The organism is Pseudomonas viridiflava (assembly GCF_001642795.1).
GTDB lineage: Bacteria > Pseudomonadota > Gammaproteobacteria > Pseudomonadales > Pseudomonadaceae > Aquipseudomonas > Aquipseudomonas viridiflava.
Map to the genome: position 1 here is coordinate 393,155 of NZ_LKEH01000047.1, position 57,671 is coordinate 450,825.

45 protein-coding genes and 3 tRNA genes (1 of these 48 cut by a window edge) are annotated in these 57,671 nt (G+C 58.8%); 31 read left to right on the plus strand and 17 right to left on the minus strand.

The annotated features are described in order from the left end of the window. Positions 1-248, plus strand: partial view of an NAD-glutamate dehydrogenase gene (locus tag AO065_RS24790; protein ID WP_004883867.1) — the 3' end only. 4,609 nt of this gene lie to the left of the window's left edge; the window shows 248 of its 4,857 coding nt (coding positions 4,610-4,857); its start codon lies beyond the left edge, outside the window; the stop codon is at positions 246-248. 151 nt (positions 249-399) lie between these two features. Next, complete coding sequence (locus AO065_RS24795; protein WP_004883868.1) at positions 400-945, plus strand: DsbA family protein; 546 nt, start codon at positions 400-402, stop codon at positions 943-945. Here AO065_RS24795 and AO065_RS24800 read toward each other — a convergent pair. After that, entirely contained in the window at positions 933-1,859 is a 927-nt protein-coding gene (locus AO065_RS24800; RefSeq protein WP_004883869.1) for a DMT family transporter, read from the minus strand. The genes AO065_RS24795 and AO065_RS24800 overlap by 13 nt on opposite strands. Before the next feature lie 93 nt (positions 1,860-1,952). Between AO065_RS24800 and AO065_RS24805 the strand changes: the two genes are divergently transcribed. Beyond that, positions 1,953-3,284 (plus strand): aminotransferase-like domain-containing protein, encoded by a 1,332-nt coding sequence (locus tag AO065_RS24805; RefSeq protein ID WP_004883870.1) that lies wholly within the window; start codon positions 1,953-1,955, stop codon positions 3,282-3,284. Between the two features lie 244 nt (positions 3,285-3,528). On the opposite strand, the gene acnB is transcribed toward AO065_RS24805, so the two are convergent. Continuing rightward, a complete protein-coding gene (acnB, locus tag AO065_RS24810; RefSeq protein ID WP_004883871.1) occupies positions 3,529-6,129 on the minus strand; it encodes a bifunctional aconitate hydratase 2/2-methylisocitrate dehydratase in 2,601 nt (866 codons plus the stop codon). Positions 6,130-6,530: 401 nt separating this feature from the next. Between acnB and AO065_RS24815 the strand changes: the two genes are divergently transcribed. The 5 genes from AO065_RS24815 to AO065_RS24835 all read left to right on the plus strand — a co-directional run bounded on the left by AO065_RS24815 (position 6,531) and on the right by AO065_RS24835 (position 11,234). Further along, positions 6,531-7,001, plus strand: coding sequence for a DUF1289 domain-containing protein (locus AO065_RS24815; protein WP_004883872.1), 471 nt, complete (start codon positions 6,531-6,533; stop codon positions 6,999-7,001). 82 nt (positions 7,002-7,083) lie between these two features. Continuing rightward, complete coding sequence (locus tag AO065_RS24820; protein ID WP_004883873.1) at positions 7,084-7,695, plus strand: MiaE family protein; 612 nt, start codon at positions 7,084-7,086, stop codon at positions 7,693-7,695. Positions 7,696-7,853: 158 nt separating this feature from the next. Next, entirely contained in the window at positions 7,854-8,339 is a 486-nt protein-coding gene (locus AO065_RS24825; RefSeq protein WP_004883874.1) for a MarR family winged helix-turn-helix transcriptional regulator, read from the plus strand. Positions 8,340-8,414: 75 nt separating this feature from the next. Continuing rightward, positions 8,415-9,632 (plus strand): HlyD/EmrA/EmrK family protein, encoded by a 1,218-nt coding sequence (locus AO065_RS24830; RefSeq protein ID WP_004883875.1) that lies wholly within the window; start codon positions 8,415-8,417, stop codon positions 9,630-9,632. Between the two features lie 63 nt (positions 9,633-9,695). Next, the gene (locus tag AO065_RS24835) at positions 9,696-11,234 is read left to right on the plus strand and encodes a DHA2 family efflux MFS transporter permease subunit (protein WP_004883876.1); all 1,539 of its coding nucleotides are present in this window, start codon (positions 9,696-9,698) and stop codon (positions 11,232-11,234) included. 173 nt (positions 11,235-11,407) lie between these two features. Here AO065_RS24835 and lpxH read toward each other — a convergent pair whose 3' ends face one another. Continuing rightward, positions 11,408-12,169: a UDP-2,3-diacylglucosamine diphosphatase gene (gene lpxH, locus AO065_RS24840; protein WP_004883877.1), complete on the minus strand. Its 762-nt coding sequence runs from the start codon at positions 12,167-12,169 to the stop codon at positions 11,408-11,410. After that, the gene (locus AO065_RS24845) at positions 12,166-12,669 is read right to left on the minus strand and encodes a peptidylprolyl isomerase (RefSeq protein ID WP_004883878.1); all 504 of its coding nucleotides are present in this window, start codon (positions 12,667-12,669) and stop codon (positions 12,166-12,168) included. Before AO065_RS24845 ends, lpxH begins: the two co-directional genes overlap by 4 nt. Positions 12,670-12,877: 208 nt before the next feature. Between AO065_RS24845 and AO065_RS24850 the strand changes: the two genes are divergently transcribed. Beyond that, positions 12,878-14,572: a glutamine--tRNA ligase/YqeY domain fusion protein gene (locus AO065_RS24850; RefSeq protein WP_004883879.1), complete on the plus strand. Its 1,695-nt coding sequence runs from the start codon at positions 12,878-12,880 to the stop codon at positions 14,570-14,572. A gap of 20 nt (positions 14,573-14,592) precedes the next feature. Next, positions 14,593-15,975 (plus strand): cysteine--tRNA ligase, encoded by a 1,383-nt coding sequence (gene cysS / locus AO065_RS24855; RefSeq protein ID WP_004883880.1) that lies wholly within the window; start codon positions 14,593-14,595, stop codon positions 15,973-15,975. A gap of 303 nt (positions 15,976-16,278) precedes the next feature. Here cysS and AO065_RS24860 read toward each other — a convergent pair whose 3' ends face one another. Then, on the minus strand, positions 16,279-18,138 hold the full coding sequence (locus AO065_RS24860) for a sigma-54-dependent Fis family transcriptional regulator (RefSeq protein ID WP_004883890.1): 1,860 nt from the start codon (positions 18,136-18,138) through the stop codon (positions 16,279-16,281). Between the two features lie 295 nt (positions 18,139-18,433). On the opposite strand from AO065_RS24860, the gene AO065_RS24865 reads away from it, so the two are divergent. The 6 genes from AO065_RS24865 to AO065_RS24890 all read left to right on the plus strand — a co-directional run bounded on the left by AO065_RS24865 (position 18,434) and on the right by AO065_RS24890 (position 24,455). Beyond that, positions 18,434-19,528, plus strand: a complete 1,095-nt coding sequence (locus AO065_RS24865; RefSeq protein WP_004883892.1) for an ABC transporter ATP-binding protein — start codon at positions 18,434-18,436, stop codon at positions 19,526-19,528. Continuing rightward, entirely contained in the window at positions 19,528-20,637 is a 1,110-nt protein-coding gene (locus AO065_RS24870) for an ABC transporter ATP-binding protein (RefSeq protein WP_004883895.1), read from the plus strand. The genes AO065_RS24865 and AO065_RS24870 overlap by 1 nt, the downstream gene beginning before the upstream one ends. Next, positions 20,634-21,503 carry a carbohydrate ABC transporter permease gene (locus tag AO065_RS24875; protein ID WP_004883896.1) on the plus strand — a complete coding sequence of 290 codons (870 nt, stop codon included), beginning with the start codon at positions 20,634-20,636 and terminating at the stop codon, positions 21,501-21,503. Before AO065_RS24870 ends, AO065_RS24875 begins: the two co-directional genes overlap by 4 nt. Before the next feature lie 10 nt (positions 21,504-21,513). Further along, positions 21,514-22,314, plus strand: a complete 801-nt coding sequence (locus AO065_RS24880) for a carbohydrate ABC transporter permease (RefSeq protein WP_004883897.1) — start codon at positions 21,514-21,516, stop codon at positions 22,312-22,314. A gap of 11 nt (positions 22,315-22,325) precedes the next feature. Further along, entirely contained in the window at positions 22,326-22,598 is a 273-nt protein-coding gene (locus AO065_RS24885) for a DUF2160 domain-containing protein (protein ID WP_004883898.1), read from the plus strand. A gap of 84 nt (positions 22,599-22,682) precedes the next feature. Then, complete coding sequence (locus tag AO065_RS24890) at positions 22,683-24,455, plus strand: ABC transporter substrate-binding protein (protein WP_004883899.1); 1,773 nt, start codon at positions 22,683-22,685, stop codon at positions 24,453-24,455. Positions 24,456-24,520: 65 nt separating this feature from the next. Here AO065_RS24890 and folD read toward each other — a convergent pair whose 3' ends face one another. Next, the gene (folD, locus tag AO065_RS24895) at positions 24,521-25,375 is read right to left on the minus strand and encodes a bifunctional methylenetetrahydrofolate dehydrogenase/methenyltetrahydrofolate cyclohydrolase FolD (RefSeq protein WP_004883900.1); all 855 of its coding nucleotides are present in this window, start codon (positions 25,373-25,375) and stop codon (positions 24,521-24,523) included. Between the two features lie 295 nt (positions 25,376-25,670). Between folD and AO065_RS24900 the strand changes: the two genes are divergently transcribed. The 9 genes from AO065_RS24900 (at position 25,671) to AO065_RS24940 (ending at position 34,934) form a co-directional block, all read left to right on the plus strand. Further along, positions 25,671-25,747: transfer RNA gene (locus tag AO065_RS24900), tRNA-Arg, on the plus strand. A 52-nt stretch (positions 25,748-25,799) separates the two neighbouring features. Continuing rightward, positions 25,800-25,875, plus strand: a tRNA-His gene (locus AO065_RS24905). 56 nt (positions 25,876-25,931) lie between these two features. After that, a tRNA-Leu gene (locus tag AO065_RS24910) sits at positions 25,932-26,016 on the plus strand. A 373-nt stretch (positions 26,017-26,389) separates the two neighbouring features. Then, the gene (gene tig, locus AO065_RS24915) at positions 26,390-27,700 is read left to right on the plus strand and encodes a trigger factor (protein WP_004883903.1); all 1,311 of its coding nucleotides are present in this window, start codon (positions 26,390-26,392) and stop codon (positions 27,698-27,700) included. A gap of 91 nt (positions 27,701-27,791) precedes the next feature. Beyond that, positions 27,792-28,433: an ATP-dependent Clp endopeptidase proteolytic subunit ClpP gene (gene clpP, locus AO065_RS24920; RefSeq protein ID WP_002552734.1), complete on the plus strand. Its 642-nt coding sequence runs from the start codon at positions 27,792-27,794 to the stop codon at positions 28,431-28,433. Between the two features lie 107 nt (positions 28,434-28,540). After that, positions 28,541-29,824: an ATP-dependent Clp protease ATP-binding subunit ClpX gene (gene clpX / locus AO065_RS24925; protein ID WP_004883904.1), complete on the plus strand. Its 1,284-nt coding sequence runs from the start codon at positions 28,541-28,543 to the stop codon at positions 29,822-29,824. Positions 29,825-30,031: 207 nt separating this feature from the next. Continuing rightward, complete coding sequence (gene lon / locus AO065_RS24930; RefSeq protein ID WP_004883905.1) at positions 30,032-32,428, plus strand: endopeptidase La; 2,397 nt, start codon at positions 30,032-30,034, stop codon at positions 32,426-32,428. A 144-nt stretch (positions 32,429-32,572) separates the two neighbouring features. Continuing rightward, positions 32,573-32,845 carry an HU family DNA-binding protein gene (locus tag AO065_RS24935; RefSeq protein WP_004883906.1) on the plus strand — a complete coding sequence of 91 codons (273 nt, stop codon included), beginning with the start codon at positions 32,573-32,575 and terminating at the stop codon, positions 32,843-32,845. 205 nt (positions 32,846-33,050) lie between these two features. Continuing rightward, positions 33,051-34,934: a SurA N-terminal domain-containing protein gene (locus AO065_RS24940; RefSeq protein WP_004883909.1), complete on the plus strand. Its 1,884-nt coding sequence runs from the start codon at positions 33,051-33,053 to the stop codon at positions 34,932-34,934. 131 nt (positions 34,935-35,065) lie between these two features. On the opposite strand, the gene fabI is transcribed toward AO065_RS24940, so the two are convergent. The 8 genes from fabI to gloB form a co-directional block, all read right to left on the minus strand. Beyond that, positions 35,066-35,860 carry an enoyl-ACP reductase FabI gene (gene fabI / locus AO065_RS24945; protein ID WP_004883910.1) on the minus strand — a complete coding sequence of 265 codons (795 nt, stop codon included), beginning with the start codon at positions 35,858-35,860 and terminating at the stop codon, positions 35,066-35,068. An 18-nt stretch (positions 35,861-35,878) separates the two neighbouring features. Further along, positions 35,879-37,489, minus strand: a complete 1,611-nt coding sequence (locus tag AO065_RS24950; RefSeq protein WP_004883912.1) for an ABC transporter ATP-binding protein — start codon at positions 37,487-37,489, stop codon at positions 35,879-35,881. A gap of 1 nt (position 37,490) precedes the next feature. Next, the gene (locus tag AO065_RS24955) at positions 37,491-38,510 is read right to left on the minus strand and encodes an ABC transporter permease (protein WP_004883914.1); all 1,020 of its coding nucleotides are present in this window, start codon (positions 38,508-38,510) and stop codon (positions 37,491-37,493) included. Between the two features lies 1 nt (position 38,511). Then, on the minus strand, positions 38,512-39,585 hold the full coding sequence (locus AO065_RS24960; protein ID WP_004883916.1) for a microcin C ABC transporter permease YejB: 1,074 nt from the start codon (positions 39,583-39,585) through the stop codon (positions 38,512-38,514). Position 39,586: 1 nt separating this feature from the next. Beyond that, positions 39,587-41,443, minus strand: coding sequence for an extracellular solute-binding protein (locus AO065_RS24965; RefSeq protein WP_004883917.1), 1,857 nt, complete (start codon positions 41,441-41,443; stop codon positions 39,587-39,589). Beyond that, positions 41,440-43,269, minus strand: a complete 1,830-nt coding sequence (locus tag AO065_RS24970) for an extracellular solute-binding protein (protein WP_004883920.1) — start codon at positions 43,267-43,269, stop codon at positions 41,440-41,442. The genes AO065_RS24965 and AO065_RS24970 overlap by 4 nt, the downstream gene beginning before the upstream one ends. Positions 43,270-43,455: 186 nt before the next feature. After that, entirely contained in the window at positions 43,456-45,057 is a 1,602-nt protein-coding gene (locus AO065_RS24975) for a LysM peptidoglycan-binding domain-containing protein (protein ID WP_004883921.1), read from the minus strand. Between the two features lie 99 nt (positions 45,058-45,156). Next, positions 45,157-45,936, minus strand: coding sequence for a hydroxyacylglutathione hydrolase (gloB, locus tag AO065_RS24980; protein WP_004883924.1), 780 nt, complete (start codon positions 45,934-45,936; stop codon positions 45,157-45,159). Positions 45,937-46,017: 81 nt separating this feature from the next. Here gloB and AO065_RS24985 point away from each other — a divergent pair, with 81 nt between their 5' ends. The 4 genes from AO065_RS24985 (at position 46,018) to AO065_RS25000 (ending at position 48,739) form a co-directional block, all read left to right on the plus strand. Further along, positions 46,018-46,776: a methyltransferase domain-containing protein gene (locus AO065_RS24985; protein ID WP_004883925.1), complete on the plus strand. Its 759-nt coding sequence runs from the start codon at positions 46,018-46,020 to the stop codon at positions 46,774-46,776. A gap of 52 nt (positions 46,777-46,828) precedes the next feature. Next, positions 46,829-47,281 carry a ribonuclease HI gene (gene rnhA, locus AO065_RS24990; protein ID WP_004883928.1) on the plus strand — a complete coding sequence of 151 codons (453 nt, stop codon included), beginning with the start codon at positions 46,829-46,831 and terminating at the stop codon, positions 47,279-47,281. A gap of 98 nt (positions 47,282-47,379) precedes the next feature. Further along, positions 47,380-48,159, plus strand: a complete 780-nt coding sequence (dnaQ, locus tag AO065_RS24995) for a DNA polymerase III subunit epsilon (protein ID WP_004883929.1) — start codon at positions 47,380-47,382, stop codon at positions 48,157-48,159. A 22-nt stretch (positions 48,160-48,181) separates the two neighbouring features. After that, positions 48,182-48,739, plus strand: coding sequence for a GNAT family N-acetyltransferase (locus AO065_RS25000; RefSeq protein ID WP_004883930.1), 558 nt, complete (start codon positions 48,182-48,184; stop codon positions 48,737-48,739). A 32-nt stretch (positions 48,740-48,771) separates the two neighbouring features. Here AO065_RS25000 and AO065_RS25005 read toward each other — a convergent pair whose 3' ends face one another. Further along, the gene (locus tag AO065_RS25005; protein ID WP_004883932.1) at positions 48,772-48,984 is read right to left on the minus strand and encodes a hypothetical protein; all 213 of its coding nucleotides are present in this window, start codon (positions 48,982-48,984) and stop codon (positions 48,772-48,774) included. 212 nt (positions 48,985-49,196) lie between these two features. Between AO065_RS25005 and AO065_RS25010 the strand changes: the two genes are divergently transcribed. Both AO065_RS25010 and AO065_RS25015 read left to right on the plus strand, forming a co-directional pair. Continuing rightward, positions 49,197-49,757, plus strand: coding sequence for an NADPH-dependent FMN reductase (locus AO065_RS25010; RefSeq protein WP_004883933.1), 561 nt, complete (start codon positions 49,197-49,199; stop codon positions 49,755-49,757). A gap of 151 nt (positions 49,758-49,908) precedes the next feature. After that, a complete protein-coding gene (locus tag AO065_RS25015; protein ID WP_004883934.1) occupies positions 49,909-55,119 on the plus strand; it encodes a dermonecrotic toxin domain-containing protein in 5,211 nt (1,736 codons plus the stop codon). 73 nt (positions 55,120-55,192) lie between these two features. Here AO065_RS25015 and AO065_RS25020 read toward each other — a convergent pair whose 3' ends face one another. Together AO065_RS25020 and AO065_RS25025 are read right to left on the minus strand one after the other, a co-directional pair. After that, the gene (locus AO065_RS25020) at positions 55,193-56,344 is read right to left on the minus strand and encodes an acyl-CoA dehydrogenase family protein (RefSeq protein ID WP_004883935.1); all 1,152 of its coding nucleotides are present in this window, start codon (positions 56,342-56,344) and stop codon (positions 55,193-55,195) included. A gap of 3 nt (positions 56,345-56,347) precedes the next feature. Continuing rightward, positions 56,348-57,445 (minus strand): enoyl-CoA hydratase/isomerase family protein, encoded by a 1,098-nt coding sequence (locus tag AO065_RS25025; RefSeq protein ID WP_004883938.1) that lies wholly within the window; start codon positions 57,443-57,445, stop codon positions 56,348-56,350. Positions 57,446-57,671: the final 226 nt, after the last annotated feature.

Consider the following 57,671-nt stretch of genomic DNA (forward strand, 5'->3'; position numbering starts at 1 on the left):
CGTTCCGCGACGACATCGACTGGCAACAGCGGGCGATCACCGTATCGGTCCTGCAGATGCCGGACGGTCCATCGGACGTGGAAGAGCGTCTGGCGCTGTGGCTCGAACAGCACGCCCTCATGGTCGAGCGCTGGCGCGCCATGCTGGTCGAACTGCGTGCCGCCAGCGGCACCGACTACGCCATGTACGCCGTCGCCAACCGCGAGTTGCTGGACCTGGCCATGAGCGGACAAGCCATCACGGTGTGATGGCTTGATCGGCCTGTAAGCAGACTAAAAACCCCGCATCGAGAGATGTGGGGTTTTTTTTGCTTTGGAGGTACGTTGCTCATTACGGGTCTGAGCATTTACACGAACAGCGGGGTCAATACCCCATCATCCATTTCACGGGAGAGTAAACATGCAGGCAGACGCACTCACATGGGGCCACGGCCCTCGCATTCTGGAAGTGTTCCTTGAGCCCACGTGCCCGTTCTCGGTCAAGGCTTTTCGCAAGCTCGACAAGCTGCTCGAACAGGCTGGCGAAGATCGCCTCACGATCAAAATTCGTCTCCAGTCCCAGCCGTGGCACATGTTTTCCGGCGTCATCGTGCGCTGCATCCTGGCCGCTTCGACCTTTGAAGGCGGCAGGAATACGGCCAAGGCCGTGATGGCAGCCGTTGCTGCGCATCGCGCCGAATTCGAATTCGAGCACCACGCCAGCGGGCCTAATCTGGACGCCACGCCGAACGACATCATTGCCCGCCTGGAAGGCTACAGCGGCGTCCAGCTGGCCGAAGTGTTCGCACAGCCCGAGCTTGAGCACATCATCAAATGGCACTGCAAATACGCCCGGCAGAATGGCATTCATGTGTCTCCGACCTTTATGGTCGACGGTCTGGTGCAGCCTGCCATGAGCAGTGGCGATGCGATGGAACAGTGGCTTTCGCAGCTTCAGCTCGATTGAGGGGCGCTTCGTCGGGGTTTATTGGAAAATCTCCTGGCCCCGGCGACGCAACCGATCACTGCAACCGTGACACCCAGCATGCCCAGGCTGACAGGTTCATCGAGCAATAGGGCGGCCAACGCCAGGCCGAAGAACGGTTGCAGCAGTTGAAGTTGGCCGATCGCGGCAATGCCGCCCTGTGCCAGCCCTCGATACCAGAACACGAAGCCGATCAGCATGCTGAAAACCGAGACGTAGAACAGGCTGCTCCAGGCCCCGACAGCTATTCCTGACAGTGAAGAGGGCGCGCTGATCAACGCCAGTGGCAACATCACGGGAAGGGCGATGACCAGTGCCCAACAAATGACCTGCCAGCCGCCCAAGTCTCTCGACAGTCTGGCGCCTTCTGCATAACCCAGCCCGCAGACGATAATAGCCAGCAGCATCAGGCCGTCTCCTGTTGCTGATGTGCTGATGTCTTGAGACAGCGCAAATCCCACCACCATGGCACTGCCCAGAATCGAGAACAGCCAGAACGCACGACCGGGGCGTTCACCGCCGCGCAGCACGCCGAAGACGGCTGTCGCCAATGGCAACAGACCAATGAAGACGATGGAGTGCGCCGAGGTGACGTGCTTCAGCGCCAACGCGGTCAGCAACGGAAAGCCCAGCACCACGCCTGTGGCGACGATGCACAGCGAAAACAGCTGATGCTTTGCCGGGCGTTTTTCCCTGAGTGCCACGAGCATGCCGATTGCCAGCGTTGCGGCAATGGTGGCGCGGGCAAAGGTCAGGAACAGCGGGTCGAATTCCATGACGGCAACCCGTGTGGCAGGTAACGAGCCGCTGAAGATCAACACACCGATCAGGCCGTTCAGCCATCCGCTGCCTTTTGTATGAGCGTTCTTATGGAGTGGGTTCAAAGCCTGTTCCATGGGTTTTTCTCACGGCTGTTCAATCGGTGGGGATTGAGTCATCGTAGGGCTGCAATTCAATACAATCAAAAAATCGTCATGGATACATTTACGATGGCTGTCGCGCGTTACAAATCGGTAGTGGATCAGCTGGCAGCGGATATTCGTGGCGGAAAACTGCTGCCGGGCACGCGTCTGCCTACCCATCGCCAGTTGGCGGCAGACCATGGGTTGGCGTTGGCGACAGCCACGCGGGTTTATGCCGAGCTCGAAGCAATGGGGTTGGTCAGCGGTGAGGTCGGGCGTGGCACCTTCGTACGCGAAACTACGCTTTCACCGGGGCTTGGCATTGATCAGAAGGCCTTGGCCATCGGCATGATCGACTTCAATTTCAATTATCCGTCACTGCCCGGTCAGGCCGAGCTGTTGCGCATGGCATTACGGCAACTGGCTTTGTCAGGTGATCTGGATTCGTTGTTGCGTTATCAGCCCCATGCCGGACGTACGCATGAACGTGCCGCGGTTGCGCGACATCTGAGCGTACGGGGGCTGACGGTAGAACCTGAGCAGATACTGATCGTCAACGGCGCGCAACAGGGGCTCGCAGTTGCGTTGATGGCTATGCTCAAACCGGGTGATGTAATCGCTGCCGATGCGCTCACTTACTCCGGATTCAAGGTGCTGGCGCAGGCGCTGCATCTGGAGGTGGTGCCGACTCCTGCGGGGGCTGAAGGGCCTGATCTGGAGGCATTGGAGTATTTGTGTCGGAGTCGGCGGATAAAAGCACTGTACATGATGCCGACGCTGCACAATCCGCTCGGCTGGGTGATGAGTCTCGAGGTACGTGAACAGTTGGTGGTCTTGGCGAGAAAACACGACCTGCTGATCGTTGAAGACGCGGCGTATGCGTTCCTGGCTGACAACCCTCCAGTACCGCTGGCACAGCTTGCTCCAGAGCGGACGGTCTATGTGTCGGGGCTTTCCAAGAGCGTCGCTACCGGGTTGCGCGTAGGGTTCGTCGCCGCGCCTCTCGACAAGGTGTCCGCGATGGAGCGAACCATTCGTGCGACCACCTGGAACACGCCAGGCGTGCTGACAGCCATTGCGACCGGCTGGCTTGAAGATGGCACCGTCCTGAAGCTCGAGGCAGAGAAACGACTCGATGCCGAGGCCCGACAAGCAGTGGCTCGCGAGGTGCTTGAAGGCATTGAGTTCGTCGGTCACCCCTCGTCCTATTTTTTATGGCTGCCGTTACCTGAGGATGCCCGCGCCGACCAGATCGCCTTGGCCTTGTTGCAGGAAAAGGTCGCTGTATCGACCGCCGAGCCTTTCTCGATATCCACCAGCGCGCCGCATGCACTGCGACTGGCGTTAGGGTCGGTGAGCATGGATGAACTGCGGGACGGGCTGGGTAGGGTGAAGCGGATTATCGAGGTTTATCTGTAGCCTTATTATTTTGAGGATTCAGCAAATTCGTGTTTCGCGTCTGAGTTCCATGTGACGCGGAGAGTCACGGCTGCATGCCCACGCGGAGCGTTGGCACGATCAGTCTTCGACCCCTCACCGATCGTTCCTCACGCTCCAGCGTGGGAATGCCTCTCTGGACGCTCTGCGTCCGCTTTTTCTGCTTTATCGAAGGTATAAAAAAACCCCGCACAAGGCGGGGTTCTTTCAACGCTGTGTTTCGCTATTACGCTTGAACAACCGGGATGTTGGCGTTCGCTGCGGCTTCACGGAACTCGGCGATCTGATCGAAGCTCAGGTAGCGGTACACGTCCGCTGCCATGGTGTCGATCTGTTGCGCGTAGCCCATGTACTCCTCGACGGTCGGCAGGCGACCCAGGATCGATGCGACGGACGCCAGCTCGGCCGAGGCCAGGTAGACGTTCGCGCCGTCACCCAGACGGTTCGGGAAGTTACGGGTCGACGTCGATACCACTGTCGAGTTCGGCTCTACACGTGCCTGGTTACCCATGCACAGCGAGCAGCCCGGCATTTCCATGCGCGCGCCAGCCTTGCCGTAGATGCCGTAGTAGCCTTCTTCGGTCAACTGGTGAGCGTCCATCTTGGTCGGCGGCGACAGCCACAGGCGTGTCGGCAGTTGCCCTTTGACCTGATCCAGCAACTTGCCCGCAGCGCGGAAGTGGCCGATGTTGGTCATGCAGGAGCCGATGAACACTTCGTCGATCTTCTCGCCCTGTACCGAAGACAGCAGGCGGGCATCGTCCGGGTCGTTCGGCGCGCAGAGCACAGGCTCTTTGACGTCGGCCAGGTCGATCTCGATGATTTCAGCGTACTCGGCGTCCTTGTCGGCTTCCAGCAGCTCTGGGTTGGCAACCCAAGCTTCCATCGCCTGAGCACGGCGCTCCAGGGTGCGTGGATCACCGTAACCCTGTTCGATCATCCAGCGCAGCAGCGTGATGTTCGAGTTCAGGTATTCGATGATCGGCTCTTTGGCCAGCTTGATGGTGCAACCGGCAGCCGAACGTTCGGCCGACGCGTCGGACAGCTCGAAAGCCTGCTCGATGCTCAGGTTGTCCAGGCCTTCGATTTCCAGAATGCGGCCAGAGAACGCGTTCTTCTTGCCTTTCTTCTCTACGGTCAGCAGGCCAGCCTGAATTGCGTAGTAAGGAATGGCGTGAACCAGGTCGCGCAGGGTGATGCCAGGCTGCATCTTGCCCTTGAAGCGAACCAGGATCGACTCAGGCATGTCCAGCGGCATGACGCCAGTGGCGGCAGCAAACGCAACCAGACCGGAACCGGCCGGGAAGGAGATACCGATCGGGAAGCGGGTGTGCGAGTCACCACCGGTGCCGACGGTGTCCGGCAGCAGCATGCGGTTCAGCCAGCTGTGGATGATGCCGTCGCCCGGACGCAGGGAAACGCCGCCACGGGTCATGATGAAGTCAGGCAGCGTGTGGTGCGTCTTGACGTCGATCGGCTTCGGATAGGCCGCGGTGTGGCAGAAGGACTGCATGACCAGATCGGTCGAGAAGCCCAGGCAGGCCAGGTCTTTCAGCTCGTCGCGGGTCATCGGGCCAGTGGTGTCCTGGGAGCCGACGGTGGTCATTTTCGGTTCGCAGTAGGTGCCCGGACGGATACCTTCCACGCCGCACGCCTTGCCGACCATCTTCTGCGCCAGGGTGAAACCCTTGGTGCTTTCGGCTGGCTGGTCAGGCGTCTTGAACAGGTCGAAGGCTGGCAGGCCCAGTTCGGCACGTGCCTTGCTGGTCAGGCCACGGCCGATGATCAGCGGGATACGGCCACCGGCGCGGACTTCGTCCAACAGCACCGGGGTCTTCATTTCGAAGGTGGTGATGACTTCGTCGCTGTCGTGCTTGCAGACTTTGCCCGCGTACGGGTAAACGTCGATCACATCGCCCATGTTGATGTTCGAGACATCGAACTCGATCGGCAGGGCGCCTGCGTCTTCCATGGTGTTGTAGAAGATTGGAGCGATCTTGCTGCCGAAGCAGAAACCACCGGCGCGCTTGTTCGGCACGTAAGGAACGTCGTCGCCGAAGAACCACAGTACCGAGTTGGTCGCCGATTTACGCGAGGAACCGGTACCGACCACGTCACCGACGTAGGCGATAGGGAAACCTTGGCCGCGCATTTCTTCGATCTGCTTCATCGGGCCGATGGAGCCCTGTACGTCCGGAACGATACCTTCACGGGCCATTTTCAGCATGGCCAGAGCGTGCAGCGGGATGTCTGGACGCGACCAGGCATCAGGCGCTGGCGACAGGTCGTCGGTGTTGGTTTCGCCGGTGACCTTGAAGACGCGCAGGCTGATCTTGTCGGCCAGCGTCGGGCGCTTCTTGAACCACTCGCCGTCGGCCCAGGACTGAACGACTGCCTTGGCGTGAGCGTTGCCGCTCTTGGCTTTTTCGGCCACGTCGTGGAAGGCGTCGAACATCAGCAGCGTGTGCTTGAGCTGTTCGGCAGCGACCGGCGCCAGAGTAGCGTCGTCGAGCAGGTCAACCAGCGTGACGATGTTGTAGCCGCCCTGCATGGTGCCCAGCAGTTCGGTTGCACGTTTTTTGTCGATCAGGGGAGAAGTGGCTTCGCCCTTGGCCAGGGCAGACAGGAAACCGGCCTTGACGTAGGCAGCCTCGTCAACGCCTGGTGGAACGCGATTGGTGATCAGATCGACAAGGAAAGCTTCTTCGCCAGCCGGGGGATTTTTCAGCAGCTCAATAAGGCCTGCGGTTTGTTCGGCGTTAAGCGGCTGGGGCACGATACCCTGGGCGGCACGCTCTTCGATGTGTTTACGGTAGGCTTCAAGCACAGTATTACCCTCATCAGTGGTCCCAAATGGGTGTCCGGGACGCTCATCCAGAAATTGTCCGTACCCACGCAAGACTTTGGAGCCTTGTTGGCAGGGTGTCGGCAATTCCTAACAGAAGCTGTTTTCAAAGTTTTACGCCTGCAGGACGGGGAGGAGAGGCGGTCGACACGGCCATCCGTGATGAGGGGATGGCCTGTCGACGCCGCACTGCGGGATTAACTTGACTGTGCTCGTGACGCTTTGAAAACAGCTTCCAACGGACATTGGCGCCTTAAAAGGCTCGCTGATTCTACGGCAAATCTGAACTAAAGGTAAGTTAGCCCCTACATGTTCGGGGGTGAAAGTGCTTAGACAAAGGACTAATATGGGCCCTTGTTTCGCCTGCCCAAGCCCCGCCAGCCATGCCTGATCACATCATCAAAACACCCTGCGTCGGCCTTTGCTCCACTGTTTACGGGGATTTGGTGTGCCGTGGCTGCAAACGCTTCCACCATGAAGTCATCCACTGGAACGGTTACAACGAAGACGAAAAAAGAGCCGTCTGGTTGCGTCTGGAGCAGTTGCTGGTTCAGGTCATGACCGCCAAGCTCGAAATCTTCGATGCCGACAAGCTGCGGCTGCAGCTTGTCCAGCGCAAGATTCGCTTCGTGCCGCACCAGTCCGAATATTGCTGGGCCTATCAATTGATCGCTCGCGGTGCGCGGGTCATCAGTCAGGTGGAAGCCTACGGTTTCGTGTTGTTACCCGAATTTCGCAATTGGTCGCTGCCTGAGTTACGTGATGCGATCGACCGCGAGTTCTTTCTGCTCTCAGAGGCGCATTACCAGCGTTATATAGCGCCGGGCTTTCTCAAGGATGCTTTCGGCGCCTGATCCGCCGCCGTGCTTTTGTCTCGCGGGACGTCGATAGCCCTCGTATAATGCCGCGCTTTGCCTTTGCGCCATGTGTGAGCCTATGTACCCGATCCCTGAAATCGAAGCCTTTCTGCTTTGCCGTACGCCCGACAGCTGGGTTCAGGCTGCATTGCGCAACCTCGACATCCTGCTGATCGACCACGCGAACAATGAGAAGAAGGCGGCAGGGGCGGCGTTCCAGTTCATGTTCCAGTACAACGACAAGTTCGACCTGCTGGCCAAGATGTCGCGCCTGGCCCGTGAAGAGCTGCGTCATTTCGAGCAGGTGATCAGCATCATCCGCAAGCGCCAGATTCCGATGGCCAACATAAGCTCGGCGCGTTATGCCGGGGCGTTGCGCAAGCTGGTGCGTAATCACAACCCCTACCGCCTGACCGATGCGCTGGTGGTGGGTGCCATCGTCGAAGCCCGTTCCTGTGAGCGTTTCGCCGCGCTGGTGCCGCACCTGGATGAGGACCTGGCCAAGTTCTACGGCAGTCTGCTCAAGTCCGAAGCGCGGCATTTTCAGGATTACCTGAAGCTGGCTTACACCTATGGCGACAAGGCAGACGTGGACGCCAAGATCGAAGAGATTCGTCTGGCCGAGCGCGAGCTGATCGAAAGCCCTGACGAGGAATTTCGTTTTCACAGTGGCGTACCTGTCGCCGCCTGATCCGGCGCGCCATTTCGGCCAGCGACAAAAAACGACCGTCTTACCAGCGGTCGTTTTTTTATGCTTTTTTAGTAAGCAAGCTAACAAATACTTTGACAATAGCTGTCTAGGCAGTAATATTTTGTAATCACTGCCTAGGCAGCTTTCCGGGTGATTCCTTGAAACATTTCAGTCCTGAAAATTTTGATTCCAGCCTGATCGGGCTGCTGGTCGGCCGTACCAACGCGCTGAAAGACCGCATGCTGGACAAGTACCTGCTGCCGTACGACGTCACGTTCGCGCAGTTCAAGGTGCTGATCATCATTGCCCAGTTTTCGACGGATACGCCGGTGGAGTTGTGCAGGCACCTGTCGCTGGACAGCGGTTCGATGACTCGCATGCTGGACCGTCTGGAACAGAAGGGGCTGATCGTCCGCACCCGTTCGGAAACCGATCGTCGTCAGGTGCGTGTCGCCCTGACGTCTCAGGGACAAGCGCTATCCGACCTGCTGCCGCAGATCGGTGCCGATGCCATGAACGACACCTTCGCTGCCCTCGACACTGAGGAAGTGGAAGTGCTGCGCCGGATTCTGACCAAGGTGCTGGTCGCCGCCGACGACCACATCACCCTGACTCGCCTGAGCTTCAACGCCAAAAGCAAATAAATACGAATAGCCCGAAGTTGAGGGCGGCCGGTCTGGCCGGATCTCAGCCGTTCTGCCGACTTGAAGGTAATTGTCATGGCCACTGCCGCCGCTGAAAACACGTCTGCCCCCGAACAGAAACAGCCGAACCCCCCGAAATCCGGCAAGCGCAAATTCCTGCTGGCCGGTCTCGCCATCATCGTCGTTCTGTGTGGACTGGCGATCTGGGGCTGGTATGAGTTTTACGGTCAATGGAGCGAAGAGACCGATGACGCCTACGTGAGTGGCAACGTGGTGGAAATCACGCCGCTGGTCACCGGCACGGTTATCAGTATTGCCGCAGACGACGGTGATCTGGTCCGCGAAGGTCAGGTCCTGCTGCGTTTCGATCCAAGCGATGCCGAAGTCGGGCTGCAGAGCGCCGAAGCCAATCTGGGCAAGGTCGTGCGTCAGGTTCGCGGCCTGTACAGCAACGTCGATGGCATGAAGGCTCAACTGGCCGCGCAACGTGCGGCAGTGCAGACGGCTCAGGATAACTACAGCCGTCGTCGCAGTCTGGCGGCCGGTGGCGCGATTTCCCAGGAAGAGCTGTCGCATGCACGGGACCAACTGACCAGCGCACAAAGTGCTCTGAACAACATCCAGCAACAGTTGAGCACCAGCGTGGCGCTGGTTGATGACACCGTAGTGTCTTCCCATCCGGACGTGAAGGCGGCGGCTGCGCAGTTGCGTCAGGCCTATCTCGCCAATGCGCGGACCACTCTGGTGGCACCGGTGACCGGTTACGTTGCCAAGCGCAGCGTGCAACTGGGCCAGCGCGTTCAGCCTGGTACCGCGACCATGGCGGTGATTCCGCTGGATCAGTTGTGGATCGATGCCAACTTCAAGGAAACCCAGCTGGGCAAGATGCGTATCGGTCAGCCGGTGGAAATCAGTTCCGACCTGTATGGCAGCGACGTGAAGTACAGCGGCACCATCGACAGCCTGGGCGCGGGGACCGGCAGTGCGTTCGCACTGTTGCCAGCCCAGAACGCGACCGGCAACTGGATCAAGATCGTCCAGCGTGTGCCGGTCCGCGTCCACATCAACCCTGAGGAACTGGCGCAACACCCGCTGCGCATTGGTCTGTCGACGACCGTTGAAGTCAATCTGCACGACCAGAGTGGTCCGATTCTGGCGCAGCAGCCTCCAAAGCAGGCTGCGTTCACTACCCAGGTCTACACCGAACAGCTGGCTGATGCCGATGCCTTGATCGCGCGCCTGATCCATGAAAACAGCGCCGCCAGCGACAAAAGCAAGACCGCCCAGCGCTGATCCGCCCATCCGCCTGCCCCGGTCTTTCGGCCGGGGTGTCGCCCACGTTTTCAGGGATTCGCGATGAGCACCAACGCCCCCGCTTCCTTTACGCCACCCAGCCTGTTGCTCTGCACCATCGGTCTGTCGTTGGCGACCTTCATGCAAGTGCTCGACACCACCATCGCCAACGTGGCCCTGCCGACCATCGCAGGCAACCTGGGCGTCAGCTCGGAGCAGAGCACCTGGGTCATCACCTCGTTTGCCGTCAGCAACGCCATCGCGCTGCCCCTGACCGGCTGGCTGAGCCGTCGCTTCGGCGAGGTCAAACTGTTCCTGTGGGCGACCCTGCTGTTTGTGCTGGCTTCGTTTATGTGCGGGATTTCCACGTCGATGCCCGAGCTTGTAGGCTTTCGGGCCTTGCAAGGCATAGTCGCCGGGCCGCTTTATCCCATGAGCCAGACCCTGCTGCTGGCTGTCTACCCGCCTGCAAAACGGGGCATGGCGCTGGCCTTGCTGGCGATGGTCACGGTGGTCGCGCCCATTGTCGGGCCGATTCTGGGCGGCTGGATTACTGACAGTTACAGTTGGCCCTGGATCTTCTTCATCAATATTCCGATCGGCCTGTTCGCAGCCTTGGTGGTGCGCACGCAGATGGCCAAGCGTCCGGTCAACACCCAGCAACAGCCGCTGGATTACGTCGGGCTGATCTCCCTGATCATCGGCGTCGGCGCGCTGCAGGTCGTGCTGGACAAAGGCAATAACCTGGACTGGTTCGAGTCGAATTTCATCGTCATCGGCGCACTGATTTCGTTGGTGTCGCTGTCGGTATTCGTGATCTGGGAAATGACCGATAAACATCCCATCGTCAATCTGCGGCTGTTCGCCTACCGAAACTTTCGGGTCGGTACACTGGCGATGATTGGCGGGTATTCAGGGTTTTTCGGCGTCAACCTGCTGTTGCCACAATGGTTGCAGACGCAGATGGGCTACACCGCAACCTGGGCCGGACTGGCGTTGGCGCCAATCGGTATCCTGCCAGTGCTGATGTCGCCCTTCGTTGGCAAGTACGCGCACAAGTTCGACCTGCGCCTGCTGGCCAGCCTGGCGTTTCTGGCCATGGGCCTGAGCTGTTTCATGCGTGCAGACTTCACCAATCAGGTGGATTTCCAGCACATCGCCATGGTGCAGCTTTTCATGGGGATAGGCGTCGCACTGTTCTTCATGCCGACCCTGAGCATTCTGTTATCGGACCTGCCACCCAACCAGATTGCCGATGGTTCAGGCCTCGCCACCTTCCTGCGTACGCTGGGCGGCAGCTTCGCGGCATCGCTGACGACCTGGATCTGGATTCGCCGTGCCGAGCAGCATCATGCGTACCTGAGCGAAAACATCAGCACCTATGACCCGGCTACACGGCATGCGCTCGACACCCTGGGCGGTGCCGGTCCGCAGGCTTACGCGCAGCTGGAGCAGACGCTCAACGGGCAGGCGTACATGATGTCGACGGTGGATTACTTCTACATGCTGGGCTGGTTGTTCGCGGGGTTGATTTTGCTGGTCTGGTTCGCCAAACCACCGTTCGCCGCCAAAGCAGGACCGGCGGCAGGGGGAGGGCATTGATAGCGGGTTTGGCTGGGTAAACATAGACCGACGCCGCTGCATGATCGTGCCCATCGCTCTGCCTCAACCCTGATCGTGCCCACGCTCTGCGTGGGTATGCCGCCCGTGACGCTCCGCGTCACAAATGTCACATACTGCAGGTTCAGTAAGTCGTTGGGAGACGCTGTCTTTGTCTACAACGAAGACGGTAACGCCAGCGTGCGATTCTCTTCCGGCACAAAATCGAACGAACCCAGGCTAAAACCCTGTTCGTCCACCTGCAGCGCCCAGCCCTGACGATCCCAGTCGCCCAGCACGATACGTCTGGCGGCAACGTCGCCGAGCTGCAGTTTATGAATGGCAGGGCGATGCGTGTGGCCGTGGATGAGCGTGTGCACACCGAATTGCTGCATGATGCGCGGCACTTCTTCAGGCGTCACATCGACAATGTCGTTAGCTTTCATGCGGGTCTTTGCGCGGCTTTCATTGCGCAGCTTGCGCGCCAGTTTGTGGCGGGTCTTCAATGGCAGGTTACGCAGAATGAACAGCGTCAGCGGATGGCGCAGGTAGCGGCGCATCCTGATGTAGCCCACATCACGCGTACACAGGCTGTCGCCGTGCATCAACAGCACCGGCTCACCGTTCAACTGCACCACGGTCGGGTCGGCCAGCAGCGTACAACCCGCCGCCTTGCAGAAACCCTTGCCGATCATGAAGTCGCGGTTGCCGTGCATCAGAAAAATTCGGGTACCACTGTCGCTCAGTTCGCGCAGGGCCTTGCAGATCGAAAGCTGGAACGGCGACATGGCGTCGTCACCGATCCAGGCTTCGAAGAAATCCCCGAGGATATACAGCGACTCGGCTGTGCGAGCCCGGCCTGCGAGTAGATCCAGAAACGCCCGGGTAATGTCCGGGCGTTCTTGCTCAAGATGCAAATCGGAGATCAGCAGTATCACTCAACGATCTCTGCTTTTTCGATCACAACGTCTTCAACCGGAACGTCCTGGTGACCGGCCTTGCTGCTGGTGGCAACGCCCTTGATCTTGTCAACAACGTCAGTGCCTTCGATCACTTCACCGAACACGGCATAGCCCCAGCCCTGAACGGTCTTGGCGCTGTGGTTCAGGAAGCCGTTGTCAGCCACGTTGATGAAGAACTGCGCGGAAGCCGAATGCGGCTCCATGGTGCGGGCCATGGCGACTGTGTACTTCTTGTTCGGCAAGCCGTTATCGGCTTCGTTCTGGATGCTCGGACGCTTGTCTTTCTTTTCCTTCATGCCTGGCTCGAAACCACCGCCCTGGACCATGAAGTTGCCGATCACACGGTGGAAAACGGTGTTTTCATAATGGCCGGCTTTAACGTATTCGATGAAGTTGGCAACGGTCAGCGGCGCTTTTTCTGCGTTCAATTGCAGAACGATGTCGCCGTGGTTGGTGCTGAGTTTTACTTTGGACATAGGAGAGTCGATCTCTTGGCGTTCATGAAGGGGCGCAATATCACCCTGACGTGCAGTTTACAGGCGAGGTTACATTTTTCGCGCTTTTTGCCGCTTTTCTGTCTGCAACCCTGCACTCTGTTGTCAGGGACTTGACAGCTTCGGCTATGATAAGCGCTTTGATTTAGTCGGCCTACCCTGGCCGCGCACAAGTATGTCCAAGGATCCTATGAGCAAGCCCACTCCAGAACCCGCTGCGAATACAAAGGCAGGCCCTGTCGTACCGACCAACTTCCTGCGTCCGATCGTGCAGGCTGACCTGGATTCGGGCAAACACACCCGGATCGTGACCCGCTTCCCGCCAGAGCCGAACGGCTATCTGCACATCGGTCACGCCAAGTCGATCTGCGTCAATTTCGGTCTGGCCAACGAGTTCGGTGGCGCGACGCACCTGCGTTTCGACGACACCAACCCGGCCAAGGAAGACCAGGAATACATTGACGCCATCATGAGCGACGTGAAGTGGCTCGGCTTCGAGTGGGCGGGCGAAGTGCGTTACGCCTCGCAATACTTCGATCAACTGCATGACTGGGCCGTTGAACTGATCAAGTCCGGCAAGGCTTATGTGGATGATCTGACCCCCGAGCAGGCACGCGAATACCGTGGCACCCTGACCGAGCCGGGTAAGAACAGCCCGTTCCGTGAGCGCAGCGTCGAGGAAAACCTGGACCTGTTCGCCCGCATGAAAGCCGGTGAGTTCGAAGACGGTGCTCGCGTACTGCGCGCCAAGATCGACATGGCGTCGCCGAACATGAACCTGCGCGACCCGATCCTGTACCGCATTCGTCACGCGCACCATCATCAGACCGGTGACAAATGGTGCATCTACCCGATCTATGACTTCACCCACGGTCAGTCGGACGCCATCGAAGGCATTACCCATTCGATTTGCACGCTGGAGTTCGAAAGCCATCGTCCGTTATACGACTGGTTTCTGGACAACCTGCCGGTGCCGTGCAAGCCGCGCCAGTACGAGTTCTCGCGCCTGAATCTGAGCTACACCGTGACCAGCAAGCGTAAGCTCAAGCAACTGGTTGACGAGAAGCACGTCAATGGTTGGGATGATCCGCGCATGTCCACGCTGTCCGGCTTCCGTCGCCGTGGCTATACGCCGGCTTCGATCCGCAACTTCTGCGAAATGGTTGGCACCAACCGTTCCGACGGCGTGGTGGATTTCGGCATGCTCGAGTTCAGCATCCGTGATGACCTAGACCGCAATGCGCCACGCGCCATGTGCGTGCTGCGTCCGTTGAAGGTCGTGATCACCAATTACCCGGAAGGCCAGGTCGAGAAGCTCGAACTGCCGCGTCACCCCAAGGAAGACCTGGGCGTGCGCGAACTGCCGTTTGCTCGCGAGATCTACATCGATCGCGACGACTATATGGAAGAGCCGCCGAAAGGCTACAAGCGCCTTGAGCCGAACGGCGAAGTGCGCCTGCGCGGTAGCTACGTGATCCGTGCCGACGAGGCCATCAAGGACGCCGACGGCAACATCGTCGAGCTGCGCTGCTCCTACGACCCTGACACCCTGGGCAAGAACCCTGAAGGCCGCAAGGTCAAGGGCGTTATCCACTGGGTGCCGGCCGAGGCCAGCGTGGAATGCGAAGTGCGTCTCTACGACCGTCTGTTCCGTTCCCCTTCGCCCGACAAGGCCGAAGATGGCGCTACGTTCCTGGAAAACATCAACCCTGATTCCCTGCAGGTCCTGACAGGTTGTCGTGCTGAACCATCGCTGGCTAATGCACAGCCGGAAGACCGGTTCCAGTTCGAACGCGAAGGCTACTTCTGCGCCGACATCAAGGATACAAAACCTGGTCGTCCGGTCTTCAACCGCACAGTGACACTGCGCGATTCCTGGAGCTGATGTACCACGGGGGTAGGAAAGTGCTTTCCATCTACAACACGCTCACCAAGAGCAAAGAAGTTTTCCAGCCGCTGGATGGCAACAAGGTGCGCATGTACGTCTGCGGGATGACCGTGTACGACTACTGCCACCTGGGCCACGGCCGCAGCATGGTCGCGTTCGATCTGGTGACCCGCTGGTTGCGGTTCAGCGGCTATGAACTGACCTATGTGCGCAACATCACCGACATTGACGACAAGATCATCAACCGTGCGCGTGACAACGGTGAGTCGTTCGACGCGCTGACTGCGCGCATGATTGACGCCATGCATGAGGACGAGGCTCGCCTCAATATCCTCAAGCCGGACATGGAGCCGCGTGCCACCGATCACATCGCCGGCATGCACGCCATGATCCAGACCCTGATCGACAAGGGCTACGCTTACGCGCCGGGCAATGGCGATGTGTACTACCGCGTCGGCAAGTTTGTCGGCTACGGCAAGCTGTCGCGCAAGAAAATCGAAGACCTGCGCATCGGTGCACGAATCGAAGTGGACGAGTCGAAGGACGATCCACTGGACTTCGTGCTCTGGAAGGGCGTCAAGCCGGGCGAGCCGAGCTGGGATTCGCCATGGGGGCCGGGTCGTCCGGGCTGGCATATCGAGTGCTCGGTGATGTCGACCTGCTGCCTGGGTGACACCTTCGATATTCACGGCGGCGGCAGTGATCTCGAGTTTCCGCACCATGAAAACGAGATTGCCCAGAGCGAAGCGGCGACCGGCAAGACGTACGCCAATGCGTGGTTGCACTGCGGCATGATCCGCATCAATGGCGAGAAGATGTCCAAGTCCTTGAACAACTTCTTCACCATTCGCGACGTGCTGGAGAAATACCACCCGGAAGTGGTGCGTTACCTGCTGGTATCGAGCCACTACCGGAGTGCGATCAATTATTCCGAGGACAGCCTGCGCGAGTCCAAGGCGGCGCTGGAGCGTTTCTATCACGCGCTCAAGGGCCTGCCGGTCTCCGAGCCGGTCGGCGGCGAAGCGTTCGTCGAGCGCTTTACTGCTGCAATGAACGACGACTTCGGCACGCCCGAAGCCTGTGCCGTGCTGTTTGAAATGGTGCGCGAGGTCAACCGTCTGCGTGAGACCGATCCTGCTGCAGCAGCGGGCCTTGCGGCGCGCCTCAAGCAACTGGCCAGCGTGCTGGGTGTGTTGCAGCTGGAGGCTGATGACTTTCTGCGCGCGGGTGCAGAAGGTCGTGTCGATGCCGCTGAAGTGGAAGCGCTGATTCAGGCGCGTCTGGCAGCGCGCGCTGCCAAGGACTGGGCCGAATCCGACCGCATCCGCGACCAGATCACCGCCATGGGCGTTGTGCTGGAAGACGGTAAGGGCGGAACCACCTGGCGTCTTGCGGACTGAAGTCGAAACGAGAGTGTCTGGCTGGATGCATAACGAGTGGGAGGCGGCTTGCCGGCGATAGCGTCAGTTCATTCACTGATCTGATCGTTCCCACGCTCTGCGTGGGAATGCCTCTCAGGACGCTCCGCGTCCGCTCTCGAATGTGGCGCAGATGTGTGCCCAAGCTCCAGTGTTTTTCACGTCATGCGCTCGGCACACTGAATCCTCAGTCTGTGCCATTTGTGACGCCGAGCGTCACGGGATGCATGCCCACGCGGAGCGATGGGCACGATCAGCGTCGAGGCGGGCACTACCTGACATCGATCAGGTTTCGCCGCCTTGCTGTTCCCGCAACCGCTTGTACAAGGTGTTGCGACTCACCCCGAGTCGCTTCGCCAGCTGCGAAATATTCCCTCCGGCCGCCTGAAGCAGATCGTTCAGGTCGTCGGTGTTTTGCAGGCGATCCGGCATAACCCCGGCTATCTGTAGGTCACTACGCTGCTCACCCAATCCTGCATCCAGAAAGAAGTCTTCCGGCAAATGATCGGTGGTGATCGGCTGATCGTCGGCCAATGCCAGCGCCACCTGAATCACGCTGTTGAGCTGGCGGATATTGCCCGGCCATGGGTGATGCTCGAACAGCTCAAGCACTTCCCGTGAAAAACCGGCCCGCTGGTGCGGGTCCCGATGCCGTTCCCAGATGCGTTGCACCAGTGCGTGCTTGTCGGTTCTTTCGCGCAGCGGCGGCAGTTCGATGTTCAGGCCGCTGATCCGGTAATAGAGGTCCTGACGAAAATGCCCGGCCTGCACCTGATCGCGCAACGTGCGGTTGGTGGCTGATACCAGACGGATATCCACCGGATACAACTCGCCACCCCCCAGCGGCTGAACGCAACGCTCCTGAAGGACCCGCAGCAGACGCGCCTGCACCGACATCGGCATGTCACCGATTTCGTCCAGAAACAGTGTGCCCTTGTCGGCCTTGCGAATCAGCCCGATGCTGCCTTTCTGGCTGGCACCCGTGAACGCGCCCTTGGCGTAGCCGAACAGCTCAGCTTCCACCAGATCGGCCGGAATCGCCGCGCAATTGACCGCGATCAGCGGCTGACTGGCCCGCGAGCTGGCCTGATGCAGCGCCTTGACGAACACTTCCTTGCCGACCCCGGTCTCGCCATGGATCAACAACGGAATATCCTTTTCCAGCAGGCGCTGTGCCTGGATAACAGCCTTCTCGACGCGGGCATCGCCCAGGCTGATGGCTTGCAGATCCAGGCTTCGGGCGACAATCGGAACAGGAGTGGCTGCCGTAACCGCATGCAGTTGCAATGGCTTGCGTCTCGGGCGTTTGATCAGGCACTGGAAGCGGTTATTGCCGAACGCCTGCAGCGCAAAAGGCCGGGCTTCGGGCTCGCTGAGCAGTTGCAGGATCGGGCATTTGAACAGCGTCTCGATGCTGACGCCGGCGAGCCTGACACCCAGCAGCGTGTCGGCGCGGCGATTTGCGCAGAGAATCTGGCCGCTCTCGTCGAAAATCAGCAGTCCGGCCCACTGGCTGTCGAGGTTGTTCAGGCCTGTATTGAAGATCAGCTGGAAATGCGTGTCGCGAAACTGGTCGAGGATCAGCCGGTTTTCCACCGACTGGCTCATCATCTTGACCATGCCCAGGGTGTGGGAGGGCGGCAGGAAGCTGTCACTGGACACATCCAGTACCGCAATGATGCGCCGGTCAGCGTCGAAGATCGGCGAGGCCGAGCCAGTCATGAAGCGGTTGGCCTTGAGGAAATGCTCGTCAGGCTCGATATGGATGGCCTGTTCACAGGCCAGCGCGGTGCCGATGGCGTTGGTGCCGGTGCCTCGTTCACTCCAGCTGGCGCCCGCCAGAAATCCCTGATGCGATGAGTCGCCAAACCGCTGAGTGCCCCATGACTTCAGCAACTGGCCTTGGGGATCGGCCAGCAGAATCAGGCAATTGGAGTTGCTCAGGATATTTTCGTAGACCGGCAGTACTTCCTGATGGGTCGTCTGCACCAGCGCGTTGTGGCGCTCCAGCAGCTGTGAGACTTCCGACCCGGGCAACTGGCCGAACGACGGACGCGTCTGATGGCTGAGACCGAAGTCCCGGCAACGGGTCCATGAATCGCGAATGATGATGTCGTGCGCAAGCGAAGTGCTGGATTGAGCCATGGCAAAACCTGCAAGGATGACGTGTTGTTTTTATTTTCAGGTTTCGTCGCGTGTCCATCCTGGCGTGCAACGTCCATCCAGTGTCGTTCAGATGTGTTCAAAGTCAACGTTCATTTTGTTCAGTTGTTCAGCGTTTACTGTTCATTTTTGTTCAGCTGCGAAGCGGCTTTCGCCCAATGAAACCGGGCGAATGCTCTGGGACGGGCCTTGGCGCGGTTTTGCCAGACCTGGCACGAATGTCGCTATCTGCACACCAGTCACGCATTACCCTTAAAAAAACAACAAAGGGCACGCCATGTCTCTCACGCTGGAGCACGTCAGTCGCGCAGTCGATGGCCAAATATGGATCGACGACGCGTCCCTGAGCTTTGAGCCAGGATCCTTCAACGTTCTGCTGGGGCGAACCCTGTCAGGCAAAACCAGTCTGATGCGCCTGATGGCCGGGCTGGATAAACCCGACAGCGGGCGAGTGCTGATGAACGGGGTCGATGTCACCCATCGTCCGGTTCGCCTGCGCAACGTCTCGATGGTTTACCAGCAGTTCATCAATTACCCGAGCATGACGGTATTCGAAAACATCGCCTCGCCGCTGCGTCAGGCGGGCATGTCCAAGGACGTTATCCACAGCCGCGTCCACGAAACCGCGAAAATGCTGCGCATCGAGAAGTTTCTGCAGCGCCATCCTCTTGAACTGTCCGGCGGCCAGCAGCAGCGCACCGCGATGGCCCGGGCGCTGGTCAAGGATGCCGAACTGATCCTGTTCGACGAGCCGCTGGTCAACCTCGACTACAAGCTGCGCGAAGAGCTGCGTCAGGAGATGCGCGAACTGTTCGCCGCTCGCCATACCATCGCCATCTACGCCACCACAGAACCCAACGAAGCGCTGGCGCTGGGCGGTACGACCACCATCCTGCATGAAGGTCGGGTGGTGCAGAGCGGCAAGACCCCTGAGGTCTATCACAAGCCCGCCACCGTGCTGGCTGCCGAGCTGTTCTCGGAACCGCCGATCAACCTCATGCCGGGGCGCATCGATGGTAACGAGGTGAGCTTCGCCAACTTCGTGCATTTCCCGCTCAACGTCGACCTGCGCGCCATCGGTGATGGTGAGTACCGCTTTGGCGTGCGGCCCAGCCACCTCAGTCTGGTGCCGTCCAACGACGATGACCTCGAGCTGGCCGTGACCGTGGAGCTGGCCGAAATCAGCGGCTCGGAAACCTTCCTGCACGTGCGCAACGAGTTGTTCTCGCTGGTGCTGCATCTGCCGGGCGTTCACGCCTACGACGTCGATGCGCCGATCCGGGTGTACATCCCGACCCACAAACTTTTCGTGTTCGATCAGCAGGGCGGCCTTATCCAGGCGCCGGGCCTGCGCATGTCGAGGGTTGCCTGATGGCCGAGATCCGATTGCAGAACCTGGCGCACAGTTACAGCACCAACCCCGGGCCTGACGACTACGCGATTCGCGAAATGAGCCATATCTGGGAACAGGGCGGGGCGTATGCGCTGCTCGGGCCTTCCGGCTGCGGCAAGTCGACCTTGCTCAACATTATTTCCGGCCTGCTGAGCCCGTCGCAGGGGCAGGTGCTGTTCGACTCCAAAGTGGTCAACGAGCTGCCGCCCGAGCACCGCAACATCGCTCAGGTTTTCCAGTTTCCGGTGATCTACGACACCATGACCGTGTTCGATAACCTGGCCTTTCCATTGCGCAACCAGGGTATGGACAAGGCGCGCATTCTCGCCAAGGTCAATGAAATCGCCGAAGTGCTGGATCTGCAGCCATTGCTGAAAAAGAAGGCGCGCAACCTGACGGCGGATGAAAAGCAGAAAGTGTCCATGGGGCGCGGGCTGGTGCGTGATGACGTTTCAGCCATTCTGTTCGACGAGCCGCTGACGGTCATCGACCCGCACCTGAAGTGGAAGCTGCGCCGCAAGCTCAAGCAGATTCACGAGCAGTTCAACATCACCATGGTCTACGTCACCCACGACCAGTTGGAGGCCTCGACCTTCGCCGACAAGATCGCGGTGATGTACGGCGGCCAGATCGTCCAGTTTGGCACCCCGCGTGAACTGTTCGAGAAGCCCCGGCACACCTTTGTCGGCTATTTCATCGGTAGTCCCGGCATGAACCTCATCGATGTGCAGCCACAGGGTGACGGCGTCGGTTTTGGCGACGTTCACGTGCCGCTGTCCGGCCTGCTGCAGCAACAGATCGCACGGACCTCGTTTACCAGTCTGAAAATCGGCATTCGCCCCGAGTTCGTGCACGTCTGGGACGGTCCGTACGAGGAAGCGATGTGCGCCGAGGTGGTCTACGTCGAGGATCTGGGCACCTACAAGATTCTGACCCTGTCGCTGGCCGGGCAGAAGATCAAGGTGCGCATGCCCGAAGACAAGCCGGTGCCGCAAGGTCAGGCGTGGATCAGTTTTCCGGCGCAGTGGCTGATGGTGTACGCCGATGACTTCCTGCTTGAGCCCACTCCAGATCGAGACCTGCCATGAATAACAAGGTCCAGAACAACAAGGCCTGGTGGCTGGTGCTGCCGGTGTTTCTGCTGGTGGCCTTCAGCGCCATCATTCCGATGATGACCGTGGTCAACTACTCGGTGCAGGACATCTTCGACCAGTCCAGCCGTTACTTTGTCGGCACCGACTGGTTCAGGCAGGTCCTGCAGGACCCGCGTCTGCACGACTCGCTGCTGCGTCAGTTCATTTATTCGGGCAGTGTGCTGCTGATCGAGATCCCGCTGGGCATCGCGGTCGCGCTGTGCATGCCGACCAAGGGGCGCTGGTCGACGGTCTGCCTGATCCTGATGACCATCCCGCTGCTGATTCCCTGGAACGTGGTCGGCACCATCTGGCAGATCTTCGGCCGTGGTGACATCGGGCTGCTGGGTTATACGCTGAACAACATTCTGCACATCAACTACAACTACGCGGCCAATGCGTCGGATGCCTGGGTCACGGTGCTGGTCATCGATGTCTGGCACTGGACATCCCTGGTGGCGTTGCTGAGCTACTCAGGTTTGCGGGCGATTCCGGACGTCTATTATCAGGCGGCGCGGATCGACCGGGCGTCTAGCTGGGCAATCTTCCGGCACATTCAATTGCCGAAGATGAAAAGCGTGCTGCTGATCGCCGTGATGCTGCGGTTCATGGACAGCTTCATGATCTACACCGAGCCGTTCGTGCTCACCGGCGGCGGTCCGGGCAACTCCACCACCTTCCTCAGCCAGACCCTGACGACCATGGCGCTCGGGCAGTTCGACCTGGGTCCGGCGGCCGCTTTCTCGCTGGTGTATTTCCTGATCATTCTGCTGGTGTCATGGGTGTTCTACACCGCCATGACCCACAGTGAAAAGAATTGAGGGCCGGGTCATGAGTCTGCGCAAAGCCATACCGATGTTGATTTACCTGCTCTTTCTGCTGGTGCCGATCTACTGGCTGGTCAACATGTCGTTCAAGACCAATACCGAGATCCTCGGCGGCCTGACCCTGTGGCCGCAGGATTTCACCCTGGCCAACTACAAGGTGATCTTCACCGACGAGAGCTGGTACAGCGGCTACATCAACTCGCTGTACTACGTGTGCCTGAATACCGTGATATCGCTGAGCGTCGCGTTGCCAGCGGCCTACGCGTTTTCACGCTATCGTTTCCTCGGCGACAAGCACCTGTTCTTCTGGTTGCTGACCAACCGCATGGCGCCACCGGCTGTGTTTCTGCTGCCGTTTTTCCAGCTGTATTCGTCGATCGGTCTGTTTGACACGCACATCGCTGTGGCTCTGGCGCATTGCCTGTTCAACGTGCCGCTGGCGGTATGGATTCTGGAAGGCTTCATGTCGGGTGTTCCGAAGGAGATCGATGAAACCGCCTACATCGACGGTTACAGCTTTCCCAAATTCTTCGGCAAGATTTTCATCCCGCTGATTGGCTCGGGGATTGGTGTCACGGCGTTCTTCTGCTTCATGTTTTCCTGGGTCGAGCTGCTGCTGGCGCGCACCCTGACCTCGGTCAATGCCAAGCCGATTGCTGCGGTCATGACACGTACGGTCTCGGCGTCTGGTATCGATTGGGGCGTGCTGGCTGCGGCCGGTGTGCTGACCATTCTGCCGGGCATGCTGGTGATCTGGTTTGTTCGCAACCACGTGGTCAAGGGCTTTGCCCTTGGCCGTGTCTGAGGAGACGAAAAATGGAGTGGATGTCCTGGACACTGCCCACCGCGGCCTTCTTCGGCAGTATCGCTTTGCTGCTGGTGGGAATGACGGTATGGGAGCTGCGCTCGGCCAGTATCGAGCGTCGCGGGTTTCTGCCGATCGCCACCACACGTGGCGACCGGCTGTTCATCGGGCTGTTGGGCAGTGCTTATCTGCATCTGATGGTGATCGGCGCGACCGACTGGAGTATCTGGGTCGCTTCGGGGGCCTCTCTGGTGTGGCTGTTGGTGGTGATGCGTTGGGGTTAGCAGGCGGGCGGGCGTGATTGTCCGCACGACGGCTGGCGGTATTCGAAAAGCGGGACTACATAAGAAGTAACTCTTGAGGTGTCTATGTTCAATAAGAAAAACAAGCTGCAACATAGCGTGACGTTGGCAACCATGATCATGCTCAGTGGGTTGAGCGTTTCAGCCTGGGCCGATCAGTACGAGGATGCGGCAAAGAAGTGGGCGGCCAGCGAATTCAAGCCGACCACGCTTTCCGATGCCGAGCAGTTGAAAGAGCTTGAGTGGTTCATCAAGGCTGCCGAGCCGTTCCGTGGCATGGACATCAAAGTGGTGTCGGAAACCCTGACCACCCACGAATATGAATCCAAAACCCTGGCCAAGGCATTTACCGAAATTACCGGGATCAAGGTCACTCACGACCTGCTCCAGGAAGGCGACGTCATCGAGAAGCTGCAGACCGCCATGCAGTCTGACAAAAGCATCTATGACGGCTGGGTCAACGACTCTGACCTGATCGGTACGCACTTCCGTTACGGTAAAGCGCTGTCTCTGACCGACCTGATGGCCAGTGCCGAGGGTGCCAAAGTCACTTCTCCTACGCTGGACCTGAAGGACTTCATCGGTACTTCCTTCACCACCGCACCGGACGGCAAGCTGTATCAGCTCCCCGACCAGCAATTTGCCAACCTGTACTGGTTCCGCGCCGACTGGTTCGATCGCGCAGACCTGAAAAAGCAGTTCAAGGACAAGTACGGTTACGAGCTGGGCGTTCCGGTGAACTGGTCGGCCTATGAAGACATTGCCAAGTTCTTCAGCGAAGACGTGAAAACCATCGACGGCAAGCGGGTCTATGGCCACATGGATTATGGCAAGAAGGATCCATCGCTGGGCTGGCGCTTCACCGATGCCTGGTTCTCCATGGCCGGCAGTGGCGACAAGGGTCTGCCCAACGGCTTGCCTGTGGATGAATGGGGTATTCGCGTTGAAGCCTGTCATCCGGTCGGCTCCAGCATCACCCGTGGTGGCGACACCAACGGTCCGGCAGCGGTCTTCGCTACCCAGAAATACATCGACTGGCTGAAAGCCTATGCACCGCCGCAAGCGGCAGGCATGACCTTCTCCGAGTCGGGACCTGTTCCGTCGCAGGGCGAGGTTGCGCAGCAGATCTTCTGGTACACCGCATTCACTGCCGACATGACCAAGCCTGGCCTGCCGGTAATGAACGCCGATGGCACGCCGAAATGGCGCATGGCACCTTCGCCCAAGGGCCCGTACTGGAAAGAAGGCATGAAGCTGGGCTACCAGGACGTGGGTTCATGGACTTTCCTCAAGTCCACCGAAGAGAAAAAGCGTAACGCCGCCTGGCTCTACGCGCAGTTCGTGACCTCCAAGTCGGTGTCGCTGAAGAAAACCATCGTTGGCCTGACGCCGATTCGCGAATCGGACATTAACTCCAAGGAAATGACTGCGCTGGCACCCAAGCTGGGTGGTCTGGTCGAGTTCTATCGCAGCCCGGCCCGCGTGCAGTGGTCGCCAACCGGCACCAACGTTCCGGACTATCCGAAGCTGGCCCAGTTGTGGTGGAGCCATGTGGCTGAAGCTGTAACGGGTGAGAAGACCGCTCAGGCTGCTCTGGACGGACTGGCCAAGGATCAGGATGCGATCATGACGCGCATCGAGCGCTCCAAGGTTCAGGATGCCAGCGGTTGTGCGCCGAAGATGAATCCGGAAACCACGGCTGAAGAGTGGTACAGCAAGGCCGAGAACAGCGGCGGCAAGTTCCTCGCACCTCAGCGCAAGCTGGCCAACGAGAAACCGAAAGGCGAAACCATTGCCTACTCCGACCTGCTGAAAAGCTGGGAAGCCGGGAAAAAATAAGCGTTCTTGAAGTACAAAAAAACGGCACCCTCGGGTGCCGTTTTTTTTGCTGCCGAAAAGCTGTATCAGCTGTGCAGCGTCTCGGCTGCGTACAGCGTGTTTTCCAGCAGGCAGGCGCGGGTCATGGGGCCGACGCCGCCTGGGACTGGAGTGATCCAGCCAGCGCGGGGCAGGGCGGTTTCATAGACCACATCGCCGACCAGCTTGCCATCGGCCTGACGGTTGATGCCGACATCGATCACGATGGCGCCAGGTTTGATCCACTCGCCTTTTACAAGGCCTGGCTTGCCAGCGGCAACCACGACCAGATCGGCGCGGCCGACATGGCCAGCCAGATCCTTGGTGAAACGGTGAGTCACAGTGACGGTGCAGCCACCCAGCAGCAACTCCATCGCCATCGGACGACCGACGATATTGGAAGCGCCCACGACGACCGCGTCCATGCCGTACAGATCAACGCCGGTACTTTCCAGCAGAGTCATGATGCCTTTCGGCGTGCATGGGCGCAGCAGGGGAATGCGCTGAGCCAGGCGGCCCACGTTATAAGGGTGGAAACCATCCACGTCCTTGTCCGGGCGGATGCGCTCCAGCAACAGCGAAGCGTCCAGATGCTCGGGCAGAGGCAATTGCAGCAGGATGCCGTCGACGGCAGCGTCTTCATTGAGGCGATCGATTAGCTCGGTCAGTGCAACCTGAGTGGTGGCTGCGGGCAGGTCGTAGGCCTGGGAGATGAAGCCGACTTCTTCACAGTCCTTGCGCTTGTGGGAGACATACACCTGGGAGGCGGGGTCGCTGCCCACCAGAATCACCGCGAGGCCCGGCGTACGCAGGCCTTGCTGGCTACGTTCGGCGACACGTTTGGCGATCTGCTGGCGCAGGCTGGCGGCGATCGCTTTGCCGTCGATTAGTTTTGCAGTCATGACGCGTGATTAACCATCGAGAGGAAATAAAATGAGCGCGCATTCTCGCATGACATGGCGCGAGGGCAAAGACGCTTGGTCAGCATATTCCGCTAACCCCTTTATCTAACTGAATTTTTTTCAAAAAAGAGTTGACGACCTCAGGGGGCGTCTATAAGATTCGTCGCACTTGCCGGGCAGAGCCCAGCACTGGTTAAGCTAGCACTGGTTGATTAGGTCAGGCAGAGTTGCAAATCAGCTCGGTGTGATTGAAAGCCTTTTAATTTGTGATCGTAAAAGAATACAGATTATATAAGTGCCCGTAGCTCAGCTGGATAGAGCATCCGCCTTCTAAGCGGATGGTCGCAGGTTCGAGTCCTGCCGGGTGCGCCATTCAAGGCAGCTTTGGCACAGCAAGTAAGATGTACTGGTCACATGCAATATGGTGGGCGTAGCTCAGTTGGTAGAGCACAGGATTGTGACTCCTGTTGTCGAGGGTTCGATCCCCTTCGTCCACCCCATATTAAGAAAGGCGCCAGATTTATAATCTGGCGCCTTTGCTTTAAAAGCTTGTAGCGCGGATGTGGTGGAATTGGTAGACACACTGGATTTAGGTTCCAGCGCCGAAAGGTGTGAGAGTTCGAGTCTCTCCGTCCGCACCAAGATACAAACAGCCTGAGTGGAAACGCTTCGGTTGCAACAAAAAAGCCGCCTAGTGCGGCTTTTTTTGTTTCAGCGTATTGGTTTTACCGTTTCGCTGGTCGAAGGCCTGCTGCCGTCGGTCGAGCGAGGCGCGCTACGCGGATGGAGTCGGTAGTGATCCGGTACACAGGCTTCCTTATATAGAAGGCCGTGCCAGACGCATCGCCAGCAGTGCGAGGCCTTTGTGGTTCGTGCTCGTCGGCGGTCCGATTCCTTCCTCTTAAACCGCCCTTTTTCAGTAGGGTGACTTCTTGAGTTTGACCCACTAGAATGCATGCCCTTGATTCTGGGGTCGGAAACGGCCGGCTAACGTCTGTGCAACGAGGAATATCCATGCAAGTTTCTGTTGAAAATACTTCCGCTCTTGAGCGCCGCATGACCATTGGCGTGCCTGCCGAACGCATCGAGACTGAAGTCAACAAGCGTCTGCAGCAGACCGCACGTAAAGCCAAGATCCCGGGCTTCCGCCCTGGCAAAGTGCCTATGAGCGTGATCCGCCAGCGTTACGAAGACGGCGCGCGTCAGGAAGCGCTGGGCGATCTGATTCAGGCTACTTTCTACGAAGCTGTCGTTGAGCAGAAGCTCAACCCGGCTGGCGCACCTGCTGTAGAGCCAAAATCCTTCGAAAAAGGCAAGGATCTGGAGTACGTGGCGACTTTCGAAGTCTTCCCGGAATTCACCGTTGCCGGCTTCGACAGCATCGCTGTAGAGCGTCTGTCTGCCGACGTGGCTGACAGCGATCTGGACAACATGCTGGAAGTGCTGCGCAAGCAGAATGTTCGTTTTGAAGAGACCGATCGTGCCGCTCAGAACGAAGATCAGCTGAACATCGATTTCGTGGGCAAGGTCGACGGCGAAGCATTCGCTGGCGGTTCTGCCACTGGCACCCAGCTGGTTCTGGGTTCCGGCCGCATGATCCCTGGCTTCGAAGACGGTCTGGTTGGCGCCAAGGCCGGTGAAGAGCGCGTTCTGAACGTGACCTTCCCTGAGGATTACCAGAACCTGGAGCTGGCTGGTAAGGCTGCCGAGTTCACTGTCACCGTCAACACCGTTTCCGAGCCAAAGCTGCCTGAGCTGAACGAAGAGTTCTTCAAGCAGTTCGGTATCAAGGAAACCGGCATCGACGGTTTCCGCGCCGAAGTTCGCAAGAACATGGAGCGTGAGCTGCGTCAGGCGATCAAATCCAAGGTCAAGAATCAGGTAATGGACGGTCTGCTGGCCTCCAACCCGATCGAAGTGCCTAAGGCGCTGCTGGAAAACGAAGTCAACCGTCTGCGCGTTCAAGCGGTTCAGCAGTTTGGTGGCAACATCAAGCCTGACCAGCTGCCGGCCGAGCTGTTCGAAGAGCAGGCCAAGCGCCGCGTCGAACTGGGTCTGATCGTTGCTGAAGTGGTCAAGCAGTTCGACCTCAAGCCTGACGATGCCCGCGTTCGTGATCTGATCCAGGAAATGGCCTCGGCCTACCAGGAGCCAGAGCAGGTTGTGGCCTGGTACTACAAGAACGAGCAGCAAATGAACGAAGTACGTTCTGTTGTGCTTGAAGAGCAAGTTGTAGATACTGTTTTGCAGAAAGCTAGCGTGACCGACAAATCGGTCTCCTACGAAGAAGCTGTCAAGCCGGTGGAAGCTCCAAAAGCCGACTGATTTCTCTTTTCGTTCGAAAACACCCACAAGCCAGCCTTCGCGCTGGCTTGTGCGTATTCAAGACTCGACTATTTGGGAGTGAATGCAGGACATGTCCCGCAATTCTTATATTCAGCAGAACTCTGACATCCAGGCCGCTGGCGGCCTGGTCCCGATGGTTATCGAGCAGTCCGCCCGTGGCGAACGCGCCTATGACATCTATTCGCGCCTTCTCAAGGAGCGGGTGATCTTTATGGTTGGTCCGGTAGAGGACTACATGGCCAACCTTATCGCGGCGCAACTGCTCTTCCTTGAAGCGGAAAACCCGGACAAGGATATCCATCTCTACATCAACTCACCGGGCGGTTCGGTGACTGCGGGCATGTCGATCTACGACACCATGCAGTTCATCAAGCCTGACGTGTCGACCATCTGTATCGGTCAGGCGTGCAGCATGGGTGCGTTCCTGCTGGCTGGCGGTGCCGAGGGCAAGCGTCACTGCCTGCCGAACTCGCGCATGATGATTCACCAGCCATTGGGCGGTTTCCAGGGCCAGGCGTCGGACATCGACATCCATGCCAAGGAAATCCTGCACATTCGTCACCGCCTGAACTCGTTGCTGGCGCATCACACCGGCCAGAGCCTTGAGACCATCGAGCGCGACACCGAGCGTGACAACTTCATGAGCGCAGAGCGTGCGGCTGAATACGGCCTGATCGACTCGGTGATCAACAAGCGTCAAATGCCTGCCTAAGCACCTCAAAATGTAGGGGGTCGGTGCAACCGACCGCCTGCGGACTTGAAAAAGCCCGCAATAGCCTTCATCTTGTGTTGCAAGCCTATCGGATTTGGATCGATCGAATGACTGACACCCGCAACGGCGAGGACAACGGCAAACTGCTCTATTGCTCCTTCTGTGGCAAAAGCCAGCATGAAGTGCGCAAATTGATTGCCGGCCCCTCGGTCTTTATCTGCGACGAGTGCGTCGACCTGTGCAATGACATCATCCGCGAGGAGGTGCAGGAAGCACAGGCCGAAAGCAGCGCGCATAAATTGCCTTCGCCCAAAGAAATCAGCGGCATCCTTGACCAGTACGTGATTGGTCAGGAGCGTGCCAAAAAGGTTCTCGCAGTAGCGGTGTACAACCACTACAAGCGTCTGAACCAGCGCGACAAGAAAAATGACGATGTGGAACTGGGCAAGAGCAACATCCTGCTGATCGGCCCTACGGGTTCCGGCAAGACGCTGCTGGCTGAGACACTGGCCCGTCTGCTCAATGTACCGTTCACCATCGCCGACGCCACCACCCTGACCGAAGCCGGTTATGTGGGTGAGGACGTGGAAAACATTATTCAGAAGCTGTTGCAGAAATGTGATTACGACGTAGAGAAGGCCCAGATGGGTATCGTCTACATCGATGAAATCGACAAGATTTCGCGCAAATCCGACAACCCTTCGATTATGCGTGACGTTTCGGGTGAAGGCGTGCAGCAAGCCTTGCTGAAACTGATTGAAGGTACGGTGGCTTCGGTTCCGCCTCAGGGTGGCCGCAAGCATCCACAGCAGGAATTCCTGCAGGTGGACACGCGCAACATTCTGTTTATCTGTGGTGGCGCCTTCTCGGGCCTGGAAAAGGTCATTCAGAACCGCTCTACGCGCGGCGGCATCGGCTTCAACGCCGAAGTCCGCAGCAAGGAAGAGGGCAAGAAGGTTGGCGAATCCCTGCGTGAAGTCGAGCCTGACGATCTGGTCAAGTTCGGTCTGATCCCTGAATTCGTGGGCCGTCTGCCGGTTCTGGCAACGCTGGACGAGTTGGATGAGGCTGCGTTGATGCAGATTCTCACCGAGCCGAAGAACGCGCTGACCAAGCAGTACGCCAAGCTGTTCGAGATGGAAGGTGTGGACCTCGAATTCCGCACCGATGCGCTGAAATCGGTTGCCCGTCGTGCGCTGGAGCGCAAGACCGGTGCCCGTGGCCTGCGCTCTATCCTGGAAGGCGTGTTGCTCGACACCATGTACGAGATCCCGTCGCAAAGCGACGTGAGCAAGGTGGTGATCGACGAAAGCGTGATCGATGGCTCGTCCAAGCCGCTGCTGATCTACGAAAACAGCGAGCCGCCTGCAAAGGTCGCTCCTGACGCGTAACGGCACTGTCGTCACACGTGAAGAGACACGAAAGGGGGCCCTCAGGGTCCCCTTTTGCATTTCCGGCACTCCCGTTCGTCTTGTAGAAGAGAGCGAACCTGAGAGGGCTGCAGCCCATGGGGCTTGTTTTTTTCGAACGCTACCCCCATCTTGGCTTCAAGCTAATTCCATCTGTCCCGGCCGTTTGGCCGCTGTAGAGGCGAAATCATGAAGACCACCATCGAATTGCCTCTTTTGCCATTGCGTGATGTCGTGGTTTATCCGCACATGGTTATCCCGCTGTTCGTGGGGCGCGAGAAGTCTATCGAAGCCCTTGAGGCAGCGATGACGGGTGATAAACAGATCCTGTTGCTCGCGCAAAGAAACCCTGCTGACGATGATCCTGATGAGCAGGCTCTTTATAGCGTCGGCACCATTGCAACCGTATTGCAGTTGCTCAAATTGCCCGATGGCACCGTCAAGGTGCTGGTCGAGGGTGAGCAACGTGGTTCTGTCGAGCGTTTCATCGAGGTCGACGGTCATTACCGCGCCGAAGTCGCGCTGATCGACGAAGTAGACGCCCCGGATCGTGAATCCGAAGTCTTTGTCCGCAGCCTGCTGGCTCAGTTCGAGCAGTACGTGCAACTGGGCAAGAAAGTCCCTGCAGAAGTCCTGTCGTCGCTCAACAGCATCGATGAGCCTGGCCGTCTGGTAGACACCATGGCAGCCCACATGGCGCTCAAGATCGAGCAGAAGCAGGATATCCTCGAGATTATCGACCTGTCGGCCCGTGTCGAGCACGTGCTGGCGCTGCTGGATGCTGAAATCGACCTGTTGCAGGTCGAGAAGCGCATCCGCGGTCGCGTCAAGAAACAAATGGAGCGCAGCCAGCGCGAGTACTACCTGAATGAGCAGATGAAGGCCATTCAGAAAGAACTGGGCGATGGCGATGAAGGCCACAACGAAATCGAAGAGCTGAAAAAGCGTATCGACGCCGCTGGCCTGCCAAAGGATGCGCTGGCCAAGGCCACTGCCGAGCTGAACAAGCTGAAGCAGATGTCGCCAATGTCGGCCGAGGCCACCGTCGTGCGTTCCTACATCGACTGGCTGGTTCAGGTGCCGTGGAAGGCCCAGAGCAAGGTGCGTCTGGATCTGGCCCGTGCCGAAGCCATTCTGGATGCCGACCACTACGGTCTGGATGAGGTCAAGGAGCGCATCCTTGAGTACCTCGCCGTGCAGAAGCGCGTGAAGAAGATTCGCGGTCCTGTGTTGTGCCTGGTAGGTCCACCGGGTGTGGGTAAAACCTCGCTCGCCGAGTCGATTGCCAACGCAACCAATCGCAAGTTCGTGCGCATGGCCCTGGGTGGCGTGCGTGACGAGGCTGAAATTCGTGGTCATCGCCGGACTTATATCGGTTCGATGCCGGGAAGATTGATACAAAAGATGACGAAGGTTGGCGTGCGCAACCCACTGTTCCTGCTCGATGAAATCGACAAGATGGGCAGTGACATGCGTGGCGATCCGGCGTCGGCTTTGCTGGAGGTTCTGGACCCCGAGCAGAACCACAACTTCAACGACCACTACCTTGAGGTCGATTACGACCTGTCGGACGTGATGTTCCTGTGCACCTCGAACTCGATGAACATTCCGCCAGCGCTGCTGGACCGAATGGAAGTCATTCGTTTGCCGGGCTACACCGAAGACGAGAAGATCAACATCGCCGTCAAATACCTCTCGCCGAAGCAGATTCAGGCCAACGGTCTGAAGAAGGGCGAGATCGAATTCGACGAGGAAGCGATCCGCGACATCATCCGTTACTACACCCGTGAAGCGGGCGTGCGCGGGCTGGAACGCCAGATTGCCAAGGTCTGCCGCAAGGCGGTCAAAGAGCATGCACTGGAAAAACGCTTTGCCGTTCACGTCACTGCCGACATGCTCGAGCACTTCCTGGGCGTGCGCAAATTCCGCTACGGTCTGGCTGAGCAGCAGGACCAGATCGGTCAGGTAACGGGCCTTGCCTGGACTCAGGTAGGCGGTGAGCTGTTGACCATCGAGGCGGCTGTCGTACCCGGCAAGGGTCAGTTGATCAAGACCGGTTCGCTGGGTGATGTGATGGTCGAATCCATCACGGCAGCCCAGACCGTCGTGCGCAGCCGTGCTCGCAGCCTGGGCATTTCTGCGGACTTCCACGAGAAGCACGACACGCATATCCACATGCCTGAGGGTGCTACGCCTAAAGACGGCCCAAGCGCGGGTGTAGGCATGTGCACGGCGCTGGTGTCGGCATTGACCCAGATTCCGGTGCGTGCCGATGTGGCAATGACCGGTGAAATTACCCTGCGGGGTCAGGTGCTTGCCATCGGTGGTCTGAAGGAAAAACTTCTGGCTGCACACCGCGGTGGAATCAAGACCGTGATCATTCCTGAAGAAAATATACGCGATTTGAAGGAAATTCCTGACAATATCAAACAGGATCTTCAGATAAAGCCGGTTAAATGGATTGACGAAGTCCTGCAAATTGCGCTGCAATACGCCCCGGAGCCCTTGCCGGATGTGGCTCCTGATCTCGTTGCAAAGGATGAAAAACGCGAGTCTGACTCTAAGGAAAGAATTAGCACGCATTAAGTCTGGCAGGCTTCCTTGACAGCTTTTTAGAGCCCTTGTTATAAAGCGGCTCTTTGAAGCAAGTCCGGCAGGCCTTCCAGCGCTCGTTTTGCTTAACACCTAAAACTTAGAAACATACTCAAAATAGAGATAAGGGGACTTAGAGTGAACAAGTCGGAACTGATTGATGCTATCGCTGCATCTGCTGATATCCCGAAAGCTGCTGCTGGCCGTGCGCTGGACGCAGTGATCGAATCCGTCACTGGCGCTCTGAAGGCTGGCGACTCGGTTGTTTTGGTTGGCTTTGGTACGTTCTCCGTTACAGATCGTCCTGCGCGCACCGGTCGTAATCCTCAGACTGGCAAGACGCTGGAAATCGCTGCTGCTAAAAAACCAGGTTTCAAAGCCGGTAAAGCCCTGAAAGAAGCTGTCAACTAAGCCTCTTTATGCCTTTGCCCGCTGGATCGGTGTTGTTCTGATCCAGTAGCGGAGCGGTGGTGCAGTCGGTTGCAACGCCGAAGGGTTCGAGCCCTTCCGCTCCGTCAGTTACGAGAAGGCGCATCCTCGGATGCGCCTTTCTTCTATCCGCTTTCTACCCACGCTCCGCGGTTGGTTAGTCAGTTCAACCGTTTTGGGGGACGCAATGCTGCAGAACATCAGGGACAATTCACAGGGCTGGATTGCCAAGACAATCATCGGAATCATCGTCGCATTGATGGCCTTCACCGGCATCGAGGCAATGTTTACCGCTTCCAGCAACAAGCAGAACGCTGCCGAGGTCAATGGCGAGGACATCTCTCAGAACGAGCTGAGCCAGGCCGTGGACATGCAACGCCGTCAGTTGGCCCAGCAACTCTCTCAACAGCTGGGCAAGGATTTCGATCCTGCAATGCTGGACGAGAAGCTGCTGCGCGAGTCCGCTCTCAAAGGGCTGATCGACCGCAAGCTGCTGCTGCAGGGCGCGGCCGACTCCAAATTCTCCTTTTCCGATGCGGCACTGGATCAACAGCTTTTGCAGACGCCTGAATTTCAGGTTGATGGCAAATTCAGCGCAGACCGTTTCGATCAGGTGATTCGTCAGCTGGGCTACAGCCGCATGCAATTCCGCCAGATGCTGGGTCAGGAAATGCTCATCGGTCAGGTCCGTGCCGGTGTCGCAGGCAGTGCGTTTGTGACCGACGCTCAGGTCGATGCCTTTGCCCGTCTGGAAAAACAGACCCGTGATTTCGCTTCGTTGACCCTGCCGGCCGATCCTTCGGCAGTCAAAGTCACCGACGACGAGGTCAAGGCTCACTACGACGAGCACGCCAAAGAGTTCATGAGTCCCGAGCAGGTCGTGCTCGACTACATCGAGTTGAAGAAGTCTGCCTTCTTCGACAAGGTGCAGGTCAAGGATGAAGACTTGCAGGCGGCCTATCAGAAAGAGATTGCCAACCTCGCCGAGCAGCGTCGTGCTGCGCACATCCTGATCGAAGTGAACGACAAGCTCAGCGATGAGCAGGCCAAGGCGAAGATTGAAGAAATTCAGCAGCGTCTGGCCAAGGGTGAGGACTTTGCCGCGCTGGCCAAGGAGTTCTCGCAGGACCCGGGTTCGTCGAGCAAGGGTGGTGATCTGGGCTATGCAGGCAAGGGCGTTTACGACCCTGCATTCGAGGACGCACTGTACGGCTTGAACAAGGACCAGGTTTCGCAACCTGTGCGTACCGACTTCGGCTGGCACCTGATCAAGCTGCTGGGTGTTGAAGCGCCTTCGGTGCCGACCTTCGCGAGCCTGAAAGACAAGCTGACCAACGACCTCAAGTCGCAGCAGGTCGAGCAGAAGTTCGTCGAAGTGACCAAGCAACTGGAAGATTCGGCGTTCGAATCGTCTGACCTGACCCAGCCGGCTCAGGATCTGGGCCTCAAGGTTCAGACTACCGCACCATTCGGTCGTGAAGGCGGCGAAGGTCTGACGGCCAACCGTGCGGTCATCCAGGCTGCGTTCAGCCCGGAAGTCCTGGAAGAAGGTTCCAACAGCAACACGCTGGAACTGGACCCGGAAACCGTAGTGGTCGTGCGTGCCAAAGAGCACCTGCAACCACAGCAACTGCCGCTTGAAAGCGTCGCCAGTGCCATTCGTGCCCAGTTGGTCAAGGAGCACGCAAGTGCTGCGGCCAAGGCCAAGGGCGAGGCTCTGCTGGCCGGTCTGCGTGACGGCAAGATCCCGCTGGCAGCCAAGCAGGAAGGCCATGAGTGGAAAGTCATGGAAGCGGTCACTCGCAGTCAGGAAGGTGTCGATCCTGCTGTGCTGCAGGCGCTGTTCCGCATGCCCAAGCCGACTGGCAAGGACAAGCCGGAATACACCAGCCAGACCGCAGCCGATGGCAGCTTTGTGATCGTGCGTCTCAATGGTGTGAATCAGGCGGCTGCACCGACTGACGCGGAAAAGGCGCAATACCGCCGCTTCCTCGCATCGCGTGCCGGTCAGCAGGATTTCGCAGCGTTCCGTGCCCAGCTGGAAAGCAAGGCGAAGATCGAGAAGTTCTAAGTCCGGTGTCATGCAGGGTCAGGTCGGAAACGACCTGACCCTTTGCAGAAGCCAAAAAAGAAGGCCGCTCACTGAGCGGCCTTCTTTTTGTGTCCCGGAAAGTGCCGCTCGCAATGAGCGGCACCCGCCCGTCACTCTTCGATGTTGCCCATCGCGGTGGTGTTGAAGCCGCCGTCGACGTACATGATCTCACCGCTGATGCCCGAGGCCAGATCGGAGCACAGGAACGCGCCTGCGTTGCCGACTTCGTCGATGGTCACGTTGCGACGCAGAGGGGTCTGCGCTTCGTTGGCGGCCAGCATCTTGCGGAAGTTCTTGATGCCCGACGCTGCCAGCGTACGGATCGGACCTGCCGAAACCGCGTTGACGCGCGTGCCTTCAGGACCGAGGCTGCCAGCCAGGTAACGAACACCGGCTTCCAGACTCGCCTTGGCCATGCCCATCACGTTGTAGTTAGGCATGGTGCGCTCTGCGCCCAGGTACGACAGGGTCAGCAGGCTGCCATTGCGGCCTTTCATCATTTCGCGGCCGGCCTTGGCCAGTGCCACGAAGCTGTAGGCGCTGATGTCGTGAGCGATGCGGAAGCCATCACGGGTGGTGGCTTCGGTGAAGTCGCCATCGAGCTGGTCGCCCGGCGCGAAACCTACCGAGTGCACGATCACGTCCAGGCCGTCCCACTTCTTGCTCAGCTCTTCGAAGACCTTGTTGATCTCTTCGTCGCTGGCCACGTCGCAAGGGAAGCACAGTTCAGGGCCCGAGCCCCAGCCTGCGGCGAACTCTTCGACACGACCCTTGAGTTTGTCGTTCTGGTAGGTGAAAGCAAGCTCTGCACCTTCACGATGCATGGCGGCAGCGATGCCGGATGCGATGGACAGTTTACTGGCGACACCGACGATCAGGACGCGCTTACCGGCGAGAAAACCCATGTGTTGTTCCTCTTCAGGTTAATCGACAGCGACTGGTGCCAAAAAGGCGGCTTCCAGAAGCTGCTGTGTGTAAGGATGTTGCGGTGCGGCAAAAACAGCCTGCGCCGCACCCTGTTCGACCACTTGGCCTTGCTTGACCACCATCAGTTGGTGGCTCAGCGCTTTGACGACAGCCAGGTCATGGCTGATGAACAAATACGTCAGGTTGTACTTGGTTTGCAGCGAGCGAAGCAGCTCGACCACCTGGCGCTGCACTGTCCGGTCGAGCGCCGAAGTCGGCTCGTCCAGCAGTATCAGTGCCGGCTTGAGCACCAGGGCTCGGGCAATGGCAATCCTCTGTCGCTGACCACCAGAGAACTCGTGAGGGTAGCGGTGCCGGGTTTCCGGATCCAGACCTACTTCCCTGAGTGCTTCGATGATCGCCGTTTCCTGCTCGGCGGCTGTCCCCATGTTGTGAATGCGCAGGCCTTCGCCAACGATATCACTCACCGACATGCGCGGGCTCAGGCTGCCAAACGGGTCCTGGAACACCACCTGCATCTGTCTGCGCAACGGACGGACCTGTTGCTGCGACAGGGAGTCTAGCGGTTTGCCCCTGAAACGTATGGTGCCTTCGCTACCGATGAGCCTGAGAATCGCCAGGCCCAGCGTCGATTTGCCCGATCCGCTTTCACCCACGATCCCCAGTGTTTGCCCTTCCGGCAGGCTGAAGCGGATACCGTCGACCGCCTTGACGTGATCGACGGTGCGCTTTAGCAGGCCTTTCTTGATCGGAAACCAGACTTTCAGGTCTTCGACCTCGAGCAGCGGAGCACCTGCGGGGTTGGTTGAAGGACCGCCGCTGGGCTCTGCGCTGAGCAATACTTTGGTGTACGGGTGTTGCGGTGAACGGAACAGCTCTTCGCACGATGCCTGTTCGACGATGCAACCGCACTGCATGACACATACTCGGTTGGCTATTTGCCTCACAACGTTCAAATCGTGGCTGATCAGCAGCAGCGCCATGCCCAGCCGCGCCTGCAAATGCTTGAGCAATTCGAGGATTTTCAGCTGCACGGTCACATCAAGCGCGGTGGTCGGCTCGTCGGCAATCAGCAGCTCAGGTTCGTTGGCCAGGGCCATGGCGATCATGACACGCTGGCGCTGGCCGCCTGATAGCTCGTGTGGAAGCGCTTTGAGGCGTTTGCGCGGCTCTGGTATGCCAACCAGATCCAGCAGCTCCAGCGTACGCTCAGTGGCCGCCTTGCCGGTAAGGCCCTTGTGCAGGCCCAAGACTTCGTTGATCTGCTTTTCCACTGAATGCAGCGGGTTCAACGAGGTCATCGGCTCCTGGAAAATCATGGCGATGCGGTTGCCACGGATCGAACGCAGTTTTTTCTCTTCGACCTTCAGCAGGTCGTCGCCCGCATAACGGATGGTGCCGCTGGGATGGCTGGCGATGGGGTAGGGCAGCAGACGCAGGATCGAGTGCGCAGTCACGGATTTGCCCGAGCCACTTTCACCGACCAGGGCAAGGGTTTCGCCGCGACGGATATCGAAACTGATGTTCTCGACCACCCGTTGCCGCGAGTCGCCCGTTACGAACTCGACCGCCAGATCGCGGATTTCGATCAGATTGTCATTGTTCATCTTATTTCCTTGGGTCGAAAGCATCGCGGGCGGATTCGCCGATGAACACCAGCAGGCTCAGCATCAGGGCCAGCACCGCAAAAGCGCTGATCCCCAGCCAGGGGGCCTGCAGGTTGGATTTGCCCTGCGCGACCAGTTCGCCCAGCGAAGGCGATCCGGCAGGCAGGCCGAAGCCCAGGAAGTCCAGTGCTGTCAGGGTGCCGATCGCACCCGTGAGAATGAACGGCATGAAGGTCATGGTCGATACCATGGCGTTGGGCAGGATGTGGCGGAACATGATCGCGCCGTTCTCCATGCCCAGTGCGCGGGCGGCACGCACGTATTCCAGGTTGCGGCCCCGCAGGAACTCTGCACGCACCACGTCCACCAGACCCATCCAGGAGAACAGCAGCATGATACCCAGCAGCCACCAGAAGTTGGGCTGCACGAAACTGGCCAGAATGATCAGTAGGTACAGCACCGGCAGCCCGGACCAGACTTCCAGAAACCGCTGGCCCAGCAGATCGACCCAGCCGCCATAGAAGCCCTGCAGCGCACCGGCCACCACCCCAATGATTGAGCTGAGAATCGTCAGGGTCAGGGCAAACAGCACCGAGATTCTGAAGCCATAGATTACCCGTGCCAGCACATCACGGCCCTGGTCGTCAGTGCCCAGCAGGTTCTCCCGCGACGGCGGGGCGGGAGCGGGGACTTTCAGGTCATAGTTGATGCTCTGGTAGCTGAACGGGATCGGCGCCCACAGGGTCCAGCCGTCCTTGGCCGCCAGCAGCTCCTTGATGTAGGGGCTCTTGTAGTTGGCTTCCAGCGGGAATTCACCACCGAAGGTGGTTTCCGGATAACGCTCCAGCACCGGGAAATACCATTGGCCGTCGTAACGCACGGCCAGCGGCTTGTCGTTGGCGATCAGTTCGGCGCCCAGGCTCAGGCCGAACAGCAGCAGGAACAGCCACAGTGACCACCAGCCGCGTTTGTTGGCCTTGAAACGTTCGAAGCGGCGGCGATTGAGAGGAGACAGCTTCATATCAATGCTTCCTGCTTTCAAAGTCGATGCGCGGGTCTACCAGCGTATAAGTGATGTCGCCAATCAGCTTCACCACCAGACCCAGCAGGGTGAAAATGAACAGCGTGCCAAACACCACGGGGTAATCGCGGTTGATGGCCGCTTCAAAACTCATCAGGCCCAGACCGTCCAGGGAGAAGATCACTTCCACCAGCAGCGAGCCGGTGAAGAAGATGCCCATGAAGGCGGCCGGGAAACCGGCAATCACCAGTAGCATTGCGTTGCGGAACACATGGCCGTACAGCACCTTGTGATTGCTCAGGCCCTTGGCCTTGGCGGTGGTGACGTACTGTTTGCTGATCTCGTCGAGAAAGCTGTTCTTGGTCAGCAGGGTCATGGTCGCGAAGTTGCCGATCACCAGCGCAGTGACCGGCAGCACCAGATGCCAGAAGTAATCGAGAATCTTGCCCGCCGTGCTCAGCTCCTCGAAGTTGTTCGAGGTCAGCCCGCGCAAGGGGAACCAGTTGAAGTAACTGCCGCCGGAAAACACCACGATCAACAGAATCGCGAACAGGAAGGCCGGTATCGCGTAGCCGACGATGATTGCCGAGCTGGTCCAGACGTCGAAGTGGCTGCCGTGTCGGGTGGCCTTGGCGATGCCCAGCGGGATCGACACCAGGTACATGATCAGGGTGCTCCACAGCCCGAGGGAAATGGACACCGGCATTTTCTCGACGATCAGGTCGATCACCTTGGCGTCCCTGAAGAAGCTGTCACCGAAATCCAGCGTGGTGTAGTTCTTGATCATGATCCACAGGCGTTCCGGCGCGGACTTGTCGAAGCCGTACATGCGCTCGATTTCCTTGACCAGCGCCGGATCCAGACCCTGCGCGCCCCGGTAGTTCGAACCCGCTACCGAAACCTCCGCGCCACCGCCGGCAATGCGGCTGGTTGCACCGTCGAAGCCTTCGATCTTGGCGATCATCTGCTCGACAGGCCCGCCGGGCGCGGCCTGGATGATGATGAAGTTGATGATCAGGATCCCGAACAGGGTCGGAATGATCAGCAGCAGCCTTCGCAGAATATAGGCCAGCATGTTATTGCTCCGTGCTCGCGGGGGCGGTCTGGTCAGGGGGGGATGAGGCTGGAACTGCCGGTTGTGCATCCGGCTTGGCCCACCACGTCATCAGGCCGATATCCGACAAGGCTTTGGCTTTCGGGTGGTCAAGGTGATTCCAGTAGGCGACGCGCCAGGTCTTGATGTGCCAGTTGGGCACAACGTAGAACCCCCACAGCAATACTCTGTCCAGCGCCTTGGTGTAAGTGATCAGGCTTTGTCTGGAATCGGCGTTGATCAGACCGCTTACCAGAGTGTCGATTGCCGGATCCTTGAGGCCTATGACATTTCGGCTGCCAGGGTTGTCAGCGCTGGACGAGTCGAAGTACACCCGCTGCTCGTTACCGGGTGAACTGGACTGCGGAAAGCTGCTGACGATCATGTCGTAGTCACGTGAACGCAGGCGGTTGATGTATTGCGACACGTCGGCGCGGCGGATCACCAGTTCGATACCTAGATCGCTCAGGTTGCGTTTGTAGGGCAGCAGAATGCGTTCGAACTCGGTCTGTGCGATCAGGAACTCCAGTTTGACCGGGTTACCCTGAGTGTCGACCATCTTGTCATCAACGATTTTCCAGCCAGCTTCCTGCAGCAGTTGAAAGGCGCGACGCTGCTGCGGACGGATCATGCCGCTGCCATCGGTGACCGGCAGCGTGAACGCTTCGGTGAACACCCGGTCCGGAATCTTGCCGCGCAATGGCTCCAGAATCTTGAGCTCTTCAGGGGAGGGCAGGCCGCTGGAGGCCATTTCCGAATTGTCGAAATAGCTCTTCGTGCGGCTGTAGGAGCCGTTGAACAATTGCTTGTTGGTCCATTCGAAATCCAGCAACAGCGTCAATGCCTCGCGCACGCGAGCGTCCTGAAACACCGGTTTGCGCAGGTTGAGCACGAAGCCCTGCATGCCGGTCGGGTTGCCGTTCGGAAGTTCTTCCTGGATGAGTCGTCCAGCCTTGACCGCAGGTGTGTTGTACGCCGTGGCCCAGTTCTTGGCGCTGGTTTCTATCCAGTAATCGAATTGGCCGGCTTTACCCGCTTCCAGCGCCACGGTGTTGTCGCGATAGTAATCGGTGGTCAACACGTCGAAGTTGTAAAAGCCCTTGTTTATCGGCAGGTCCTTGGCCCAGTAGTCCTTGACTCGCTCGTAGCGCACTGAACGCCCGGCTTTTACATCGACGACCTTATAGGGCCCGCTGCCCAGCGGGAAATCCAGATTGCCCTTGCTGAAATCCCGTGTGGCCCAGAAATGCTTGGGCAATACCGGCAGTTGTCCAAGGATCAGTGGCATCTCGCGGCTGCCCTTGTGCTTGAACTTGAACAGTACGCGCAGCGGGTCTTCAACGACGACCTGGTCGACATCGGCGTAGTAGCCTTTGTACATGGGCGAGCCATGCTCCATCAGTGTCTTGAAGCTGAACTCCACGTCTTCGGCACGGACAGGGTGACCGTCGTGGAAGCGTGCCTCGGGACGCAGATAGAAACGCACCCAGCTGTTGTCGGGAGCCTTCTCGATCTTGCCAGCGATCAGTCCGTATTCACTGAACGGCTCGTCAAGGCTGGCGCGGGCCAGAGTGTCGTAGATCAGACCGATATCATCTGCAGGCACCCCCTTGTTGATGAACGGGTTCAGGCTGTCAAACCCGCCGAAACCGGCTTGGCGGAGCGTGCCACCTTTCGGGGCATCCGGGTTCACATAGTCGAAGTGCTTGAAGTCGGCCGGATATTTGGGCGCTTCGTCGTACAGCGTCACGGCGTGCTGAGGTGCAGCCTGTACCGAGCAGGCCAGGCTTGCCAACAGCAGCGCGGCTGTTCGCAGGCGCAGGGAATGCAAAGGGTTCATCGGGGCTTCTCCAGAGACTTGAGCCACCACGCACGCAGCCCCAGGGTGTAGGGCGGGGTGGTGACCATGGCGAATCGATTGCGATACGCAAGACGATGATTGTTCAGGTACCAGTTCGGAATGCTGTAGTGCTGGGACAGCAGGACGCGATCCAGCGCGCGGGCGGTGGCCACCTGCTCATCGCGGGTCTGGGCAGCCAGCAGTTTGTTCAGAAGGCCGTCGACCACCGGATTGGCGACACCTGCGTAGTTCTTGCTGCCGTGGATGGACGCCTGGCTCGAATGAAAGTACTGCCACTGCTCCAGGCCTGGGCTGAGCGTCTGCTGCAGGGTCATGAGGATCATGTCGAAGTCGAAGCGATCCAGGCGCTGCTTGTACTGTGCGCGGTCCACGGTGCGCAGGCCCGCATTGATGCCCAGGCGGCGCAGGTCTTCGATGTAGGGCAGCAGAATGCGTTCCAGGCTGGGGTTGACCAGCAGGATTTCGAAACGCAGCGGCTGGTTGTCGGCGTTGAGCAGGCCCCTGTCGGTAAGCTTCCAGCCTGCGCTGCCCAGCAGACCCAGCGCCTTGCGCAGTGTTTCGCGCGGGATTCCACCACCATCGGTTTTCGAGGGCATGAACGGTTGAGTAAAGAGGCTGGGCGGCAGTTGCTCCCGATAGGGCGCCAGTGCCAGCCACTCGCCACCTGTTGGCACTCCGGTCGCGGAAAACTCACTGTTCGGGTAGTAGCTGGTCGAACGTGCATAGGCATCGCTGAACAGCGTCCGGTTGGTCCATTCGAAGTTGAACAGCAGCCCCAGTGCTTCGCGAACCCGGACATCGGCGAACGCCGCGCGGCGGGTGTTCATGAACAACCCCTGGGTCTGGGTCGGGATCCGGTGCGGTATCTGCGCCTTGATCACGTCCCCGTTGGCAACCGCCGGAAAGTTGTAGCCGTTGGCCCAGTTTTTCGCCTGATGCTCGATATAGATATCGAACTCGCCGCCCTTGAATGCTTCGAAGGCCACGTCGTTGTCGCGGTAGAACTCCACTTCAACGCGGTCAAAGTTGTACTTGCCGCGGTTGACCGGCAGGTCCTTGCCCCAGTAATCCTTGACCCGTTCGAAGATCAACTGGCGCCCCGGTTGCACACGAGTGATGCGATAGGGGCCGCTGCCCAGTGGCGGCTCGAAGGTAGTGGCCTTGAAGTCCCGGTCCTTCCAGTAATGCTGCGGCAGTACCGGCAGTTCACCCAGACGCAGGATCAGCAGCGGATTACCGGCCCGTTTGAACACGAAGCGGATGCGGTGCCGGTCGAGAATGTCGACGCGCTGCACTTCCTGCAGGGCGGTGCGGTATTGAGGGTGACCGTCCTTGAGCAGCGTGCGGTACGAGAACGCCACGTCGTAGGCAGTGATCGGCTTGCCATCGTGAAAGCGCGCCTGAGGGCGGATGTTGAACACCACCCAACTGCGGTCTTCGCTGTATTCGACAGACTGGGCGATCAGGCCGTAGCTGGAGGTCGGCTCATCGCCGGAAGGATCGTACTGCCCGGTGCCGACCATCAACGTCTCGTTGAGCTCGTTGACGCCGTATTGCAGGAAATTGCCTGTCGATACCGGGCTGGTGCCTTTGAAGGTGTAGGGGTTGAGCGTGTCGAACGTGCCGAAGGCCATCATTTTCAGGGTGCCACCCTTCGGCGCCTCGGGATTGACCCAGTCGAAGTGAGTGAAGCTTGCCGGGTACTTGAGGACGCCAAACTGCGCATAACCGTGACTTTCGGTAATGGCTGCATTGGCGCAGAAGCTCAAGGCCAGACTGACGATTAGCAGGAAGGGACGTATCACGATCCAGGCGACTTGGGCTTTCGGGTCGCTAACAGTAACAGCTTGTCCCGACAGGAAAAAGACTGGAGAAGGGCGCATGACTGGAGAACAACAGAGTGCAGGTGTTCAGGTCAATTTCGGGCGGTAATACGGAGGCTTTCCTGGATCATGCCGATGCAGGGCATCGGCATGATCCGGAGCAGTTCATCAGTGTGGCAGATAGACCGTGAGGGTCTGGCCGGGCTTGAGGGCCTGGCCGGTACGCGGGTTCCAGCGCTTGAGATGTTGCATCTCGACGTTGAAGCGCTTGGCGACCAGATACATCGAGTCACCTTTCTGGATCTTGTACTGCATGGATTTCTTTTCGCCATCCTTGCTGCTGGCGCTGGCAACGGCCTTGCTGCTGATTTTGCTGGTTTTGCTGTTGTCCTGCATCACCAGAGTCTGACCGATCTTGAGCTTGTGGCCGGACAACTTGTTCCAGCGCTGCAAATCCTCCACATCGACCTTGTTGGCCTGTGCGATGGTGGTCAGGTTGTCGCCGTTCCTCACTTTGTAGGTGCGGCTGCGAGCAGGCTTTTCATTGCTGGCCAGTGCTTCGAACACCGGCTGCGAGGTGTTCAGGCCCGGCTTGACCGGAATGCTCAACGACTGGCCAGCTTTCAGGCGATTGCCTGCCAGCTTGTTGTTGCTCTTGATCGAGCTTACGGTGACCTGATAACGGCTTGCGAGGCTTTCAAGCGTGTCGCCACGGCGAACGCGGTAAGGCTGCCAGGCGACCAGCTCTTCCTGCTTCATGGTCGACAGGCTGGCGGTCAACAGCTGCGCCTTGGACGTCGGCACCAGCAGATGCTGGGGGCCGTCGATGGTCAGGCGCTTCTTGAAAGCAGGGTTGAGCTGGATAAGCTCGTCTTCGTCGATATCGGCGGCGCTCGCCACCTTGGACAGATCGACGCGCTTGTTGAGCTCGACGACTTCGAAGTAGGGTTCGTTGGCAATCGGGTTCAGATTGACGCCATAGGCTTCCGGCGACAGCACCACCTGTGACAGCGCCAGCAACTTGGGCACGTAATCACGGGTTTCCTGCGGCAGCGGCAGGTTCCAGTAGTCAGTCGGCAGGTTGAGCTTGTCGTTACGTTCGATGGCGCGGCTGACCGTGCCTTCTCCGGCGTTGTAGGCCGCGAGCGCCAGCAGCCAGTCACCGTTGAACATGTCGTGCAGACGTGTCAGGTAATCCAGTGCGGCAACGGTCGACGCCTGAATGTCGCGGCGTCCGTCGTAGAAATTGGTCTGACGCAGATTGAAGTAGCGCCCCGTCGACGGGATGAACTGCCAGAGGCCTACGGCCTGGCTGCGCGAGACGGCCATCGGGTTGTAGGCGCTTTCGATCACGGGAAGCAGGGCCAGTTCGAGCGGCATGTTTCGCTCTTCCAGACGCTCGACGATGTAATGCATGTAAAGACTGCCGCGCTCGCCAGCGTTTTCCAGAAAGGAAGGGTTGTTGGCGAACCAGAGGCGTTGCTGATCGATGCGAGGGTTCTGATCGTTACCCTGCTGCAACTGGAAACCCTGACGCATACGCTCCCAGACATCCTGAGGCGGTGCCTGCGGGGTGGCGGTCTTGTTGGTCAGAAAGATGGGTTTTTGCTTGATGCCGGTGGCCAGATTCGGCGCGCGGTATGAGCTGGAAGAATCTACGTGGGCTGTGCTCTGACAGCCGACCAGAAGCGCACTCGCTGCTACAGCCACGGCCTGGGCCAACCGAGTCAATGCGTCCGAATTTACAGGCTTGCTAATAGATGACGACATTGTTCGGGGGGTATATCCAGACGAAAATGTCGGGCGATTCTAGAAAGCGTGCTGCCGCTGGTCAACCTTTCAGAATTTTATTGCGATTTGGCGGTCGCTTCAGAACTTGTCTTTCCATGCCCTCAAGCGGGCAAAGACCGCACTCTGCGAGGTGTTTTCCACGCCGGCCCGTTCGTCCGCTTTTTCTTTAACGGATGTTTCATGGGTACGCAGGAAGGGGTTGGTGCGTCGTTCAAGCGCCAGATTGGAAGGCAGGGTGATACGATTTTCCTCACGCAACTGAATGACCTCGGCAAGACGCTCGGCGATATCCTTGTTGGCGGGCTCGACGGCCTGAGCGAACTTGAGGTTGCTCAGCGTGTACTCGTGGGCGCAGTAGATCAGGGTGGTGTCCGGCAGGGCGGCCAGTCGGCCGAGCGATGTATGCATCTGCTCCGGTGTGCCTTCGAACAGCCTGCCGCAGCCTGCTGCAAACAGGGTGTCGCCGCAGAACAGCAGCGGCCGGGTGGCGTCATCGTGGTAGAAGGCTATATGGCCGAGGGTATGTCCCGGAACCGCGTGAACGGTGAAGTCCAGACCCAGCACTGTAATGACGTCATGGTCGACAAGCGCAACGTCGCGCGCAGGGATGGTCTCCGCCTGCGGCCCCAGCACTCTGGCGTTCGTCATTTGCTTGATCTGCGCGACACCGCCTACGTGATCGTTGTGATGATGCGTGATCAGGATATCGGTGAGCTGATGATCCGGGTGATCGTTCAGCCAGGCCAGCACCGGGGCTGCGTCTCCCGGATCGACCACGGCGCAGCGTTTGGCCGAAAGGTCTTGTAACAACCAGATGTAGTTGTCATTGAAAGCGGGAAGGGCATGGATCTGTATCATGGCGCAGTTCGCATCGCAGGGAACAATCGTGCATCTTAGAGTCTGTTGCCGTTGTATGCGAGCACCTCTGGAGGAGAACTCATGACCGATGAAGCGTTCGCTCAGGCTGATCCTGAGTGGCTTGCCCTGATCAGCGCCGCTCGCCAATGGCTGTCCGGCCCGCTGGGCCAGCTTCTGCTCGAAGAGGAGCGCCGGGTTCTGGAAGAGGAACTCGGCCGCTACTTTGGCGGCTACCTTGTGCATTACGGGCCGTCGGCCGAAACCCCGCCGGTGGCGCATCAGGTGCAGCGCAATGTGCGGCTCGGCGCGCCATTGCCGGGGGTCGAAATCGTCTGTGAAGAACAGGCCTGGCCGTTGAGCGAGCACGCCGCCGATGTGGTGGTGCTGCAACATGGTCTGGATTTCTGCCTGTCGCCCCATGGCCTGCTGCGTGAAGCTGCCAGCAGCGTGCGGCCGGGCGGGCACTTGCTGATCATTGGCATCAATCCCTGGAGCGCCTGGGGCGTACGCCATGTTTTTGCCCGCGATGCTTTGCGCAAGGCCCGTTGCATCTCGCCTTCACGCGTTGCCGACTGGCTCAACCTGCTGGGCTTCGCGCTGGAGAAACGCCGCTTCGGATGCTATCGTCCGCCCCTTGCTTCGGCGGCGTGGCAGGCACGGCTTCTAGGGCTGGAAAACCTTGGCGAAGGGCGACAGAGCCCCGGCGGCGGCTTCTATCTTTTGGTCGCACGCAAGCTTGTAGTGGGCCTCAGGCCATTGCGCCAGGTGCGTCGCGAACCGATGGGCAAGCTGATTCCGCTGCCCATGGCCAAGGTCAGCCGCACCACTCAGGACTCCTGAGTCCAGACCTGCCCACGCCCGCCATGAAGCCCATCATTCTGGAAAGGTTGTAATGAGCGATAGCGTAGAACTCTTCACTGACGGCGCCTGCAAAGGCAACCCCGGCCCCGGCGGCTGGGGCGCACTGCTGGTCTGCAAGGGCGTCGAAAAAGAGCTGTGGGGCGGCGAAGCCAACACCACCAACAACCGCATGGAACTGACCGGCGCCATCCGCGGCCTCGAAGAGCTCAAGCGTCCCTGCGAAGTCACGCTGGTCACCGACTCGCAATACGTGATGAAAGGCATCACCGAGTGGATGGTCAACTGGAAGAAACGCGGCTGGAAAACCGCAGCCAAGGAACCGGTCAAGAATGCCGATCTCTGGCAGCAACTGGACGAACAGGTCAGCCGACACACCGTGAAATGGCAATGGGTACGCGGTCATATCGGCCATCCCGGCAACGAACGTGCCGACCAGTTGGCCAACCGTGGCGTCGACGAGGTGCGTGGCATCAAGCACGGCTAGACTGACATCGTCCTGTCTGCCGCAGGGTGAGGCAGGGGAACAGGCTGGCAAGGGCTGCAACATGCTAATATCGCGGCCTGCAAACGAGGCATCAGTTCATGGCATTGCAAAACACAGACAACAGATCGATCGTACTCGACACCGAAACCACCGGTATGCCGGTGACCGACGGGCACCGCATCATCGAGATCGGTTGCGTCGAGCTGATCGGCCGTCGCCTGACCGGGCGGCATTTTCACGTTTACCTGCAACCTGATCGCGAGAGCGATGAAGGCGCCATCGGCGTGCACGGTATCACCAACGAATTTCTGGTCGGCAAGCCGCGCTTTGCCGAAGTCGCCGATGAATTCTTCGAGTTCATCAAGGGCGCTCAGCTGATCATCCACAACGCGGCGTTCGACGTTGGCTTCATCAACAACGAATTTGCGTTGATGGGCGCTCACGACAAGACCGACATCACCCAGCACTGTACGGTGCTCGACACCCTGATGATGGCCCGCGAGCGGCATCCGGGGCAGCGCAACAGCCTCGATGCACTCTGCAAGCGTTACGGCGTCGACAACTCGGGTCGTGAACTGCACGGCGCCTTGCTCGACTCCGAGATTCTGGCTGACGTTTATCTGGCAATGACCGGCGGACAGACTAGTCTGTCGCTGGCGGGCAATGCGTCCGATGGCAATGGTTCGGATGGTGGGTCGAGCAATCGTGGCAGTGAGATCCGCCGCCTGCCTGCCGATCGCACCCCTTGCAGAATCATTCATGCCAGCGAAAGTGAACTGGCCGAGCATGAAGTGCGTATGTCTACGATCGCCAAGGCATCCGGCGCGCCTGCGCTGTGGGTGCAACTGCTGGAGGCCCAGGCGCAGGTTTCATCCTGACAGCAACCGGCAAAGTGGTGACATGACTGTGGCAAACCCTGCTCTGAGTATCCGCGTCGCGGACGAATGCTTCGAGGATTACATCCTCAACAGCGAATTCACGTTTACCGTTCGCGGTTACGCAACGCCGAAGGTCGGGGAAAGCGTCGAGTCCTGGCAGGTGGAGCCGGTAGAGCCTTACCGCAAGAATTACGGCATCGACTCACAGGAGTTCTGTGATTACCGGGATTCTGCCGGCAGCTCGGTGCTGGTTGCGTGGCTGGATGGGCGGGCAGTCGGGCACATGGTGCTCAGGACCCACTGGAGCGGGTATGCCTATATCGATGAGTTGGCCGTCGACGAGTCGGCGCGACGTCATGGTGTCGCGCGGTCACTGCTGGACGTCGCCCAGTTCTGGAGTCGCAAGCGCAACCTTCCCGGCATCATGCTGGAAACCCAGAACAACAATCTGGCGGCCTGCAAGCTATATGAGCAGTGTGGATTCGTGGTTGGCGGTGTGGACCACATGCGCTACAGGGGTATCGATCCGCAGACCCGCGAATCGGCGATCTTCTGGTATCTGATCTTTCCCCAGCCCTGATTCGCGCATGAACAGGGCCTGATTGTTGGGGTTTACTTCGGCAGGCGGGTCATCTTCACGCCGGACTGCACCAGTTCGAAATCGTCCCCACCCAGATGCTTGACCCGGTCGCCGATAGCCAGGCGATAAGTGATCACAGGCTGACCCTGAGCCTCATCGGGCTGCGATTCATGAAATTCATGCACCGGATAAACGCGACCTTCCGCATCTCTGGCATGAAATTGTCCGACGAGAACTGAAGCCATTTGCTTTGAAACCTCTGAAACTGAATATAACTGCTGGTTTACGAATTCATCGAGGGGTGTAGACCACTGATTTATAGGGGAGTTTGCCGCCTGCAAAAAAATAGTCGGCGCTTGTTTCTGCCGGGGCAGGGAATGAAAGCGCCTTCGGTTCGTCTAAACCCCTTGCGTGATCTATACCTTACCCTTTCATGAATCAGATGACGGATATTTCCATGAGCCAGATTCATTCCATCGCCGTATTGGTCGGCAGTCTACGCAAAGCGTCCATCAACCGTAAGATCGCCCTTGCTCTGGCGGAGCTGGCCCCTGCGAGTTTAAAGCTGAATATCGTCGAAATTGGCGATCTGCCGCTATACAACGAAGACATCGATGGCGAATCTGTTCCGCCTGCCTACACCGCGTTTCGCGAGCAACTCGCGGCCGCTGACGGGTTTCTTTTCGTGACGCCCGAGTACAACCGCTCGGTGCCAGGTGCTCTTAAAAATGCCATTGATGTTGGCTCGCGCCCTTACGGCAAAAGTGCGTTCAGCGGTAAGCCGGGTGCGGTCATCAGTGCGTCCCCCGGCGCGATCGGCGGCTTTGCTGCAAACCATCACCTGCGCCAGTCGCTGGTATTTCTGGATGTGCCTTGTCTGCAGCAGCCGGAAGCCTATCTGGGCAATGCCGGCACATTTTTCGATGAGGCCGGTACGCTGTCCGAAAAGACACGACCTTTCCTGCAGAGCTTCATCAACGCGTTCGCCGCCTGGGTCGAAAAGAACCACAAGGCTTGAGTGCCGTGCGCTGATTGGTCCCCGCTCAGGCGGGCTGACGAATTGTCTTATGTAACGCAGTTCTTCGGCTGCAATCAATAAGCTGTTTCCTTTTGTCCCTGTGCACGCTGTCGAACAGCTTGCGCAGGGCATGATTTCAAGGAAACAGTACATGCCGGCGTCACCTCCCTATTTTTTCAGTGAATCACTCAGGTCGCAGTTCGCAAGCGATGTAAAGGAAGCGGCTGACGCTTCCCGAATCACCGCTGCGCAACGCGATTGGCTAACGAGACTGGCAGACACCGAAGGCCCGACATTGCCTGATTCGGCGTTGCCCAGAGTCGATAAACTGGTCCTCAGCGGCACCAGAGTGCAGCTGGCCGAACTGGCCGGTGCGCTGTTGATCAGTGATCCTGTCGATTCCGATGCTCCGGTTTTCCTGAGTACGCTGCTGTTGGGTATCGAGTCGTTCGACAGTCGCGTGTCGCTTCTTGCCGCGTTGAAGAAGCGATTCCCGGAGCTCGATTTCGAGTCGGTTGAAATCGACGCCGAGCATGTGCAGACCCCACTGTTCGAGACGCAAGCACGCCTGATCATGATTCAGCAGGCCGCGCACCTCGAGAGCCTGTCCGGACAGTTGCATGCGCTGCCCGATTTGCAGCGCGTGCTGGGGCAGGGGCTCAGTGCAAGGTTGCAGGCGCTGAGCCCCGAATTCCATGTCGATGTCGTCTCCCATCCTGTGCAACTGGTGGATACGGCCAACTCAATGAGCATCGTCGGGGTCCAGCGTCTGGATGAAGTCGTGCTGGATGAATATGTTTCCCGCACGCTGCCGACCGGCCTGAAACGCCAGTATCTGGATGCGCGTGGGCGGATGTTGTCCGATGGGCAGGTGCAACGCTGCACGAATGCCATTTCGCAGACTATCAAAAATGCGGTCGGAACGTATGAGCAATCGCTGACGGATTTCTGGGCATCTACGCGAAGCGATGGCCAGGCCGTTCGCGACGTTTGCGTTCAGGCGCTGACGGAATCCTTTCGTCAGCATCTGCTGTCGAGTCGCAGCAATGGCTCGTTGAGCACCGCCGAATTTCGTCGTTTGCGCTGCCTGATACCGTCGTGCGGTACGTCGCCGCAGTCCGAATCGATCAGGCTTCGACGGCTGTCGGTCGTCGTTGGCAGCAACGAGCCGGTCAAGCTGACCGGACTGTTCATGATCGATTTCGAGCAGGGGGAGCCGAGTGGCGTTTACCTTTACTCCTTTCTGAGAGGTTTCAGGCATTTTGCCGATTCGAATCAGGTCCAGGCGTACCTTTCCGATGGTCAGGGGCGTTCGGATCTGCTGCTTTTTTCGTCCTTGAACGATCAGCCGCTGATTGAGGCGCCCGGTCAGGTCGAATTGCATTCGGAAGCCATAACGGCCGCGCTTTTTCCCCATTGTCTGGACCTGATCATTGCCCTGCAGAAGCGCAGTCTCCGGTACACCCTGGGGTTGGCGACGCTGGGACATGCGAGAACACCGGTCCGGGTCGATGATGCTCTGGATATCAGGGTTCTGCTGGACGTCCGTTTGACGGGGCTGCACGGCCCGGGTCGCTGGCGCTCGGGTGAGAGTGCGTTCGAGCGTATCTGGCAAACCAGCACTGCTGTTGTGCACGATGTCAGTTTCGAATCTGTGGGCACCTGGGCTGGCAAACTGGAAAAAATGGAGTTGCTGTTCCGAGAGGTGTCACTGCTGCACCCCGGCGTGGACGGCTGCATGCGCAGCGCACTCAACTTTTATCTGGCCCTTGTGGGTGATGCCGATCTGGATTCACGCGAACTTCGCGTGGCCTCCCTTTCCAGTGATGAGGATTCGATGCCCTTGCTTTCCTGGGCGCTCGGAAGGGCCTGCGGGCACTCAAGCGGGGCATTGACCGGTGCGCTCGTCGTGGGTGGCGAGCGTCCTCCATCGCCCCGGTCGCTGGCTCAGAGCCTGCCTGTGACGATAATCGAGGAGATGGTCAATTGCGTGCTGGCCGATTTTGCCTCGCGTTATGAACGTCAGATTGACGAGTTCTATACGCATCAGACGCGCTATCTGAATACGTATGTAAAACCCGGTGCAGTGATGAGGCTCGTCCGGGAGTACGGCCTGCGCCTTGAGCTGACCATGCAGAGACGTCTTGGCAAGGTCTCCGGACCGGCGCTGGACAGTCTGGAACAGGTCCTCAACAGGCCACTGCCTGCGTTGAGGCAGGAACTGGGTCAGGCGCGAGTCGAGGCTTATACCGTGTCTGCCCGGTACGGCAGTCCCGAGCGTCGCATCACGCTTCCCAATATGTTCGTGTTGTGCAAACCGCAGCAAGGCGACCATCCGGCCAGCTGGTCGCCGACTCATGGACTCAGAAGTTTTGATTCCCCGGAGGCGTTGAAGGCACAGATCGCGCTGGAGATGACATCCTTACCCATCACCGGATTGAGAGGGCTGTTATCGGAGCCGGACAGGCAGGCAATGCTTGAGTACTTGAATGGTACGAGTGCGCCTGATGTCAGGATCGATCTGCAGCTCATCAGCGGACACTTCATCGAAGCGCTGCAGGGGCAGGAGATCGAACGTCAGCAACGTACGATCACCAGCTTTTACCAGCAGGCCGTCGAGCGACAATTGACCCCGACTGTGTTCAGCCACCTTCTGAATTCGGTAGAGCGTGACGACACCAATCGCCATGCCCTGAACCATCTGGGTGTCATCATTCAGTCGGTTGTCTACCAGACCATCGTGCCCCAGTGGATCAGCGATGCCTCGACGCAGGGGCAAGTCGTTCTTATCGATATCCTCCAGCGTTTCTACGTGACCTGCGTCGCGCAGAAGGATTTTCTGTTCGGCATCCCCAGCCTTTACGAGTATTCCCGCCGACAACTGATTCTCAGGCTGATGCATGATTTTCCAGAGCAGGCCATCGAGCCTGGCGATATTACGGTCACCCTGACACATTACATTCCTGCACCGGTGCCGCCCGGCCAGATCAACGCACTGCCGGCCGCGACCGAGCGGGTCAGCGAAAGTCTTGTTGAATATGCCGTGAACCGATTCATGTCCCGGCAGGATGGGGTTCTTACGCTTGCGGCTAACAATGGAAAGACGCTCGATCCGTCCCTCACGGCGGCCTATGTCCGTGACATGGCAGACTCGCTGGATGTTGCGAAAGGTTATCGGCGTTTACTGGGATCGAAGCTGGTCGAGAGTGACCCCGAGTACCTCACCCGGAAAAAACTGTTCTCCGAACAGATGCCGGCGACAGGGCTGCTCAGTGCTTTTACATCGACCTTGAGGAAGGAGCTGTCTGAAGACGCATTCGTCTTTATCAACCACGTTCTGAACATGCCTGATGGTCTTGCCCGTCTGCCTGCCATGGGGCGCGAGGTGATGATCAGTCCTCTCTGTCTGCTGCCGGCCACTGAGGGGTGGGCGCCGACCACGGTCATCAATACGTACATTATCGGACCTGCCGAGCCTTCAAGTACCACACCGGGTCCATGGGTGCTTTACGCCCCGCTGAACGGAGATTTTGTATTTCGGGAGTACGCCAATCGTGACGGGCTGTTAAATGACATCCGCACCTCCGAGAGCTTCCAGGCATTCATCCTTGATCGCATCGAGCCGGACCAACGCAAGATTTTTGACAACGGCGGTTTTATGGAGCCGCATCTGCCGTTCAGTGTCGAGTCTTCCTTTGATCTGCCTCTGGAGCGTCCGCAACCGGTGACGCTGCAGGTGCGACCCTACAAAGGTAATGCGCTTGACCTGCTGTTCGAGGGCACGCTGCAATCTCTGACGCTTCAAGTGCAGCAACAGACAGTGACCAGCGATGAGTTGCGAAGCACAGCAACGCGATACCTGTTCGGACTGGCTGCCGAACAGGTCATGGCGCTGTTGCCGGGTCGGCTGGGGGCGCTGGTCGGGGTGTTGCAGGGGCAGAGCCTGTTGAGCAGATCGGCCGCTTCGGCCGGGGAGCAACACTGGGGCCAGGCCGTGGCGGAATTCATGGCAGCCCTGTGCATGCTGATCTCGTCGGGGTTGAACGTGCAGATAGACGGTACATCGAATTTGGATGATGACGCAGGCGATCAGTCTGCGCACCTAGAACCCGAGGCTGAGGAGGAAGAACCTGGAGAAGTGCCACCGTTTCCCGAGTTTTCCTGGTCGAATAATTCCCTGACCCAGCAGATCCGCACCCGGTTGCGTCAGTTCGAGGTTCACGATGTCGCGCTTGAATCCCTGCACAAGGATGAGCTGTTCAACACCTACAACGATCCGGTCAGCGGGAAGAAGTATGCCGCTATCGACGGTAACGCCTATGAGTTGCGCTCCGACCGGGATGGCTGGTTCATTGCCTCAAAGGACGTGGCTGGCCCGCCAGTGGTACTGGACAAGGATCAGCGCTGGAGGCTGGATCTGCAGATGGGCCTCAAGGGCGGCGGCGGTATCGTCACGCGTCTCAAGAACAGCCAGCTCGATATCAGCATTGATGAAGCACTGGCGGTGGACTCGAGCGGCATGCTGGAGATTCGCCGTACCTTCCGGGGAATGGCTCTGGCCATCGAGGAGGGGCATGCACAGGCGCAACGCTATCTGGAAAACTGTCTGGACAATCTGCGCCTCAGACTGCCGGAAAGCTCGGTGGACTCGCGTGCGCAGAAAATCGTCGGAGAGTTTTTCGGAACCGGTTCGCCTGATGCCCGGACGTATGACGTGGTCAGGCAGTCGGTGACAAAACTGTACAACGCGCTCATGGATCCGACGCTGTCGCCCATCGACTCGCCGCGCTTCGTGGTTGGCGTCAACAGGGTGGGCCGTGAGGATTGCAGTGCGTTCGTTTTCGAAGCGGATCCGCAAAAAAGGATTTTCCTGACCGAGCAGTTCTTCCGGCTTCCTGCCTACCGGTTCAAGATGAAGGCGATGCGTTCAGGCAGTTTCCACTTTGGCGCCCATTATCGAGCAGCCATTCTGATTCACGAGCTGTCTCATCAGGTGCTCAAGACCGAAGACATCGCTTACGTTGACTCTCAGGCGCCCTTTGCCGATCTGCTGGAAGACACGGCAGGTTACCGGTTGCGCATTCGCAATCAGCAGATAGCCCTGCAGCAAAAGGTCCTGTCCTATCAGACGGATCGCAGCCAACTGTTCAAGCAGCTGGAAGACGGGCTATGGCGGGATCTGAAGCGCGCCGATGGCGATGGCAAGAAGACGATCCTGCACATCACGGGCAAAAAGACACTGGATGAAGCGCGCGATGTTTTCTACGCCAATGTCGATAAGCGTACGGACATCATGCTCAGCAATGCCGATTCACTGACGTTGCTGGTGACCTTGCTCGGCAGGGAGCGGTTCGCTCGTTAAGCGGGCGGCTCTGATGATGTTCATCAGAGCCGCCATTTCGGTTCATTCAACCCGTACAGCTCAGACCCTTGCTTCAGACCAGATAGTGGCGCAATTCCCTGGCGATCAGCAGGCGCTGGATCTCGCTCGATCCCTCGTAGATCTGGGTGATGCGTGCGTCCCGGTAATAACGCTCGACCGGGTAGTCCTCAAGATAACCATAGCCACCATGAATCTGTATGGCCTTGGAACAGACCCACTCGGCCATTTCCGAGGCGAACAGCTTGGCCTGCGATGCTTCTGACAGGCAGGGCTGACCGGCACTGCGCAGTCGGGCCGCGTGCAGGATCAACAGGCGGGTGGCGTTGATGCGGGTGTGCATGTCGGCCAGCAGGTTGGCGATGCTCTGGTGCTCAATGATCGGCTTGTCGAACTGCACGCGCTCGCGGGCGTAGGCCAGAGCGGCTTCGAACGCAGCGCGGGCGATGCCCAGGGCCTGCGCGGCTATGCCGATGCGTCCGCCTTCCAGGTTCGAGAGCGCAATGGCGAGCCCTTTACCGCGTTCGCCGAGCAGGCTGGAGGCCGGAATACGGCAGTTATTGAGCGTAACCGCGCAGGTATCCGAGGCGCGGATGCCCATCTTGTGTTCGCTGCGATCCACCACGAAACAGGGATTGTCGGTGGGCACCAGGAAGGCCGACAGGCCTTTCTTGCCCAGCTCGGGATCGGTCACGGCAAACACGATGGCCAGTTTGGCCCGCTTGCCGTTGCTCACGAATTGCTTGGCACCATTGATGACCCACTCATCGCCCTGCAACTCGGCACGGGTGCGCAGGTTGTGCGCTTCGGAACCTGCGTGGGGTTCGGTCAGGCAGAAACAGCCGATGGCCTGGCCGGTGGCGAGCTTTTCCAGCCAGGTGTGTTTCTGCGCGTCGGTGCCGTAGTTGAGAATCGGCCCGCAGCCTACCGAGCTGTGAACGCTCATCAGGGTGCCGGTGGCCGCGTCGGCTGCAGAAATTTCTTCGACAGCCAGCGCATAGGCCACGTAATCAATATAAGTGCCGCCCCATTGCTCGGGCACCACCATGCCCAGCAGGCCTAGCTCGCCGAGCTTGCCGACCAGCGCATCGTCGATCCAGCCGGCCTTTTCCCAGGCCTGGGCGTGCGGGGCGATTTCATTGCGGGCGAAGTCGCGCGCCATGTCGCGAATCATGATCTGTTCTTCGGTCAATTCCAGGTCGTGCATGACTCAGGTCTCCTGGCCGCTGAAGAAACTTTCGACGTGCGCTGCACTGACGTCCTGCACACGGTCGTGTTTCCATCGCGGCTTCTTGTCTTTATCGATGATGAGGGCACGTATGCCTTCGATCAGGTCGCCGCGCTCGAACCACTGGCGGTCCAGATGCAGCTCCATGGCGAAACAGGCGTGCAGGGAAAGGTGGCGTCCCCGGTTCAGCAGTTCCAGGGTCACGGCCATCGCCAGCGGCGAGTGGCCTTGCATGCGTTTGACCGTGTCCAGCGCCCATTGGCGAGTGTCGGCGATGGTCACTTCCTGCAATTGCTCAAGAATGCTCGGGATATCCGGCAGACCGAAAAAGTGGTCGATGGCAGGGCGCAGCAGTTCCAGAGGCGGGTAGGGCAGGCGCTGGGTGCCCAGTTTGGCCATGGCGCCCTGCAGGTCCTTGAGCGGGGTCGATTTCCATTTCAGGTGATCGAGCATGTGATCGAGGCGCGGCAGCATTTCGCTGTTCATCGACCAGTTGGCCAGACCGCAGTACAGCGCGTCGGCCGCCCCGATCTGGCTGCCGGTGACGCCGAGCCAGGTGCCAATCTCGCCCGGCAGGCGGGACAGAAAGTAGCTGCCGCCCACATCGGGAAAATAGCCGATTGCCACTTCCGGCATGCCCAGTCGAGTGCGTTCGGTGACCACGCGCAGATCCGCACCCTGAACCAGCCCCATGCCACCGCCCAGTACCAGACCGTCCATCAGTGCCATGACCGGCTTGCGATAGCCATGAATCGTCAGGTCCAGCGCGTATTCTTCGGCGAAGAATATTTGGTGCAAATCCAGTCCGTTGCGGTGGCTCTCGTACAGCGAGCGAATATCGCCGCCCGCACAGAACGCCTTGCCGCCCGCTCCGCGCAGCACGACGGCATAGACGCCCTCGTCATCGGCCCAGGCGTCGAGCTGTTGCCTGAGCGTGCGCACCATCTCCAGATCCAGAGCGTTCAGACCTGCAGGACGATTGAGTGTCAGGTGACCAATGTGATTGCGTACTTCGACCAGAATCGCCCCCCGATTGGCGGACCGTCTGACCGGCAGGGCGGATGAAGCCTGTGAACTCATTCTGAACTCCTTGTTCGTTTGCGCTTTCTTCTTGTACGTTCCCGGCGTCGCAGCCGATCGTAGCAGTGCAAATGTGCAAAGCAAAACTGCGTTTAAGCATAGCCCCAAGTTTCAAATTGCCATCATTTGCGCTCCTTTTCGACGCTATGAGCTTTACTCCATTTGCCTGCCGCATGAATCGTCCTGGCGCTCATGAGTATTCTGGCTGCTGTGACTGTCACACATG

What these genes read in the sequence shown, in the direction of transcription:
- AO065_RS24975 (WP_004883921.1), bottom strand. Translation starts at nt 45,057, where the DNA reads ATGTCGTCATCTATTAGCAAGCCTGTAAATTCGGACGCATTGACTCGG.
- AO065_RS24880 (WP_004883897.1), top strand. Translation starts at nt 21,514, where the DNA reads ATGAGTCTGCGCAAAGCCATACCGATGTTGATTTACCTGCTCTTTCTG.
- AO065_RS24870 (WP_004883895.1), top strand. Translation starts at nt 19,528, where the DNA reads ATGGCCGAGATCCGATTGCAGAACCTGGCGCACAGTTACAGCACCAAC.
- AO065_RS24800 (WP_004883869.1), bottom strand. Translation starts at nt 1,859, where the DNA reads ATGGAACAGGCTTTGAACCCACTCCATAAGAACGCTCATACAAAAGGC.
- AO065_RS24860 (WP_004883890.1), bottom strand. Translation starts at nt 18,138, where the DNA reads ATGGCTCAATCCAGCACTTCGCTTGCGCACGACATCATCATTCGCGAT.
- AO065_RS25015 (WP_004883934.1), top strand. Translation starts at nt 49,909, where the DNA reads ATGCCGGCGTCACCTCCCTATTTTTTCAGTGAATCACTCAGGTCGCAG.
- AO065_RS24960 (WP_004883916.1), bottom strand. Translation starts at nt 39,585, where the DNA reads ATGCTGGCCTATATTCTGCGAAGGCTGCTGCTGATCATTCCGACCCTG.
- AO065_RS24875 (WP_004883896.1), top strand. Translation starts at nt 20,634, where the DNA reads ATGAATAACAAGGTCCAGAACAACAAGGCCTGGTGGCTGGTGCTGCCG.
- AO065_RS25020 (WP_004883935.1), bottom strand. Translation starts at nt 56,344, where the DNA reads ATGCACGACCTGGAATTGACCGAAGAACAGATCATGATTCGCGACATG.
- AO065_RS24845 (WP_004883878.1), bottom strand. Translation starts at nt 12,669, where the DNA reads ATGTCCAAAGTAAAACTCAGCACCAACCACGGCGACATCGTTCTGCAA.
- AO065_RS24885 (WP_004883898.1), top strand. Translation starts at nt 22,326, where the DNA reads ATGGAGTGGATGTCCTGGACACTGCCCACCGCGGCCTTCTTCGGCAGT.
- AO065_RS24850 (WP_004883879.1), top strand. Translation starts at nt 12,878, where the DNA reads ATGAGCAAGCCCACTCCAGAACCCGCTGCGAATACAAAGGCAGGCCCT.
- AO065_RS24985 (WP_004883925.1), top strand. Translation starts at nt 46,018, where the DNA reads ATGACCGATGAAGCGTTCGCTCAGGCTGATCCTGAGTGGCTTGCCCTG.
- clpP (WP_002552734.1), top strand. Translation starts at nt 27,792, where the DNA reads ATGTCCCGCAATTCTTATATTCAGCAGAACTCTGACATCCAGGCCGCT.
- AO065_RS25005 (WP_004883932.1), bottom strand. Translation starts at nt 48,984, where the DNA reads ATGGCTTCAGTTCTCGTCGGACAATTTCATGCCAGAGATGCGGAAGGT.
- AO065_RS25010 (WP_004883933.1), top strand. Translation starts at nt 49,197, where the DNA reads ATGAGCCAGATTCATTCCATCGCCGTATTGGTCGGCAGTCTACGCAAA.
- AO065_RS24830 (WP_004883875.1), top strand. Translation starts at nt 8,415, where the DNA reads ATGGCCACTGCCGCCGCTGAAAACACGTCTGCCCCCGAACAGAAACAG.
- gloB (WP_004883924.1), bottom strand. Translation starts at nt 45,936, where the DNA reads ATGATACAGATCCATGCCCTTCCCGCTTTCAATGACAACTACATCTGG.
- AO065_RS24955 (WP_004883914.1), bottom strand. Translation starts at nt 38,510, where the DNA reads ATGAAGCTGTCTCCTCTCAATCGCCGCCGCTTCGAACGTTTCAAGGCC.
- rnhA (WP_004883928.1), top strand. Translation starts at nt 46,829, where the DNA reads ATGAGCGATAGCGTAGAACTCTTCACTGACGGCGCCTGCAAAGGCAAC.
- AO065_RS24805 (WP_004883870.1), top strand. Translation starts at nt 1,953, where the DNA reads ATGGCTGTCGCGCGTTACAAATCGGTAGTGGATCAGCTGGCAGCGGAT.
- AO065_RS25000 (WP_004883930.1), top strand. Translation starts at nt 48,182, where the DNA reads ATGACTGTGGCAAACCCTGCTCTGAGTATCCGCGTCGCGGACGAATGC.
- fabI (WP_004883910.1), bottom strand. Translation starts at nt 35,860, where the DNA reads ATGGGTTTTCTCGCCGGTAAGCGCGTCCTGATCGTCGGTGTCGCCAGT.
- AO065_RS25025 (WP_004883938.1), bottom strand. Translation starts at nt 57,445, where the DNA reads ATGAGTTCACAGGCTTCATCCGCCCTGCCGGTCAGACGGTCCGCCAAT.
- AO065_RS24965 (WP_004883917.1), bottom strand. Translation starts at nt 41,443, where the DNA reads ATGAACCCTTTGCATTCCCTGCGCCTGCGAACAGCCGCGCTGCTGTTG.
- AO065_RS24890 (WP_004883899.1), top strand. Translation starts at nt 22,683, where the DNA reads ATGTTCAATAAGAAAAACAAGCTGCAACATAGCGTGACGTTGGCAACC.
- AO065_RS24865 (WP_004883892.1), top strand. Translation starts at nt 18,434, where the DNA reads ATGTCTCTCACGCTGGAGCACGTCAGTCGCGCAGTCGATGGCCAAATA.
- tig (WP_004883903.1), top strand. Translation starts at nt 26,390, where the DNA reads ATGCAAGTTTCTGTTGAAAATACTTCCGCTCTTGAGCGCCGCATGACC.
- lon (WP_004883905.1), top strand. Translation starts at nt 30,032, where the DNA reads ATGAAGACCACCATCGAATTGCCTCTTTTGCCATTGCGTGATGTCGTG.
- clpX (WP_004883904.1), top strand. Translation starts at nt 28,541, where the DNA reads ATGACTGACACCCGCAACGGCGAGGACAACGGCAAACTGCTCTATTGC.
- folD (WP_004883900.1), bottom strand. Translation starts at nt 25,375, where the DNA reads ATGACTGCAAAACTAATCGACGGCAAAGCGATCGCCGCCAGCCTGCGC.
- AO065_RS24950 (WP_004883912.1), bottom strand. Translation starts at nt 37,489, where the DNA reads ATGAACAATGACAATCTGATCGAAATCCGCGATCTGGCGGTCGAGTTC.
- AO065_RS24820 (WP_004883873.1), top strand. Translation starts at nt 7,084, where the DNA reads ATGTACCCGATCCCTGAAATCGAAGCCTTTCTGCTTTGCCGTACGCCC.
- AO065_RS24835 (WP_004883876.1), top strand. Translation starts at nt 9,696, where the DNA reads ATGAGCACCAACGCCCCCGCTTCCTTTACGCCACCCAGCCTGTTGCTC.
- AO065_RS24940 (WP_004883909.1), top strand. Translation starts at nt 33,051, where the DNA reads ATGCTGCAGAACATCAGGGACAATTCACAGGGCTGGATTGCCAAGACA.
- dnaQ (WP_004883929.1), top strand. Translation starts at nt 47,380, where the DNA reads ATGGCATTGCAAAACACAGACAACAGATCGATCGTACTCGACACCGAA.
- AO065_RS24815 (WP_004883872.1), top strand. Translation starts at nt 6,531, where the DNA reads ATGCCTGATCACATCATCAAAACACCCTGCGTCGGCCTTTGCTCCACT.
- AO065_RS24795 (WP_004883868.1), top strand. Translation starts at nt 400, where the DNA reads ATGCAGGCAGACGCACTCACATGGGGCCACGGCCCTCGCATTCTGGAA.